52 protein-coding genes, 4 tRNA genes and 3 pseudogenes (2 of these 59 cut by a window edge) are annotated in these 55205 nt (G+C 72.5%); 29 read left to right on the top strand and 30 right to left on the bottom strand.

The features are described 5' to 3' along the window. Positions 1-600 carry the 5' portion of an NAD-dependent epimerase/dehydratase family protein gene (locus tag OM98_RS12740; RefSeq protein ID WP_010535015.1) on the bottom strand. 297 nt of this gene lie to the left of the window's left edge, so the window shows 600 of its 897 coding nt (coding positions 1-600); it begins with the start codon at positions 598-600; its stop codon lies off the left edge, out of view. Between the two features lie 237 nt (positions 601-837). On the opposite strand from OM98_RS12740, the gene OM98_RS12735 reads away from it, so the two are divergent. From OM98_RS12735 to OM98_RS14885, 8 genes are all read left to right on the top strand, one after another. Beyond that, a tRNA-Lys gene (locus OM98_RS12735) sits at positions 838-911 on the top strand. Positions 912-993: 82 nt separating this feature from the next. Further along, positions 994-1461, top strand: a complete 468-nt coding sequence (locus OM98_RS12730; protein WP_010535014.1) for an SRPBCC family protein — start codon at positions 994-996, stop codon at positions 1459-1461. A 110-nt stretch (positions 1462-1571) separates the two neighbouring features. Further along, on the top strand, positions 1572-2456 hold the full coding sequence (locus OM98_RS12725) for a DUF368 domain-containing protein (protein ID WP_010535013.1): 885 nt from the start codon (positions 1572-1574) through the stop codon (positions 2454-2456). After that, a complete protein-coding gene (locus OM98_RS12720) occupies positions 2453-3982 on the top strand; it encodes a DHA2 family efflux MFS transporter permease subunit (RefSeq protein WP_010535012.1) in 1530 nt (509 codons plus the stop codon). Before OM98_RS12725 ends, OM98_RS12720 begins: the two co-directional genes overlap by 4 nt. Positions 3983-4095: 113 nt before the next feature. Continuing rightward, positions 4096-5352 carry a Na/Pi symporter gene (locus OM98_RS12715; protein ID WP_010535011.1) on the top strand — a complete coding sequence of 419 codons (1257 nt, stop codon included), beginning with the start codon at positions 4096-4098 and terminating at the stop codon, positions 5350-5352. Between the two features lie 11 nt (positions 5353-5363). Next, positions 5364-5696, top strand: coding sequence for a hypothetical protein (locus OM98_RS12710; protein ID WP_010535010.1), 333 nt, complete (start codon positions 5364-5366; stop codon positions 5694-5696). Between the two features lie 46 nt (positions 5697-5742). Continuing rightward, on the top strand, positions 5743-6798 hold the full coding sequence (locus tag OM98_RS12705; protein WP_010535009.1) for a restriction endonuclease: 1056 nt from the start codon (positions 5743-5745) through the stop codon (positions 6796-6798). 117 nt (positions 6799-6915) lie between these two features. After that, positions 6916-8499 carry an HNH endonuclease signature motif containing protein gene (locus OM98_RS14885; RefSeq protein WP_010535008.1) on the top strand — a complete coding sequence of 528 codons (1584 nt, stop codon included), beginning with the start codon at positions 6916-6918 and terminating at the stop codon, positions 8497-8499. A gap of 91 nt (positions 8500-8590) precedes the next feature. Here the strand turns inward: OM98_RS14885 and OM98_RS12695 are convergent, their stop codons facing one another. Next, a complete protein-coding gene (locus tag OM98_RS12695; RefSeq protein WP_010535007.1) occupies positions 8591-9703 on the bottom strand; it encodes a YibE/F family protein in 1113 nt (370 codons plus the stop codon). 54 nt (positions 9704-9757) lie between these two features. After that, positions 9758-10543 (bottom strand): NAD-dependent epimerase/dehydratase family protein, encoded by a 786-nt coding sequence (locus tag OM98_RS12690; protein ID WP_010535006.1) that lies wholly within the window; start codon positions 10541-10543, stop codon positions 9758-9760. A 166-nt stretch (positions 10544-10709) separates the two neighbouring features. Here OM98_RS12690 and OM98_RS12685 point away from each other — a divergent pair, with 166 nt between their 5' ends. After that, positions 10710-11810 (top strand): NADH:flavin oxidoreductase/NADH oxidase, encoded by a 1101-nt coding sequence (locus OM98_RS12685; protein ID WP_010535005.1) that lies wholly within the window; start codon positions 10710-10712, stop codon positions 11808-11810. Here the strand turns inward: OM98_RS12685 and OM98_RS12680 are convergent. Both OM98_RS12680 and OM98_RS12675 read right to left on the bottom strand, forming a co-directional pair. Continuing rightward, positions 11792-12445 carry a Pr6Pr family membrane protein gene (locus OM98_RS12680; RefSeq protein ID WP_010535004.1) on the bottom strand — a complete coding sequence of 218 codons (654 nt, stop codon included), beginning with the start codon at positions 12443-12445 and terminating at the stop codon, positions 11792-11794. The genes OM98_RS12685 and OM98_RS12680 overlap by 19 nt on opposite strands. Continuing rightward, positions 12442-13206 (bottom strand): GTP pyrophosphokinase, encoded by a 765-nt coding sequence (locus OM98_RS12675; RefSeq protein WP_010535003.1) that lies wholly within the window; start codon positions 13204-13206, stop codon positions 12442-12444. The genes OM98_RS12680 and OM98_RS12675 overlap by 4 nt, the downstream gene beginning before the upstream one ends. A 151-nt stretch (positions 13207-13357) precedes the next feature. Here OM98_RS12675 and OM98_RS12670 point away from each other — a divergent pair, with 151 nt between their 5' ends. After that, a complete protein-coding gene (locus OM98_RS12670; RefSeq protein ID WP_010535002.1) occupies positions 13358-13942 on the top strand; it encodes a DapH/DapD/GlmU-related protein in 585 nt (194 codons plus the stop codon). 10 nt (positions 13943-13952) lie between these two features. On the opposite strand, the gene OM98_RS12665 is transcribed toward OM98_RS12670, so the two are convergent. Both OM98_RS12665 and OM98_RS12660 read right to left on the bottom strand, forming a co-directional pair. Next, the gene (locus OM98_RS12665) at positions 13953-14744 is read right to left on the bottom strand and encodes a methylenetetrahydrofolate reductase (RefSeq protein WP_010535001.1); all 792 of its coding nucleotides are present in this window, start codon (positions 14742-14744) and stop codon (positions 13953-13955) included. A gap of 2 nt (positions 14745-14746) precedes the next feature. After that, positions 14747-15943, bottom strand: coding sequence for a glycine cleavage T C-terminal barrel domain-containing protein (locus OM98_RS12660; protein WP_029362856.1), 1197 nt, complete (start codon positions 15941-15943; stop codon positions 14747-14749). Between the two features lie 100 nt (positions 15944-16043). Here OM98_RS12660 and OM98_RS12655 point away from each other — a divergent pair, with 100 nt between their 5' ends. Next, entirely contained in the window at positions 16044-16811 is a 768-nt protein-coding gene (locus OM98_RS12655; protein ID WP_010534999.1) for an IclR family transcriptional regulator, read from the top strand. 57 nt (positions 16812-16868) lie between these two features. Here OM98_RS12655 and OM98_RS12650 read toward each other — a convergent pair. From OM98_RS12650 to OM98_RS12640, 3 genes are all read right to left on the bottom strand, one after another. Beyond that, positions 16869-16946 (bottom strand) — tRNA-His (locus tag OM98_RS12650). 123 nt (positions 16947-17069) lie between these two features. Next, positions 17070-17633, bottom strand: a complete 564-nt coding sequence (locus OM98_RS12645; RefSeq protein ID WP_139017713.1) for a hypothetical protein — start codon at positions 17631-17633, stop codon at positions 17070-17072. Continuing rightward, positions 17624-17962, bottom strand: a complete 339-nt coding sequence (locus OM98_RS12640) for a hypothetical protein (RefSeq protein WP_010534997.1) — start codon at positions 17960-17962, stop codon at positions 17624-17626. Before OM98_RS12640 ends, OM98_RS12645 begins: the two co-directional genes overlap by 10 nt. Between OM98_RS12640 and OM98_RS12635 the strand changes: the two genes are divergently transcribed. The 4 genes from OM98_RS12635 to OM98_RS12620 all read left to right on the top strand — a co-directional run bounded on the left by OM98_RS12635 (position 17961) and on the right by OM98_RS12620 (position 20720). Then, positions 17961-18179: a thiamine-binding protein gene (locus OM98_RS12635; RefSeq protein ID WP_010534996.1), complete on the top strand. Its 219-nt coding sequence runs from the start codon at positions 17961-17963 to the stop codon at positions 18177-18179. The genes OM98_RS12640 and OM98_RS12635 overlap by 2 nt on opposite strands. 13 nt (positions 18180-18192) lie before the next feature. After that, entirely contained in the window at positions 18193-18504 is a 312-nt protein-coding gene (locus OM98_RS12630; protein WP_029362855.1) for a thiamine-binding protein, read from the top strand. Positions 18505-19145: 641 nt separating this feature from the next. Further along, a complete protein-coding gene (locus tag OM98_RS12625) occupies positions 19146-19448 on the top strand; it encodes a putative quinol monooxygenase (RefSeq protein ID WP_010534994.1) in 303 nt (100 codons plus the stop codon). Between the two features lie 141 nt (positions 19449-19589). Next, positions 19590-20720, top strand: a complete 1131-nt coding sequence (locus tag OM98_RS12620) for an NAD(P)/FAD-dependent oxidoreductase (protein WP_175285988.1) — start codon at positions 19590-19592, stop codon at positions 20718-20720. A gap of 56 nt (positions 20721-20776) precedes the next feature. Here OM98_RS12620 and OM98_RS15335 read toward each other — a convergent pair. Continuing rightward, positions 20777-20995 (bottom strand): annotated as a pseudogene (locus OM98_RS15335) (ethanolamine utilization protein); the annotation flags it as partial. Here OM98_RS15335 and OM98_RS16285 point away from each other — a divergent pair. Continuing rightward, positions 20987-21223 (top strand): annotated as a pseudogene (locus tag OM98_RS16285) (thiamine-binding protein); the annotation flags it as partial. The pseudogenes OM98_RS15335 and OM98_RS16285 overlap by 9 nt on opposite strands. A 239-nt stretch (positions 21224-21462) precedes the next feature. Continuing rightward, a complete protein-coding gene (locus tag OM98_RS12610; RefSeq protein WP_175285987.1) occupies positions 21463-21762 on the top strand; it encodes an SEL1-like repeat protein in 300 nt (99 codons plus the stop codon). Between the two features lie 34 nt (positions 21763-21796). On the opposite strand, the gene OM98_RS16280 is transcribed toward OM98_RS12610, so the two are convergent. The 5 genes from OM98_RS16280 to OM98_RS12590 all read right to left on the bottom strand — a co-directional run bounded on the left by OM98_RS16280 (position 21797) and on the right by OM98_RS12590 (position 26308). Continuing rightward, positions 21797-22621 (bottom strand): sulfatase-like hydrolase/transferase, encoded by an 825-nt coding sequence (locus OM98_RS16280; RefSeq protein ID WP_245528779.1) that lies wholly within the window; start codon positions 22619-22621, stop codon positions 21797-21799. Further along, on the bottom strand, positions 22621-22974 hold the full coding sequence (locus OM98_RS16275; protein ID WP_245528778.1) for a hypothetical protein: 354 nt from the start codon (positions 22972-22974) through the stop codon (positions 22621-22623). The genes OM98_RS16280 and OM98_RS16275 overlap by 1 nt, the downstream gene beginning before the upstream one ends. Positions 22975-23157: 183 nt before the next feature. Continuing rightward, positions 23158-25062, bottom strand: coding sequence for an oligoribonuclease (gene orn / locus OM98_RS16435; protein ID WP_029362853.1), 1905 nt, complete (start codon positions 25060-25062; stop codon positions 23158-23160). 51 nt (positions 25063-25113) lie between these two features. Then, complete coding sequence (locus tag OM98_RS12595) at positions 25114-25707, bottom strand: CueP family metal-binding protein (RefSeq protein WP_010534989.1); 594 nt, start codon at positions 25705-25707, stop codon at positions 25114-25116. Positions 25708-25756: 49 nt separating this feature from the next. Continuing rightward, positions 25757-26308, bottom strand: coding sequence for an iron chelate uptake ABC transporter family permease subunit (locus OM98_RS12590; protein ID WP_217491421.1), 552 nt, complete (start codon positions 26306-26308; stop codon positions 25757-25759). Here OM98_RS12590 and OM98_RS12585 point away from each other — a divergent pair. The 4 genes and pseudogenes from OM98_RS12585 to OM98_RS12575 all read left to right on the top strand — a co-directional run bounded on the left by OM98_RS12585 (position 26283) and on the right by OM98_RS12575 (position 28724). After that, positions 26283-27257 (top strand): ABC transporter substrate-binding protein, encoded by a 975-nt coding sequence (locus tag OM98_RS12585; RefSeq protein ID WP_010534987.1) that lies wholly within the window; start codon positions 26283-26285, stop codon positions 27255-27257. The genes OM98_RS12590 and OM98_RS12585 overlap by 26 nt on opposite strands. 13 nt (positions 27258-27270) lie before the next feature. Next, positions 27271-27585: pseudogene (locus OM98_RS16255) on the top strand (ATP-binding cassette domain-containing protein); the annotation flags it as partial. A gap of 61 nt (positions 27586-27646) precedes the next feature. Next, complete coding sequence (locus tag OM98_RS16250; protein WP_050812669.1) at positions 27647-28093, top strand: ABC transporter ATP-binding protein; 447 nt, start codon at positions 27647-27649, stop codon at positions 28091-28093. Between the two features lie 109 nt (positions 28094-28202). Continuing rightward, the gene (locus tag OM98_RS12575; RefSeq protein WP_010534985.1) at positions 28203-28724 is read left to right on the top strand and encodes an acyl-CoA thioesterase; all 522 of its coding nucleotides are present in this window, start codon (positions 28203-28205) and stop codon (positions 28722-28724) included. A 6-nt stretch (positions 28725-28730) separates the two neighbouring features. On the opposite strand, the gene OM98_RS12570 is transcribed toward OM98_RS12575, so the two are convergent. From OM98_RS12570 to OM98_RS12560, 3 genes are all read right to left on the bottom strand, one after another. Beyond that, positions 28731-28803, bottom strand: a tRNA-Arg gene (locus OM98_RS12570). 56 nt (positions 28804-28859) lie between these two features. Beyond that, positions 28860-29771, bottom strand: a complete 912-nt coding sequence (locus tag OM98_RS12565) for a DNA-formamidopyrimidine glycosylase family protein (RefSeq protein ID WP_010534984.1) — start codon at positions 29769-29771, stop codon at positions 28860-28862. Positions 29772-29804: 33 nt separating this feature from the next. After that, positions 29805-34460, bottom strand: coding sequence for an ATP-dependent helicase (locus OM98_RS12560; RefSeq protein WP_010534983.1), 4656 nt, complete (start codon positions 34458-34460; stop codon positions 29805-29807). Positions 34461-34719: 259 nt separating this feature from the next. Here OM98_RS12560 and OM98_RS12555 point away from each other — a divergent pair, with 259 nt between their 5' ends. The 3 genes from OM98_RS12555 to OM98_RS15320 all read left to right on the top strand — a co-directional run bounded on the left by OM98_RS12555 (position 34720) and on the right by OM98_RS15320 (position 37215). Next, entirely contained in the window at positions 34720-35349 is a 630-nt protein-coding gene (locus tag OM98_RS12555; RefSeq protein ID WP_010534982.1) for a superoxide dismutase, read from the top strand. Positions 35350-35467: 118 nt separating this feature from the next. Continuing rightward, a complete protein-coding gene (locus OM98_RS15940; protein WP_010534981.1) occupies positions 35468-35815 on the top strand; it encodes a hypothetical protein in 348 nt (115 codons plus the stop codon). A 38-nt stretch (positions 35816-35853) separates the two neighbouring features. Then, complete coding sequence (locus tag OM98_RS15320; protein WP_175285984.1) at positions 35854-37215, top strand: single-stranded DNA-binding protein; 1362 nt, start codon at positions 35854-35856, stop codon at positions 37213-37215. 5 nt (positions 37216-37220) lie between these two features. On the opposite strand, the gene OM98_RS12540 is transcribed toward OM98_RS15320, so the two are convergent. Continuing rightward, the gene (locus OM98_RS12540) at positions 37221-37775 is read right to left on the bottom strand and encodes a PPA1309 family protein (RefSeq protein ID WP_010534979.1); all 555 of its coding nucleotides are present in this window, start codon (positions 37773-37775) and stop codon (positions 37221-37223) included. 152 nt (positions 37776-37927) lie between these two features. Between OM98_RS12540 and OM98_RS12535 the strand changes: the two genes are divergently transcribed. The 3 genes from OM98_RS12535 to OM98_RS12525 all read left to right on the top strand — a co-directional run bounded on the left by OM98_RS12535 (position 37928) and on the right by OM98_RS12525 (position 41949). Beyond that, positions 37928-41023: a UPF0182 family membrane protein gene (locus tag OM98_RS12535; RefSeq protein ID WP_010534978.1), complete on the top strand. Its 3096-nt coding sequence runs from the start codon at positions 37928-37930 to the stop codon at positions 41021-41023. 122 nt (positions 41024-41145) lie between these two features. Beyond that, a tRNA-Met gene (locus OM98_RS12530) sits at positions 41146-41219 on the top strand. Positions 41220-41307: 88 nt separating this feature from the next. Further along, a complete protein-coding gene (locus OM98_RS12525) occupies positions 41308-41949 on the top strand; it encodes an SGNH/GDSL hydrolase family protein (RefSeq protein ID WP_010534977.1) in 642 nt (213 codons plus the stop codon). Between the two features lie 9 nt (positions 41950-41958). Here the strand turns inward: OM98_RS12525 and OM98_RS12520 are convergent, their stop codons facing one another. From OM98_RS12520 to OM98_RS12495, 6 genes are all read right to left on the bottom strand, one after another. Then, the gene (locus tag OM98_RS12520) at positions 41959-42741 is read right to left on the bottom strand and encodes a crotonobetainyl-CoA--carnitine CoA-transferase (RefSeq protein ID WP_010534976.1); all 783 of its coding nucleotides are present in this window, start codon (positions 42739-42741) and stop codon (positions 41959-41961) included. 14 nt (positions 42742-42755) lie between these two features. Then, complete coding sequence (locus tag OM98_RS12515) at positions 42756-43976, bottom strand: pyrophosphate--fructose-6-phosphate 1-phosphotransferase (RefSeq protein WP_010534975.1); 1221 nt, start codon at positions 43974-43976, stop codon at positions 42756-42758. Between the two features lie 119 nt (positions 43977-44095). Next, positions 44096-44887: a histidinol-phosphatase gene (gene hisN, locus OM98_RS12510; protein ID WP_010534974.1), complete on the bottom strand. Its 792-nt coding sequence runs from the start codon at positions 44885-44887 to the stop codon at positions 44096-44098. A 101-nt stretch (positions 44888-44988) separates the two neighbouring features. After that, entirely contained in the window at positions 44989-46032 is a 1044-nt protein-coding gene (gene rsgA, locus OM98_RS12505; RefSeq protein WP_010534973.1) for a ribosome small subunit-dependent GTPase A, read from the bottom strand. Positions 46033-46066: 34 nt separating this feature from the next. After that, a complete protein-coding gene (gene aroA / locus OM98_RS12500) occupies positions 46067-47431 on the bottom strand; it encodes a 3-phosphoshikimate 1-carboxyvinyltransferase (RefSeq protein WP_010534972.1) in 1365 nt (454 codons plus the stop codon). A gap of 4 nt (positions 47432-47435) precedes the next feature. Continuing rightward, positions 47436-48002, bottom strand: a complete 567-nt coding sequence (locus OM98_RS12495) for a DoxX family membrane protein (RefSeq protein WP_010534971.1) — start codon at positions 48000-48002, stop codon at positions 47436-47438. A 295-nt stretch (positions 48003-48297) separates the two neighbouring features. Between OM98_RS12495 and OM98_RS12490 the strand changes: the two genes are divergently transcribed. Next, complete coding sequence (locus OM98_RS12490; RefSeq protein WP_010534970.1) at positions 48298-48954, top strand: sigma-70 family RNA polymerase sigma factor; 657 nt, start codon at positions 48298-48300, stop codon at positions 48952-48954. After that, positions 48951-49301 (top strand): zf-HC2 domain-containing protein, encoded by a 351-nt coding sequence (locus OM98_RS12485; protein WP_010534969.1) that lies wholly within the window; start codon positions 48951-48953, stop codon positions 49299-49301. Before OM98_RS12490 ends, OM98_RS12485 begins: the two co-directional genes overlap by 4 nt. 110 nt (positions 49302-49411) lie before the next feature. Here the strand turns inward: OM98_RS12485 and OM98_RS16515 are convergent, their stop codons facing one another. From OM98_RS16515 to OM98_RS12470, 4 genes are all read right to left on the bottom strand, one after another. Continuing rightward, the gene (locus tag OM98_RS16515) at positions 49412-49486 is read right to left on the bottom strand and encodes a 50S ribosomal protein bL37 (RefSeq protein WP_370297284.1); all 75 of its coding nucleotides are present in this window, start codon (positions 49484-49486) and stop codon (positions 49412-49414) included. 117 nt (positions 49487-49603) lie between these two features. Beyond that, on the bottom strand, positions 49604-50251 hold the full coding sequence (locus tag OM98_RS12480) for a GDSL-type esterase/lipase family protein (RefSeq protein ID WP_245528777.1): 648 nt from the start codon (positions 50249-50251) through the stop codon (positions 49604-49606). A gap of 113 nt (positions 50252-50364) precedes the next feature. Next, positions 50365-54177, bottom strand: a complete 3813-nt coding sequence (locus OM98_RS12475) for a multifunctional oxoglutarate decarboxylase/oxoglutarate dehydrogenase thiamine pyrophosphate-binding subunit/dihydrolipoyllysine-residue succinyltransferase subunit (RefSeq protein ID WP_029362848.1) — start codon at positions 54175-54177, stop codon at positions 50365-50367. Positions 54178-54289: 112 nt separating this feature from the next. Next, a protein-coding gene (locus OM98_RS12470; RefSeq protein WP_010534966.1) for a HAMP domain-containing sensor histidine kinase crosses the window boundary here: on the bottom strand, positions 54290-55205 show its 3' portion. Its footprint extends 350 nt past the window's final position; 916 of the gene's 1266 nt are visible here — the last part of the coding sequence; the start codon falls outside the window, past its right edge — the gene reads right to left on this strand; its stop codon occupies positions 54290-54292.

The following is a 55205-nucleotide window of genomic DNA, read 5'->3' as shown; positions in this document are numbered from 1 at the left end:
GATGTAGCCGTCCGGGGAGCCCAGCAGGATCTGGTCGCCCTCGCGGACGGCCTTGAGGGCATGGGTGGTCTGCGGGTCGCGGCCGAAGAGCTGACCGAGACGCAGCACCACGGCGCTGCGGCCGGAGCCGGCGAAGTCCACGGCGGCGCGCATCTCCCGCACCCGGGCGCGGAAAGCCTGGTTGCGCACCGACAGCGGCATGTCCTCGCTGATCCACTCGGAGCCGTTGTCCGGGTACATGAAGACCGTGGACTCCTGGATCAGCTTGTGCACGCCCGCCTGCGCGGCGGCCTGCGCGATCGCGACCGAGGCCTCGCCGTGCAGCTTGTCGTCCTCGCGCCAGGCCAGGGGGCGCAGCCCGGCCATGCCGACCGGCACGTGGGCCAGGGTGTTGATGACGACCTCGTGGCCGCGGAAGACGCGCGCCAGGTCCGAGGCGTCGAAGACATTCGCGACGACCCCGCGGCCGCCCCGGCCCTCCACGATCGGGATGCCCGAGTCGCGGCGCGTGACGCCGCTGACGTCGTGGCCGGCGGCGACGAGCGCCTCCACGGCCTCCTGTCCGAGCACCCCGGTCGCGCCGGTGACGGCGATCCTCACGCTGGCCTCCTCCGCGAAGTCGACGGGGGCCGCCCGCGCGGGCGGCCCTGCGAAGGATGAGTCTAGGGGATCGGTGCTGGGCAGGAGGTGGGACCTCGCGAGCGACCGGTGTGCGGGACGGACCGGGATGACCACCGATGACGCACAGATGACCCGACGGTCACCTGTTCCCTCCCTCACAGAGCGGCCTCCCAGCTTGGCGGAGGCCCCGGTCGGCGGTAGTGTTTCCGGCTGTTGGCGCCATTAGCTCAGTTGGTTAGAGCAGCTGACTCTTAATCAGCGGGTCCGGGGTTCGAGTCCCTGATGGCGCACCCGAGAACGAAGCCCCACCGGGAATCCCGGTGGGGCTTCGTCGTGTCCGGAATATTCGGGCCCCCGCGCCACCCTGGGCGCATGAGGCCCCTCACCGGACAGGTCGAGCTCTGGCTGGATGCGACGCCGGAGCAGGTCTGGGACCTGCTCAGCGACGTGACCCGAATCGGCGAGTTCAGTCCCGAGACCTTCGAGGCCCGCTGGACGGGCGGATCGACCGGGCCAGAGGTGGGTGCCCGCTTCGATGGGCACGTGAAGCGCAACGGCGTCGGACCGACCTACTGGGGCGTCTGCACGGTGACCGCCTGCGAACCCGGCCGACTGTTCGAGTTCAGCGTCGGCCAGAAGGACCTCGTCATGAACAACTGGGGGTACAGCCTCGCCGAGCGGGACGGGGGCACCCTGGTCACCGAGTACTACCGCCTCGAGCCGCTGCTGTTCATGCGTCTGTACTGGAGGGTCCTCGGCGGACCCCGCGGGCGCACCGACGAGCGGGGCATGCGCATCACCCTGGAGCGCATGAAGGCGGTCCTCGAGGCCCGACGGTGACGAGGGCGTAGCCCCGCGGACCGGGCTGCCGACCGTGCCGCCTGTGCAACCGCCCACCGCGACGCGCGGCGACGGGTCCGGACACGTGCGCCCCTGGCATCATCGGGGCCATGGACTGGGTGAAGAACTTCCTGCGCGGCGGCGCCATCGGGACCTCCGAGGCGCTGCCGGGCATCAGCGGCGGCACCGTCGCCCTCATCGTCGGCCTCTACGCGGACCTCATCGGCGGGGCCGGCCACGTGCTCGGCGCCGTCCGGCACCTGGTCACCGACGTGCCCCGCGGCCGCGGCACCGCCGCCGCCCGGGCCAGGCTGGCGGAGGCCAACTGGCGGGTGCTGATCCCGGCGCTGCTGGGCATGCCGGTCTGCCTGATCGCGACCGTGCTGGTGGTCGAGCCGCTGATCCACTCCCACACCCAGTTGGTCTACGCCCTGTTCTTCGGTCTGGTGCTGGGCAGTCTGCCCATCCCGTACCGCAGCTCCGGCTCTCCCTGGCGGCCCGTGCACTACCTGCTGGGCCTCGCCGTCGCCGCGATCGCCTTCGTCGTCGTCGGCCTGCCGCAGGTGCAGCTCACGCCCTACCCGTGGGTGATCTTCCTGGGCGCCGCCGTCGCCGTCTGCGCGCTCGTGCTGCCGGGCCTGTCCGGCTCCTTCATCCTGCTCACCCTCGGGCTGTACGAGCCGGTGCTGAGCGCCGTGCGCAACGTCGAGCTCGGCTACATCGCCCTGTTCGCCCTCGGCGCCGTCGTCGGCCTGGGCACCTTCGTGCAGGTCCTGCAGTACCTGCTCTCCCACCACCAGCACCTGACCCTGGTGGTGCTCACCGGGCTTATGGCCGGCTCCCTGCGGGCCCTGTGGCCCTGGGGCGCGACCGCCACCGAGAACGGTGACGGCACCGCGATCTGGGCGCTGCTGCTGGCGATGGTCGTCGGCTTCGGCATCGTCTCCGCCATCATCTGGCGCGGGGAGCACACGGACGTGCACGCCACCCGATGAGGGACCCCCGCCTGGACCGGCCCTGGCCGGCGCTGTGGTCGATCGTGCTGGGGTTCTTCATGATCCTGGTGGACACCACGATCGTCACCGTCGCGATCCCCCGGATGCAGGCGGACCTCGACGCGGACCTCACCGCCCTGCTGTGGGTGACCAGCGCCTACCTGCTGGCCTACGCGGTGCCGCTGCTGATCACCGGGCGCCTCGGCGACCGGCTCGGCATGAAGACGATGTACATGGCGGGGCTGGTGGTCTTCACCGTCTCCAGCCTCTGGTGCGGGCTGTCCGGGAGCGTCGAGATGCTGATCCTCGCCCGGGTGGTGCAGGGCCTCGGCGCCGGGATGATGACCCCGCAGACGATGTCGATGATCACCCGCCTGTTCGCCCCGCAGCAGCGCGGCCAGGCGATGGCCCTGTGGGGCGCCACCGCGGGGGTCGCGAGCCTGGTCGGTCCGCTGCTGGGCGGGCTGTTGGTCGACGGCCCCGGCTGGCCCTGGATCTTCTTCGTGAACGTCCCCGTCGGCCTGCTGGCCCTGGGCCTCGCCTGGCGGAACGTGCCGCGCTTCGAGCGTCGCGCCCACTCCTTCGACTGGCTCGGGGTGGCGCTCTCCGCGATCGGCCTGTTCCTGCTGGTCTTCGGCATCCAGGAGGGCGACACCTACGCCTGGGGCACCATCACCGACTCCCTCGTGGTCGCCGGGGTCGACACCCACCTGCCCGTCACCGTGCCCGGGCTGATTCTCGCGGGAGCCGTGGTGATGGTGGCCTTCGTGATCTGGCAGGCGGTGAACCCGCGCGAGCCGCTGGTGCCGCTGGCGCTGTTCCGCGACCGCAACTTCTCCGTCGCCGCCGTCGCGATCGCGATGATGGGCGCCACCGTCGTCTCCCTGGCCGTGCCCATCACCCTGTACTTCCAGCAGGTGCTCGGCATGAGCCCCACCCAGGCCGCGCTGATGACGGTGCCCATGGCGCTGGTCTCCGGCGGCCTCTCCCCGCTGGTGGGGCGCTGGATGACCCGCGTGAACCCGCGCGTCCTGGTCATCGGCGGCTTCGCCTCCCTCGCGCTCGGGCTGTTCTCGCTCTCGCGGATCATGACGCCCGAGGCACCGATCTGGCTGCTCCTGCTGCCCTTCGTGCTGGTCGGTCTCGGCAACGCGCTGATCTGGGGTCCGCTCTCGCTGACCGCCACCCGCAACCTCGCCCCCTCCCGGGCGGGCGCCGGCTCCGGGGTCTACAACGAGACCCGGCAGGTCGGCTCCGTGCTCGGCTCCGCCGCGATCGCCGGGCTGATGAGCGAGCGCATCGTCGCCCGGATGACCGCCGAGCTGGGGGAGTCCGCGAGCAGCTCCGGGGCGGGGGCCTCCGCGCAGTCCAGCACCGCGGACCTGCCCGCAGCCCTGCAGGCCCCCTTCGCCGCCGCCATGTCCGATGCCCTGCTGCTGCCCGCGGGCCTCGCCCTGATCGGCCTGGTGGCGGCGTTGTGCATCGGCCGCCCCGTCGACTCCGGCGCCTGGGAGCGCGACGCCTGAATCCCTCTGCGAGCGGTATCACAGAGCTCGTTCACCCGTCGTTCACCCGGCGTCACCGTGGATGCCACATCTCCCCGGTGGAATGTCCGTATGGCGATGACAGGAGACCTCCGGTGACCGCGCAGCTGAACCGTCCCGAGGAGCCCATGGCTCCCGCCGCGACCGTCCCCGGGCGGACCGCGCCGCAGACCGCGGCCACCCCGACCGAGCAGAAGGTGCTCAGCGGCCCCTTCGACCGCTGGGTGCCCGAGGGCCCCGCCCGCTCGATCGTCAACTGGCTGGGCGTCGCCCTCTCGGTGTACGTGCTGATCTCCGCCGTCGGCGTGATCGGCGACGGCTTCCAGGCGGCAACCGCCGGGCGCGCGGAGGAGCTGTTCTCCTTCGCCTCCAACCCGATCGTGGCGCTCATGGTCGGCGTGCTCGCCACCGCCGCCACCCAGTCCTCCTCCACCACCACCTCCATCACGGTGGGCCTCGCCGCCGGCGGCCTGCCGCTGGAGATCGCGATCCCCATCATCATGGGCGCGAACATCGGCACCACGCTCACCAACACCCTCGTCAGCGTCGGCATGGTGCGGAACAAGGAGGACTTCCGCCGGGCCTTCGCCGCCGCCACGGTGCACGACTTCTTCAACCTCATCGCCGTCGCGATCCTGCTGCCGCTGGAGCTCGCGACCGGCTACCTCGCCACTCTCTCCGGATTCCTGGCCGACGCCCTGACCGGCGTGGGCGGCGTGGACACCGACAGCGTCGACGTGGTCGGCGCCGCCACCGCGCCGCTCGCCGACGCGACCTCCTGGGCCACCGGCGCGATCCCCGCGCCCTTCGGCGGCCTGCTGATGATCGCCCTCGGCATCACCCTGATCCTGGTGTCCATCACCTTCCTCGGCCGCATCCTCAAGGTGCTCATGGTCGGCAAGGCCAAGCAGGTGCTGCACCGCTCCATCGGCCGCGGCCCGATCTCCGGCATCGCCTCCGGCACCGTCATCACCGCGATCGTGCAGTCCTCCTCGACCGCCACCTCGCTGATGATCCCCCTGGCCGGCTCCGGCACCTTCACCCTGCGCCAGGTGTACCCCTACACGATCGGCGCGAACATCGGCACCACCGCCACCGCGCTGCTCGCCGCCCTCGGCCTCAGCGGCGGCAACGCCGAGGTCGGCCTGCAGGTCGCCCTCGTGCACCTGCTGTTCAACCTCTCCGCCACCGTCATCATCTTCGGCCTGCCCTTCCTGCGGCCGGTGCCGGTGATCGCCGCGCAGTGGCTCGCCAACCGCTCCGCCGAGCACAAGATCTTCGCGGCCCTGTGGGTGCTGGGCGTCTTCGCCGTCCTGCCGGGCCTGCTCATCCTGGGCACCACGATCCTGTGAGGGAGCCGATGATGACCTCCACCGAGCACACCCCGAGCCCTGATACCGACGAGAGCGCCCTGCCGCCCCTTTCCGAGGCCGATCTCCCGCGCAGCGAGGAGGAGATCGATGCGGCCCTGGTGCGGCTGATCGCCGAGACCGAGGCCACCGTCACCCGGCTGCAGACCGAGCTCGCCGAGCGCCGCGCCCAGCAGGCCCAGCACGAGGAGATCGAGCGCCTCGAGCACCACCTGGCCGAGGCCACCGTGAACTGGACCAAGGTGCGGGAGTTCTTCGAGGAGGCGCTGCGGGAGCTCACGGGGTCGCGGGCGCGTGAGGAGAACGCGGACCCCGAGGCCGAGTAAGCGGACTCCCGCCCCTGGTCGGCTGCGGGACTCATAGGATCCCGCCATGACCGAATCAGGGCCTGAACCTGCCATCTGGGGCATCCACAACGACACCCTGACCTCGGAGCTCGTCGACGGGAGCTTCATCAGCCTCGGCTGGGACGAACTCGGCGACCTGGACCGGATCCCGGAAGGCCGGGACGGGCTGAAGGCGGTTCTCGCGGAGGCACGGCCAGAGGACTCGACCAACTCCATCGCCGGGCAGGCAGGGGTCCTGTTCCGCTTCCGCAGTGTCATGCGGGTGGGCGACGTGGTCGTGGCCCCCTACAAACCCGACAGCACCGTGAACATCGGCGTGATCACCGGTGACTACTACTACGACGGCGCGGCCGATCAGCACCGGCATCGCCGCCCGGTGCGGTGGGAGAAGATCGGCCTGTCCCGGACGGTGTTCACCCAGCCGGCGCTGTACGAGCTCGGTGCCTTCATCACCGTCTTCCGGATCCGTCGTCATGCCGCGGAATTCCTCGCGGCCCTGCGGACCCCGGAGCAGGACGTCGAGAAGGTGACCGTCGTCGTCGAGGATGCCGTCCCGGCGTCGCCGGACGCTGACGTCGACGAGACCGTCGACGAGCCCCGGGCCTCGCGGATCGAACGACACACCCGGGACTTCATCCTCGAGGTCCTGCACACGGGGATCTCCCACCAGGCCTTCGAGGAGTTCACGGCCGCGCTGCTGCAGTCGGTCGGGTATCAGGCGCGTGTCACCCGGTACTCACAGGACGGCGACGTCGACGTCCTCGCCCATCGCGATCAGCTGGGTATCGAGCCCCCGCTCATCAAAGTGCAGTGCAAGCACACGACCGCGACCATCGGTGCCCCCGCCGTTCATCAGCTGGTCCGCACGCAAGGGACCGACGAGCTCTCGATCTTCGTCACCCTCGGCACCTACAGCCGCGATGCGATCGCGATCGAGCGCCAGCGCTCCGGGATCCGACTGCTCGCGGGTGAGGACGTCGTCTCCCTCGTCGTCGACAACTACTCCCGCCTGCCCGAGCGCTGGCGGTCCTTGATCCCGCTGACCCCGGTCCTGGCGGTCTCCGACTCCGCGAGCGGCTGACCTCGGGTCGATCTCGGTCCTCGCCGGATCGCACCCTCGTTCGTCACACCCCCTTCCTAGACTCGGACATATCGACACGACACCTGGTCGGTCCGGTCATCGGGAGGAGGTGAGGACATGGGCGACGGAGAACTGTTCCTGCCGCTGGACCTGGCGGCGCCCGGCGACCTCCCAGCGCCGATCCCTGGTCCAGTCGTCGCGGCTCTCTCTTCGCGGTTCGTCCCGCCGGCTGCGCCCGTTGATGAATCCCCGCTCCGTCAGGTCCTGGACGACCTGCGCGAGCGCACCGCCCAGGCATCCCGCGAGCACGCCGCCCTGCTGCGGAAGGTGCTCGCGGTGCTCCGACACTGCGAGGACGCCTCCACCGATCCCCCGGTGGCCACCGAGGAGGCCGAGTCCCCGGCACACGAGGACGCCCAGTACGTGCTCGCCCAGGCCCTCCACGCCACCATCGGATACGCCGCCCACCTGCTGGCCGAGGCCCGGACCGCCACCGAGCGCTTCCCCCGCACCTTCGCCCTGCTCGAGACCGGCCGCCTGCCGGTGCGCTGGCACCAACGACTGCTGCGCGTCAGCGTCGGGATGGGGGAGGCCTCCCTCGCCGCCCTCGACGCCCTGGTCTCGCGCTGGGATGTGCCCGGGATGGGGGAGACCCGCTTCCGGCGACGCCTGAGCCTCGAGGTCCGTCGGCTGCGCGACCGTGAGCGCACCGAGGATCCCGAGCCGCCCCTGCCGGAGCGCAGTGTCCACACCGAGACCCCGGACCAGGAGGACGGCACCGCCTGTCTCGTCGTCCGCGGCCCGGCCCCGGAGATCCTGGCCCTCGGCCACCGCCTCGACGCGGTCGCACGGGCCGTGCGCACCGCCCAAGGCCACGCCCTCGCGCAGTCGGAGGATGCCGCGATCCCCTTCGACGACGGCAGCGTCGGCGAGACCGGCGCGCCGCTGTCCCTCGCCCGGCTGCGCTACGAGGTCCTCACCCGGTCGATGCTGGTCACCGACGGCGTCGAGGTCCCCGAGGAGCGCTTCCGGATGACGGTCACCGTGCCGGTGACGACGCTTCTCGGCGTCGGGGATGAGCCCGGCCTGCTGGACGGGCGTGTGCCCCTGCCGGCAGCGATGGCCCGGCAGCTCGCCGCCGGGGAGGACGCCTGGTACCGCGTGCTCACCGACCCGGTGCACGGCACCTTCCTGCCCGTGCCTGCCGACCGCTACCGTCCCACCCCGGCCATGCTCGAGCACCTGCGCCTGCGAGACGCCGTGTGTGCGGTCCCTGAGTGCGGGCGGCCAGTCCGGCACGGCACCGAAGCCGATCACATCGAGGAGTTCGACCACCGCGATCCCGACCGGGGTGGACGCACCGAGGTCGAGAACCTGCACCTGCTCTGCCGGCGTCACCATCAGCGCAAGACCGAGGGGGCGCTCGACCCGCGACGAGTTCCCGCGCCCGCCGCCTCGGGGAGACCGCCCGATGACCGGGCCTCGCACCCGCCCGGCCGGACCACCTGGACCCGGGGCCTGGGCGACGATCTCGACCCCGTCACCCACGTGGACGAGACGGACCTGATGACGCCGCATGCCATACAGCAGCTCCATCGGGCGTGGGACCTGCACCTCGACATGCTCGAGCGCCGACGCGTCGCCGCGGAGGAGAAGGCATCGGGCTCGGTCCGCCCCGACTGGGGGCCGCCGCCGTTCTGAACAGGCAGCGCCGAGGTACTGAATGGAGCCCGGGCACCACCACCGCCCTGCACGTTCCGCCCGAGTTTCCTCGTCGAACTCCGGCTCCTCCTCAGACCCGCGCTCGGCGTCCCCGGAGTGGGGGAGCGGCGTCCCCGTCCTCGATGGCGTCGGAGGGTGTGCCGCTGGCCAGCCAGGCGGCGATCGCGGTGGTCAGCGGGATCGCCAGCACCAGCCCGATGGAGGCCACCAGGGTGCGGAACACCTCCGCGGCGATCTCCCCGGCGGTGAGGGTGATGGTCAGGCTCCGCTCGATCGTGGAGGCGAACAGCAGCGTCGGCAGCGCGGAGCCGATGTAGGCGCAGGCCAGGGTGTAGACGGTCGGGGCGATGTGGTCGCGGCCGATGCGCATCGCCGAGCGGAACACCTGCCTCTGCGACGCCTGCGGCATCGCCGCCCGCAGCTCCCACGCGGCCGAGGCCTGCGTGATCGTCACGTCGTTCAGCGCCCCCAGCACCGTCACCAGCACGCCGCCCACGGTGCCGAGCACGGCGGTGGTGGTGCGCACCGGGATCCCGTGCGCGAAGTACCCGCGGGGGAAGATCATCGCCGCCCCCGCTACGAGCGCCACCTGCACCGGCGGCTGCCCGGTCACGATCGCCGGCAGCAGGAACCACACCACGATCGCCACGCCCGCCGCGAGACCGAGCACCGCCCGCAGCCCGGCCCCGCGGGCCACCACCGCCACCAGCAGCAGCTGGATCACGAACAGCACCACCAGCGGCACAGACCGCGCGTGATCGAAGGAGTAGCAGACGGCCGACCCACCTTCGGCGGGCTCCGCGCCCTCCTGGGCCACCGAGAGCACCCGCAGGTCATCGCCCACATGCACCGAGCCCACCAGCTCGGGCGTGATCTCCACCAGGATCTGCTCCCCGGCGGTCGCCTCCGAGGTGCCGATCGCGGAGACCTGCACGGAGACCGCGGGGTCCGGGGCCGCAGGCACCTCGGTGACGGTCGCGACCTGCACCTCCACCCCCGGGGCGAGCAAGGCGGTGCGCTCCGGGGCGTCCTCGGCGGACGGCCAGAGCCGGATCATGCCGATCACCGTCGCCAGCAGCTGCGCCAGCGTCAGAGCGACCAGCAGTCGCACGGCGCGCGGCGAGGCCGGCGCCGGGGCGCCCGACCCGTGATGATGGTGCAGGTGGGGCGGGACGGACTCCATCCTCCCAGGACAAGGGCGTGGCCCGCGGCAACTGCCCTCAGATCGGGCCGGTGCTCAGGAACCCAGCGGCCAGTTGTCCCGCACCTGGACGCCGCCCTCGACCACGTGCTCCTCGGCGCCTGGCAGCCGGGTCCAGGAATCACGCGGCCGATAGCCCAGCTCCAGCGTCGTGTTGGTCAGCGACCAGCGCCGGTTCGGGTTGTCGGAGATCGCGTAGAACAGGCCGAAGGTGGTCTCCGCCTCGATGGCGCAGCGCACCACCTGCACGCAGTCCCCGGGGCTCAGCCACATCGCCCGCAGCACGTCCTCCTCGGTGGACAGCGGGTCCTCGCTCATCCAGCCGATGCGCAGCGCCAGGAAGTCCAGGCCGTACTCGTCGTGGTAGTAGCGGCCGATGGTCTCGCCGAAGGCCTTGGACACCCCGTACAGCGAGTCCCCGCGCGGCAGGTCGGCCGGGTAGACGGGCCACTGCTCGTAACGGTCGTACATGCCCATCGCGTGGTTCGAGGAGGCGTAGACGACGCGCCGCACCCCGGCGTCGCGCGCCGCCTCCAGCACGTTGCGGGTGCCGATGATGTTGGCCGTCAGCACGTCGTCCCAGCCGGACTCGGGGGAGGCCGCACCGGCCAGGTGCACGATGGTGTCCACCCCGTCCATCAGGGCGCGCACCTCGTCGTAGTCGGAGAGGTCGGCCGTGTGCAGGGAGTTCTCCTGCTCGGGCGTGCGCGGGGTGCGGCCGTGCTGGATCAGCTCGTACTCCTCGCCCAGGCCGCGGACCAGCTGCAGGCCCACGCCGCCCGTGGCGCCGGTGATCAGGACTCGTCGTCGATCGGTGCTCATGGCCCGATCATCCGCGACACCGCGCGCGCCCGGCAAGCCGCCGCCCGCCGCGGACCCGACGTGAGCCAGTCGACCCCGCGGCTCCGGAATAGCGGGCGGGGGTGCGCGGGTTGCCGGAAGACCGGCCTCACGAGCCCGTGACCGGACCCGACGTGGAGGAGTTCCCGTGTCCCATCTGCTGTTCGAGCCCATCACCCTGCGCGATCTGACCGTGCGCAACCGGGTCTGGGTGCCGCCGATGTGCCAGTACTCCGTGCACGAGCGCGACGGCAAGGTGACCCCCTGGCACCTCATGCACTACGGCTCCTTCGCCCGCGGCGGCGCGGGTGCCGTGATCGTCGAGGCCACCGGCGTGGTGCCCGAGGGGCGCATCTCCGCGCAGGACCTCGGCCTGTGGAACGACGAGCAGCGCGACGCCCTCGTCGAGGTGGTCGAGCTGATCCACTCGCTCGGCGCGGCCGCCGGCATCCAGCTCGCCCACGCCGGCCGCAAGGCCTCCACCCATCCCGAGTGGGGCACCGACACCCCCGGTGTCTCCCTCACCGCCGAGGAGGGCGGCTGGGAGACCGTCGCTCCCTCCGCGATCCCCTTCGGCGAGCTCGCCACCCCGCGGGCGCTCGACGCCGAGGGCATCGCCGCCGTCATCGAGGCCTTCGCTGCGGCCGCCCGCCGCGCCGTCGAGGCCGGCATGGACATGATCGAGATCCACGCCGCCCACGGCTACCTGCTGCACGAGTTCCTCTCCCCGCTCAGCAACCACCGCGAGGACGGCTACGGCGGCGATCTGGCCGGCCGCGCCCGCCTGCTGTTCGAGGTGGTCGACGCGGTCCGCGCCGTGATCCCCGCGGGTATGCCGCTGCTGGTGCGCCTGTCCGGCACCGAATGGATCGAGGACGGCTTCGACGTGGAGCAGGCCGCCGAGGTCACCTCCTGGCTCGCCGCGCACGGCGTGGACATGGTCGACGTGTCCTCCGCCGGGAACACCCCGGGCGCCGACATCCCCGTCGGCCCCGGCTACCAGACGCCGCTCGCCGCCCGGATCCGCGAGGTCAGCGGCCTGCCCGCCTCCACCGTCGGCATGATCGACGACCCGCTGCAGGCCGAGCACGTGCTCGCCACCGACCAGGCCGACGTGGTGCGCGTGGGCCGGGCCTTCCTGCGCGACCCGCACTGGGCGCTGCACGCGGCCCTCGAGCTCGGCGCACCCGCCGAGGAGATCCCGCCGCAGTACGTGCGGGCCTTCCGCCGTCAGCTCGCGGGGCGCTGAGCCGCCGCCCGCGACGACGCCCCGCCCCGCGAGGCGGACGCCCCGCCCCGGGAGGAGACGCGGCGGCCGCCCACCAGGTGCAGCACCAGGGCGACCACGGCGAAGGCGGCCACCACGCCGCCCATCGTCACCGCGAACTCCTCGCGGGGCGCGAGCGTCGGATCCAGGAAGGCGTAGGGGTACCAGCCGGTCTCGGTACCCCGCCACCAGGTCAGCGCCACGTAGAGCGCCGGCCACAGCAGCCACGCGGCCGCCTGCCGCAGCCGACCGCGACGGGCGACGGGGGAGATGATCCAGTCCAGCAGCGCCACCACCGGCACCACCCGGTGCAGCACGATGCCCTGCCAGCCGATGTCCCAACGCAGCAGCTCCTCCGGCGGCGCGATGACCAGCGCGTAGATCAGCCCCGTCATCACGAGCGCCAGGGTGACGCCGCCGCGGAGGGCATCCCACCAGGGCGGGCGGCGCGTCGAGACGGAACCGGCGAGCGCCAGCAGCACGAAGCCCAGGTTCGAGAGGTTCGTGAAGTAGGAGAGGTTCTGCGCCAGCAGGCCCTCCTGCCAGGCGGCCAGCGCGTTGCTCACCAGGGCGGCGAGGGCCGTGAGCGCGGCCAGCCCCCGCAGCGCACGCATCATGCCGGCGGGTCCTGCACGGCGTCGGGTGCATGGAAGAACAGGCCGCTGCCGGTGCCCGGCGCGGGGGAGGGCCGGATCTCGGTGCGCAGGTTCTCCATCCGCGCGTCCAGCTCGCGGGCCACCCGGGCGGCGTCGTCCAGCTCGGCGCGCAGGTGCTCCGGCAAGTTCTTCTCGTACTTGTAGGAGAGCTTGTGCTCCACCGACGCCCAGAAGTCCATCGCGATAGAGCGGATCTGCAGCTCCACCGGCACCAGCTCGGTGTGCGTGGACAGGAACACGGGCACCTTCACGATGAGGTGCAGGGAGCGGTAGCCGTTCGGCTTCGGGTGCGCGATGTAGTCCTTGACCTGCAGCACCTCGATGTCCTGCTGCGCGGCGAGCATGTCCGCCACCCAGTAGGCGTCCGAGGGGAAGCTGCAGGTGATGCGGATCCCCGCGATGTCGTGGATGCGCTCCCGGATCGCCGCGACCGTCATCTCCCCGCCGGTGCGCAGCGCCTTCTCCACCAGCGACTCCACCGACTTCAGCCGGGTGCGCACGTGCTCGATGGGGCTGTAGTCGTGGACCTGCTCGAACTCCTTGCGCAGGATCGTCACCTTCGTCAGCACCTCCTCGATGCCGAACTCGTAGTGCATCCGCAGCGCCTGGAACTCCTCGTGCACCTGCCGCAGCTGGAGGGCGACCTGCTCGGGGTCCTCGATGCCGGCCAGCAGGTGCCGCTGCCGGACGGTGATCGCGTCCGGGGTGCTCGGCTCCGACATGGGATCCCTCTCGACGGCGGGCGGTGACGGGTGCATCCTGCCAGCAGCGGCTGGGGGCCGGGTGGACGGACCGGGGCCTGTGGATCGGGCCCTGTTGGATCGGGGCCTGCGGATCGGGACGTGTGGACGGCGCGCGGGGGATGATGGACCCATGACGACGACGCCCGATGCCCCGACCCTCGCCGCCCTGCTGGCCGTGCTCGACGCCGGGGAGCGGGTGCCCGGCGGCTCTCGCTTCCACGGCGTCATGCACGCCACCAGCCAGGAGGCGCTGCGCGTCACCGGCGAGCTGAATGCCGGCTACCACGAGCCCGTCGAGGTGCGGGCGCTGCTCTCCCGCCTCACCGGCGCGCCCGTCGCGGACTCGGTGACGGTGTTTCCGCCGCTCACCTCCGACTTCGGGAAGAACCTGCACCTGGGGGAGCGGGTGTTCATCAACGCCGGCTGCCGCTTCCAGGACCAGGGTGGCATCACCATCGGCGACGACTGCCTGATCGGGCACAACACGGTGATGGCGAGCCTGAACCACGACCTCGACCCCGATCACCGCGGCGACCTGCTGCCCGCCCCGATCGTGCTGGGCCGGAACGTCTGGGTGGGCGCCGGGGCGACGATCCTCGCCGGGGTCACCATCGGCGACGACGCCGTGGTCGCCGCCGGGGCCGTGGTCACCAAGGACGTCCCCGCCCGCACCGTCGTCGTCGGCTCCCCGGCGCGCGTGGTCAAGGAGCTCTGAGCCACGAAGGTCAGGAAAGGTCGAGCGAGGCGCCCGCCGCGAGGTCGTTGAAGGAGTAGAGATGCACCCCGGCCACGCCGAGCGCCGGGTCCTCGCGGACGGGCCGCAGCTCCTCCCACAGCGCCGCCGGGTCCCAGCGGCCGCCGACCAGGTGGCGGGCACCGGAGCCCTGATGTCGCAGCATCCGCAGCGAGGGGCCGACGCCGACCTTCCCGGCGATGCGCAGCAGACGCGGCAGCGCCACCGGCCCGGGCAGGCCGATGAGGACGGGGGTGTCCACGCCCAGCTCCCGCAGCCGCCGCAACCAGGCCGCGATCGGATCGGCCGCGAAGCACATCTGGGTGACCAGCACGTCGGCCAGCTCGGCCTTCGCGTGCACGTTCAGCCAGGCGGCATCCGGTCCCAGGTGCGGATGCCCCTCGGGGTAGGCCCCCGCCCCGACCCGCCAGGGAACCTGCAGGTCCCGCAGCGTCCGCAGCAGGTCCAGGGCACGGGTGAAGGAGCCGGCCGGGCGCGGCGCGTCCCCGGCGATCACGAAGACCTCCTCGATGCCTGCTGGGCCCAGGCGCTCCACGATCCGTGCCGCCTCCTCGGGCCCGGAGAGCTGCCGGGCGGCCAGGTGCGGCACTACCCGGTAGCCCTCCCCGGCGAGGGTCTCGGCGAGATCGAGCGTCGCTGCCACCCCCTGCGCGGGGGAGGAGGTGATGGTCAGCGGCACCGCTGGGTCGAGATGCTCCCTCACCTGCGCGGCGATGCCGGGCAGGGGCATCACCTCGACCCGCAGCGGGCTCGGGGCCGTCACGCTCAGGCCGTCCCCGCCAGGGTGCGCACGTCCACCTTGGGCTGCTCCTTGGTGGGGTCGATGAAGGGCTTGGGCACCACGACCGCGTCGACGGGGCCGTGGCCGGTGTCGACCTGCAGCTCGGTGCCGGGGGCGGAGAGCTCGGTCGGCACCAGGGCCAGGCCGATGTTCCGCTCCAGCCGCGGGGAATGGCAGGCCGAGGTGACCTGCCCGACCCGCACCCCGTGGGACTCCACGGGGAAGGCCTCGATCATCGAGCCGTCGTTGTAGGTCCCCAGCCGCTCGCCGCCCATCTCGAGCCCCACCAGCATCCGCGCGGGGCCCTCCTCGCGGACCCGGGCCAGGGCCTCGCGGCCGATGAAGTCGTCGCCGGGGCGCAGATCCACCATCCAGTCGTAGCCCATGCCGACCTCGAAGGGGTTGGTGTCGATCGTGATGTCGGCGCCGTAGGCGAGCATGCCGCCCTCGATACGCCGCAGGTGGCAGGGGCCGATGACCCGCAGGCCGTGCGGGATGCCGGCCTCCCAGACCTTCTCCCACAGGGCCACGCCATTGCGGGAGGCGTCGTGCACGTAGATCTCGTAGCCCACCTCCCCGGTGTAGCCGGTGCGGGAGACCGTCACCGGAATACCGTCGATCTCGAACTCGTGCAGCCAGTAGTAGCGCATGTCCGCGACGCCCTCGCCGACCAGGTCCCGCATCAGCGCGTAGGCCTTCGGGCCCTGCACCTGCACGGGCGCGACGTCGATCTCCTGGACGCTCACGTCCATCCCGGCGAAGGTCGCCACGCCCCGCGCCCACAGCAGGATGTCGCTGTCGGCGATCGAGAGCCAGAAGCGGTCCTCCTCGACCCGCAGCAGGATCGGGTCGTTGAGGATCCCGCCGTGCTGGTCGGTGAGGAAGACGTACTTGCACTGGCCCACCGCGCAGCGGTTCAGGTCGCGGGTGACCAGCATGTTCGTGAAGTCGAAGGCGTCGGGCCCGGAGATCTCGATCTGCCGTTCGACGCCGACGTCCCAGAGGGTCACGCCCTCCAGCAGGGCCCAGTACTCCGCGAGCGGGTCCCCGTAGTGCCGGGCGTGGTACGTGTGGTTGTAGACGCTGTACATCGCGACGCCGTGCTGCCGGGATGCGGCGAAGAACGGGGTCTTCCGGATCCGCGGATACAGCAGGACGTGGGGGCTGGGGTTGATCGGCATCATCGCCTCCCGAGGTCGTTCCGTTCCTCATTGTCCCGCGCGATGCGCGTTGGACGCAATACCATGCGGAGGACGCAATGCTGCAGGCGAGGAGGACCGGATGACTGTGGTGACCGCGGTGCAGTCGGTGGACCGGGCGGCCCGGGTGCTCGAGCACCTCGCCGTCCACGGCGAGGCGAGCATCGGGGAGCTCGGACGGGCGCTCGGGGTGCACGCCTCCACGGCGTCCCGGCTCGTCGCCGCGCTCGCCGAGCACCACCTGGTGGAGCGCACCGACGCCGGGCCCGTGCGGCTCGGTGTGGGCGTGCTGCGCCTGGCCGCCGCCACCCGGGGCCGGCTCGACCTCGCCGAACAGTCCCGGGAGGTCTGCGAGGAGCTCGCCGCGGAGCTGGGGGAGACGATCAACGTGGCCGTCTACCGCGACGGGGCCGCCGTGAACGTCCACCAGTCCCGCGGGCCCAGCACCATCGCCATGCACTCCTGGGTGGGGGAGGCCGCCGCCCTGCACGCCACCGCCACCGGCAAGATGCTGCTCGCCCACCAGGACGAGGCTGAGCAGGAGCGGGTGCTGGGGCTGGTCCGGGAGGCCTTCACCCCGCGGACCGTCACCGCCGTCGCCGCGCTGGAGGCGGAGCTGCGGCGGGCGCGGGGGGCCGGCTGGGTCGCGGCGGTCGAGGAGTACGAGCCCGGACTGGTGGCCGTCGCGGTCCCGATCCGTGAGGAGGACGGGGCGGTGGCAGCCGCGATGTCGGCGGCGGGCCCGGCCTACCGGCTGCCCGCGGAGGGGCTGGACGCGGTCGCGCGGCGGCTGGAGCGCGGCGCCTCGGAGATCTCGGCCCGGATGGGGTGGCGGACGGATCAGCCCTGAGTGGTGGCCGGGCGATGGTCCCGGATGCACGAAACGCCCTGTCACCAGGGCGTTTCTTGGGGGTGATCGACGGGATTTGAACCCGCGACCGCCTGGACCACAACCAGGAGCTCTACCAACTGAGCTACGACCACCATGTGTGGAGCGCGCTCCACAACGAGACGACAGCATACCCGGCGTCGTGCCTGCTCCGCACGTTCAGCGGGCCCTCTGCGCTGTGAGTCACGTCGCGGTGGGGCGCAGCCGCGGGCAGGGTCTTCAGGCCGCCGGCAGCCCGGGCGACGGCGGTGGCTCCACCCCGATCGAGCGACCGTCGGCGGCGGAGAGATAGGTGCGCACCCGGCCCCCGTCGCGGTAGCGCAGAGTCTGCAGGATCGCGAGGGGCTGGTCCCCGAAGTCCTCCTCCTGCTCCGGGACGCGCCAGGGGTCCGGCCCGGTGATGATCGCCAGCCAGTCGTCGTAGGCGCGGGTGTCGGAGAAGGTGATCGTGGGGTGCACGACGACCGTGCGGCCGCTGCTGCGCTCGACCCAGACGTACGAGCGCCGAATCGCCACCCAGATGGTCTCGACGGTGACGACACACAGGAAGCCCACCAGCGCCGCCGCGAGGAATCCCCACAGCCGCGCCGAGCCCCAGCCGCTCGCCGTAGCCGCCTGGTACCAGCCCCACAGCGCCGGCAGGGTGAGGGTGCCGGCCAGCGCGAGCACGCCCAGGACGACCACGATCACGAGGTGGCCGATCCGCTTGCCTCGAGACGCCGTCGTGGTGAAGCGCTCCGGGTGCACGCGCAGGTTGCCGTCCTCGACCTCCGTCACTGCCACGGCGTCGCCACCTGGAGCGGATGGGGTCTGGGGTGTTCGCGCAGCACGGTGCGGCCGTCGATCGCGCCGATCCAGGTGGCCAGGCGGGGGCCGCCGGCGCGATCCACCCAGATGTCGGCGTCGCCGAGGGCCAGACGCACGGTGTCGATCAGCCCCGCGATCGCGACGACGAGGACGAACAGCAGGACCAGCAGGGCTCCCGCGGGCGGGTCCGGATGGAAGAGGGCCACGAGCCCCACCCCGACGGTCAGTGCCCCGAGGGCGAGCAGGGCGAGGGCCGCGATGCGCAGCCCCAGCGACCGCCGCCGCGCGTGGCACGGTAGCCGCATGATCGTCGCCTTCTCGCTGCAGCCGACCGGTGCCCCCTCCGACCCCGCGCTCGAGCGCTCCCTCGCCGAGAGCTCCGACGCCGCCAGTGTGCACGATGCGGTGGCCGCCGCGGTCGCTGTGGTCCGCGCTTCAGGACTGCCGCACCGCACCTCCTCCATGTTCACAAGTATCGTCGATCTAGGACATGGGTCCTTCATCCGGCCCGCAGGAGTCTGAGGAGGGAACCGTCATGTTGCTTGCATTCTCCGTTGCCCCGTCCGGAACTGGCCGCGAAGATGGATCAGTCCACGATGCTGTCGCTGCCGCAGTGAAGGTCGTCCGCGACTCCGGTTTGCCCAATAGGACGTCGAGCATGTTCACCGAGGTCGAAGGTACCTGGGACGAGGTCTTCGGCGTGGTGAAGCGTGCTACCGAGGCCGTTGAGCCATTCGGCTCGCGGGTCTCTCTCGTCATCAAGGCTGACATTCGTCCGGGCTACGAGGGCGAGCTGGACGCCAAGGTCGAACGGCTCGAACAGGCGATCTCGGAGTCGGATGAGTAGTGACTGCTCCCGCAGCCGTCCGAGTCGGTGATCCTCAACTGGACGTGCTATCGGTGCGATGGGCCTCCTCGTCCCTCATGACGAGGAGGCCCCCGCCTTTTCCTCGGATACCACCCCGTGCACGGCTCGCACGGAGACGGCAGTGGTTGCTCCGGTCTCGCGGATGGACGTGCGGTTCTCTCGACGGGCGAGGATGACTGTGCGCCTGTTGTCGTCGATCACCCGCGGCCGGCCACCGTCCTTGCCGCGCTTCCGCGCTGCCTCCAGCCCGTTCTCCGTCCTGCGGACGATGTCGCGACGGCGATCCTCGGCTCACGCGAGCGCGGGGTCGAGGATCAGCGACCGCTCGGTGTGCTCGCCGGCCGCAATGCGCTCTATTACCTTCACGGCGATGCCGCGCTCGAACCGACCGGTCAGGACGATGAGCCCTCCAGGAGATTGCGACCGAGCAACCCCGCGAAGCACTGGAACGGGCCGGCGCTCAGACCGAGGTCCTCTCGATCCACGACGGCGAGATCAAGGCCCGTAGGAACGACCTGGGGGAACCTGATCACCAGCCGCTCACCCGACGACCTGCCTGCGTCCTGCGATACGATCGTGGCGAAATTTGCGAGCAATTCGACCCAGGGAGAGGTGACGTCATGAGCGTGACGAAGGGACTACTTGTCAGGCTGGAGGCCCTGCCCGGCAAGGAAGACGAGGTCCAGAAATTTCTCGGCATCGGGCGAGGGCTCGTCGAGGAGGAACCGGCCACCATCGCGTGGTTCGCGATCCGTCTCGGCCCGTCCTCATTCGGGATCTTCGACGTGTTCCCCGATGACGCCGGCCGCGACGCGCACCTGTCCGGCGCAGTCGCTGCCGCTCTCGGCGAGCAGACCGGCAAACTGTTCAGCGAACCGACGATCGAGAAGCTCGACGTCCTGGGCTCCAAACTCCCCGCCTGACACCACAGAACGGGAGTACTGGCCCAGAAAGGAGGGGTCGCAGCGCGCGGTGACTTCGGGCTTGCACAGCCCGCTGACGTCGTGGTAGCGGCCCCTTCTCTTTCGGCTTATCGCTCATCACCATCAGATCGGAGAACCGCGATGACAGGAACTGACGACGGCGTTGCCACGACGCGTTCACCCGAGGTAGCAGTGATCGGGGGCGGGATCGTCGGTCTGTCGACGGCGTACGCGCTGCGGGAGCAGGGCGTGCCGGTGCGCTTGTACGAGGCTGGTCTGCCCGGGACGGGTCAGTCCGCAGGCGAGTCGCGGATCTTCCGGCATGCCCACGACGACCCGCGACTCGTCGCTTTCGCGCGCGAAAGCCGCGGCATATGGGATGAGTGGGCCGAACGCTTCGACGTCGAGCTGGTCTCACCAGACGGTGTCCTGGCGATCGGGGACAGCGCCCTGGCGCGGCTGCGGGTCCTCGACCAGGTCGGCGGCGTGGAAGCGCACGAGATCGACGCGGCCGAGGTCGCCCAGCGGATGCCGCTGCTCGCTGGGTACTCGGGGCCAGCGGTGCTCGACGAGTCGGGCGGCGCGATCCGTACCCGAGCCGCGATCACGGCACTCACTGGTGCCCTCGCAGATGCGGTCACCACCGGTGAGGTCATCTCCATCGATCCCCGCGCCGACGGGACGGTCGAGGTGCGCAGCGTCACCGACCGGGCTGTCTACTCCAAGGTGGTCGTGTGCGCCGGCCGCGAAACCGCCCGCCTGGCACGCAGCGTCGGCCTGTCGCTGCCGGTTCGCCTCGCCGCACACGTCAGGCTGACCTTCGACGTGAAAGCCGCCGCCCCGGCACGAGTCGCGTGCCTGCAGGACAGCAGCGGCGTCTTCGGCGAAGTCGGCGTCTACGCGACGCCGCTACCGGGCAACAGCAGCTATTCCGTCGGACTCAGCGACACCGTCGGCGTCCGCGACGACGGAACGTTCATCGACCCGGCGGCGATCCGATCGCTGGACGAACGCGCACGCGAATACGTGACACGGGCGCTGCCCGGTCTCCACCCAGAGCCGCGCGACTTCCTGCACTGCTGGGTGACCGACCTCCCGTGGAGTGAGGACGGCGTGGCCGTGTGGGAGGCGGACTCTGTCCTTCTTGTGGCCGGTCACAATTTGTTCAAGCAGGCACCTGCGCTGGGTCGCGCTCTTGCCCGGGCTGCGACCGGCGGCGGTCTCCGCGCCGAGCTCACGCCCGAAGCGCGCCTCGGCGAGGCCCAGAGCTAGGGCGTGTCCCCCAATCGCGGGCGGGGGGTGACCCGCGATTCTGGCCGACACCCTCGTCACATTGGGGTCACGTCGGTGGCTGCCTGCAGTGCGGCGGCACGGTAGCCCGCGGAAGCACCGATGCCCTTGTCCGCGACGTCGGCGGGCGTACCAGCTGCAACCACGGTCCCGCCGGCGTCGCCCGCGCCGGGTTCACGATCGATCACGTGATCGGCCACCGCGACAACGCGCATGTCCAGCTCCGCGGCGACGACCGTGTTGCCCGCATCGAGCAGCGGTTCGTCCTGGCCAGGGTTCCTCGCAGCGGCGGTCGAACAACGACCACCCACACGGAGATCGAGGGCGAATGGGACGAGGTGTTCGAGACCGTCCGGAAGGCGACCGAGGCCGTCGCGCCCTACGGCTCCCGCATCTCCCTGGTCCCCAAGGCTGATATCCGTCCCGGTCACACGGGAGAACTGGAGGGCAAGCTGGACCGCCTGGAGCGGGCGCTCGAGGACCGCAGAGCGCCGAGTACGAGCGGGATCGCGCCGCACTGGCACGCAAGGACACCACGCCGAGCGAGGAGGTCGAGCTGTCGCTGCAGCTCACGGGCGCCTTCGAACGCGGGGACGCGGAGATCGGCCTGCTGCCCGACGACGCCGCGACCGTAGCGGCGAGCCTCGCCGCACGGGCCGCGCAGGCGGGGGACGCGCGGGGCATGTGGATCGTCGGCAAGACCCTCTGCGGTCGGATGTCGCCGATGAGCGACGTCTTCGCCCTGAACGAGAACGACGGGATCGCCTGGCTGCTGCGGGCGAGCGAAGCGGGGGACCGCCGCGCGGTGACCGACACCCTGGGCGTGGCCTTCCACGCCCGCATCCCGGAGGGCGCCGCCTGGCAGGAGCGCGTGGTCGCGATGGGGGAGCGGGAGGTCGCCGAGGGCCGTGCCGAAGCGTTCGTGCACCGCGTCCTCGCGCAGATGTACGCCCGCGGCCAGGGCGTGGAGCGCGACCGGGCGCGGGCCGAGGAATACGCGGAACTCGCCGCGCAGCTCGGCTGAGCTGCCGCCGACCCAGCGGCCCGGCGGGGAGGGCTCAGCCGGGGATCCGGCCGTAGCCCAGGGCGTCCCAGAAGTCGCCGCGCACGTAGCGCTGCTCGGCGTCCGGCACCAGGTCCCAGGCGCGGCGCCTGCCCCGGGAGAGGGCACCCGCCACCAGGGTGCGGCGCTCCTGACTGGCCGGCACCTCGCGCTCCAGCGCCGCCAGGTCGTAGCGCGTGGCGAGGTCCGCGCGCATTGACTCGCGCAGCCCCGCGTGCCCCGGGTCCTCGGCGAGGTCCGTGAGCTCGTGTGGGTCGGCCTCCACGTCGAACAGCAGGTCCGGGTCGCCCGGGCAGACCACCAGCTTGTGGCGGCTCCGCACCAGAGTCAGCTGTGGATGATGCGTGCCCTCGGCCAGGTACTCGATGCGCACGTCCCGCTCGGTGTCGTCGCCCTCGCCGGCAGCCTCGCGGCGCGCGGTGGCCAGCAGGGAGCGCCCGAGCCGGCCCGAGGCGACCGCCTCCGGGTCCTCCTCGACGGGCGTCCCGGCCAGCTCGCACAGGGTGGGCATCAGGTCCAGCAGGGTCACCGGCCGCGTGTAACGGCCCGGCCGCACCCACCGCTCGGGTCCGCGCACGATCAGCGGCACCCGCGCCGAGCGCTCGAAGGGCGACATCGTGTACCAGAGGCCGCGCTCGCCCAGCATGTCGCCATGGTCGCTGGTCACGACCACGACCGTGTCCTCCGCGAGGCCCAGCTCCTCCAGACGCGACAGGATCCGGCCCACGTGGTCGTCGATGTAGCTGATCGCCGCATAGTAGGCGCGGCGGGCCGTGGCCACCTCTGCCGCGGTGGGCGGGGTGCGGTCGAAGCCGCACATCACCCGCAGCCGCTCGCTGTGCGGGTCGGTGGCCGGCTCCGGGTGTGCGCGGGCGGCGGGATCGCGACGTCGGCGAAGCGGTCCCAGTGCTCCCGCGGCGGCTCACAGGGGTCGTGGGGATGGATGAAGCTGCTGACCATGAGGAAGGGCTGCGGCTCCTCGGCGGCCCGGTTCGCGCGAGCACGGTCGGCCAGATGGCGCAGGGAACGGAAGACGACCTCGTCGTCGAAGTCCTGCTGCACGCTGGCCAGGGACACCCCGGCCTCCGCCACCGGCTCCGCATTGTGGTACCACTGCAGGCGCTGCTCCGAGGGCAGCACCCCGTCATCATCGAGGCCCGGGACGGCGAGCACAGCGGCCTCGTGCACAGAGCCCGCTCGAAGACGGCGCCCTCCTCGGCCAGGGAGTCGATCCACGGGGTGCGGGCCGCCGCGTCGCCCTAGGCCCCGAGGCTCGCGGCCGCCATCTGATCGGCCTGGATGACGACGATGTTCGGACCGGTCACGGGGAGTCCTCCTGGTCGGGTCGGCCGGGGGTCACAGCTCCCGGTCGAGCATCCCCTCGCGCAGGGCGGCGGCCATCGCCGGGGCCACCGGCAGCCGCGGCACGATCGTCGCCTGGAAGGCGTGGTAGATGTCGGGCTTGCCCGGCCAGGTGACGCCCTGCGGCTCGTTGTCCGCATCGAGCTCGTGGTGCCAGGAGCCCTCGGCATCGTCCAGCAGGTAGGTGGAGATGTACTCCCACCAGTCCTCGTAGCGCCGCGCCCAGGTGACGTCGCCCGTCACCCGGTACAGCACGGCCGCGGAGTTCACGGCCTCCGCCGCCACCCAGTGCATCCGCTCCTGGGTGACGGGGGTGCCGTCCCAGTCCACGGTGTAGACGAAGCCGGGGGCGCCGTCGCTGCCGAAGCTCGCGGCGGCCTTCTCCATCAGCGCGGTCGCGGCCTCCAGCATCCACTCCGGCGCCTCCCCGTCCACCGCGATCAGCGCGGCGCGGGCCTGCAGCACCAGGCGCGCCCACTCGATCCAGTGGCCCACGGTCGCGCCGTAGGGTCGGAAGGGGTGGGCCGGCTCCTCGCGGTTGTAGTCCAGCAGAGGGGTCCAGGAGGTGTCGTAGTGCTCGGGCAGCGACCAGTCCTGGGCGCGGGCGAACTCGTCGATCGCGCGGGTGGCGATGCCGACGGCGCGGTCCAGCCAGAAACGGTCCCCGGTGACGTCGGCCGCGGCCAGCAGCGCCTCCACGGTGTGCATGTTCGCGTTGATCCCGCGGTAGTCCTCGCAGTCCGCGAAGGTGCGGTCGAAGGTGTCCACACTCAGCCGCGCCTCGGCGTCGAAGAAGCGCTCGTCGAGCACCGCGAGGGCCTCCTCCAGCAGCTCCGCCGCGCCCGGCCGTCCGGCCGCGGTGGCGGAGGCGGCCGCGAGCACCACGAAGGCGTGGGCGTAGGCCTGCTTGGAGTCGTCCACGGGCTTCCCCTCGGCCACGGAGGCGAACCAGCCGCCGTGCTCGGCGTCGCGGAACACCCCGCGCAGGGAGGCGATGCCGTGATCGGCGAAGCGCCCCAGGTCGGGGCGGCCCATCAAATGGCCGAGGGCGAAGCAGTGCGTCATCCGGCAGGTGATCCACAGCTCCGCGGGGCGGGAGAGGTCCGGCTCGCCCTGCCCGTCGAGCCAGGCGAAGCCGCCGTCCTCCCGCACCGACTCGGTGCCGAACAGCAGCAGCTCGTCGCCCTCGCCCTCCAGCCAGCGGTGGTGGGAGGGCAGGTCCAGCCAGGGGGTGCGCGGCGCCACGGGGGCGGAGGGCTCGGCCGCCTCGGAGCCGTCGGCGGGCAGCTCGAAGGCCTTGGAGGCCTCCTGCGCCTGGGCGGTGGTGGGGCCCGGAGGCGGCACCATCAGCACCTCGCGGTAGTACTTCAGCTCCTGGATCGACTCGCGGATGTCCGCGAGCGCCCGGTGGCCGCCGTGCTTGGCGGGCACGTTGTAGTAGACACGGGGGAACCAGCGCTTGGCGAGCTCCTTGATGCTGGAGACGTCGATGGTGCGGTAGGACAGCCACCCGGCGAACTCCGGCACGTCGCGGTCCAGGAAGGCGCGGTCGGTGCCGACGCTGTTGCCGGCCAGCGGGGCCTTGCCCGGCTCGGGGCAGAACTCGCGGACGTAGGCGAGGCAGGCCTCCTCGGCCTCCCGCATGCTCATCCCGCCGTCCAGCTCCTCGAGCAGGCCCGAGGTGGTGTGCATCTGCCGCACGAAGGGCTCCATGCCGTCCAGGGCACCCTCCGGGGGACGGATCACGACGTCGACGCCCTCCCCGAGGACGGCCAAGTCGGCATCGGTGACCAGGACGGCGATCTCGATCAGCGCGTCGCGCTGCTTGTCGAGACCGGTCATCTCGCAGTCGACCCAAATGATGCGGTCAGCGGTGGCACGGGAGGATCGGGAACTCACGGGGTCAGCCTAACGGGAGCGGGCACACCGGATCGGGACGGAGCCCTGCGCTCACGTCAGGTGCAGCGAGGTGAGGCAGGTGAGGTCGTCCGCGGAGGTGCCGATCTCGGCCTCGCCGCTCAGCCCGTCCTGCGCGAGGGTCAGCAGGCAGCGGCCATCCCGCGGCAGCCACAGCCCCAGGAAGCCGTTCTCATGGGTGGTGCGGGCCTCGTCGAGCACCACCTTCTCGCTGTCCAGGTCCACGACGCGCACCTGCATCTCCTGCCCGCCCAGCTCGCCCAGGCAGGTGGTCAGCGAGTGGTGGAAGCATTCGTGGGTGGACTCCACGTAGGGCGCGACGGAGAGCGGGAAGGGCTCGCCGGACAGGGACACGGCGGTCTCGGAGCCGTCGGTGTCGGTGAGCACCACCTCCGCGGGGCGCACCGAGGCCAGGAAGTCGGAGGGGCGCTCCGCCAGGGGCAGGGCGTCCAGGGTGTCCACCAGGCTGCGGCCCTCCATGGCCGCCACCTGATCCAGGGTGAGCAGTCCGTCCACGGAGCCGGTGGCGCCGTCGGTGCCCGCGTCCTCGCCCGAGCAGGCGGTCAACAGGGCGGTGGCGCCGGCGGCGAGGCCGAGCAGGGCGGTGCGGCGGGTGGGGGAGGACATGTCTCCAGTCTGCCCAGGACCGCCCGGCCGGTGCACGCCGGACGTCCCGTCAGCTGCGCCGCAGCACCATCCAGGCCAGGTACACGCCGCCGACGGCCGAGGTGATGAGGCCCACAGGGATCTGGAAGGGGCTCAGCAGACGCTGACCGAGCAGCTCGGAGACCACCCTCACCAGGGCGCCCATCGCGGCGGCCGGGAGGATCCCGGTGCCCGGCGCCCGGGCCAGGCGGCGGGCGATCTGCGGGGCCGCGAGGGCCACGAAGCCGATCGGCCCCGCCGTGGCGACCCAGACCGCGGCCAGCACCACCCCGGCCGCCATCGCCCGGATCCGGGTTAGGCGCAGGTCCACCCCCACCCCGGCGGCGACCTCCTCCCCGAGGTCCAGGGCGCGCAGCTCGCCCTGCCGGCCGAGCGCGAGCACGAGCAGCACGAGCAGCACCAGCACCGGCCCCCAGCCGATCGCGTGCGGGCTGCCGAGCTGCCAGACGATGATCGCCTCGGCGCTGTCGTCGTGGGCGAGCAGACCGCGAACCACCTCCCACGGTCCGAGCGGGTTCGAGACGATCGCGAGGCTCGTGACCATCAGGGTCGCCAGCAGCACGACGACGAGGACGGCGGCTCCGACGACGGCCCGGGCCCGCGCGCTGCTCGCCTCCGGCCAGCTCGGGGCGCTGCTGATCACCGGATGCTCGTCCTCGAAGGACGGTGCGACCTCCAGCGGCTCCGGGAGCTCCGACGGCTCCGGCGCCTCCGACGGCGGCTCCGGTTACGTCACCCCGCGCACCGTGCCGGAGGGCAAGGGCAGCGGCGAGGACGACGACGTCTTCCCCCTCACCGTCCTCCACTTCGCCGGGGAGACCGAGATCCCCGCCTACCTGTACGAGGCCTTCCCCGATCAGCAGGAGGCGCTGGACGCCTGCACGAACGTCGGCGGCCGCTCCGAGCCCGACATCGAGGAGATCGCCAACCTCGAGCCCGACCTGATCCTGCTGAATCAGGCCGGGACGGACGACGAGTCCGTCCACGACAGCCTCTCCGCGATCGCCCCCACCCTCGTCACCCAGGGCACCGGCCTGTCCTGGAAGCAGGACCTGCTGCTGCTCGCCGACGCGATCGCGAAGCGGCAGGAGGCCGAGACCTGGTCGGACGACTTCCATACCCGCGCCGCCGAGGCCGGCGCCGGCATCAGCGGGGACCCCACCGTCTCCCTGCTGCGCCGCAACCGCGACCGGATCCGCGTGTTCGGCGTGGCCTCCTTCGGCGGCTCCGTGCTGGAGGACGCCGCCGTCGCCCGCCCCGAGGGCCAGGCCTTCACCGACGAGACCTCCGTGGACCTCTCCCAGGAGGACCTCGCCGACGCCGATGCCGACTGGATCCTGTTCGGCGTGCAGGGCGGCGACGCCACCGAGATCACCGACCTGGCGCTGTGCCCCCCGCTGGGCTCCGTCGAGGCCGACCAGGCCGTGCAGGTCGACGACGACACCTTCTACCTGAACACCGGGCCCACCGCCGCCTCGCTCGTGCTCGTTCTCCTCGAGTCGACCCTCTGAGGCTCCCGGAGTGATGGCGGCCCCCGGGGTCTGCGCGCCGAGAGCCTGCACGTCCGCTACCCCCGGGGCCGAGGCTGATGCGGTCGACGGGGTGAACGTCGCCCTGCACCGCGGCACCCTCACCGTGGTCGTCGGCCCCCACGGCTGCGGCAAGCCCACCCTGCTGCGGGAGATGGGCCGGATCCTGCGGCCCCGCGACGGGCAGGTCACCCTCGACGGGCGGGCGCTCGCCGAGCACGGCACCCGCGAGTTCGCCCGCGCCGTCTCCTTCCTGCCGCAGTCCGCCAGCGCGCCGGGGCAGATGACCGTCGCCGACCTGATCTCCCGCGGACGCTTCCCCCCCCCACCAGGGCCTTCTGCGGCAGTGGAGCAGCGCCGACGAGCGGGCCGTGCTCTCCGCGATGGAGCGCACGAAGGTCGCCGGGCTGGCCGCGCGGGAGGTCGCGACCCACTCAAGCGGGCAGCGGCAGCGGGTGTGGATCGCGATGGTGCTGGCTCAGGTGACCGACGTGGTGCTGCTGGAAGACCCCACCACGTTCCTGGACGTCGTCCACCAGATGGAGGTGCTCGACCTCTGCCTGGAGCTGCGCCAACGCGACGGGGTGAGCATCGTGGCAGTGCTGCACGACCTCGGCCAGGCCGCCCGCGACGCCGAGCACATGGTCGCGATGCGCGACGGCCGGATCCACTCCCAGGGCGAGCCCGCGGAGGTGATCACCCCGACCTTGCTGCGGGAGGTCTTCGGCATCGAGGACCGCGTGATCGAGGACCCCGAGACCGGCTCCCCTCTGGTGGTGCCGTCGGCGGGACCGGCCCTGCGGCGCCGACGGGGTTGAGGCCGGGCAGGAGGTGCGCGCACGGATCCGCCATCCTGGCTACCATGCGGTCACCGGACCTCGCCGAGGAGGTCGGTGCCGCGATCCGGAGGAGCAACCCAACGTGAACATGTACCTGCGCCTGCTGTGGTTCCTGATCCGGGTGCGCCGAAAGAACCGCCTGTCGATCTGGGACACCTCGCACGCGAGCTTCCGGGTGAACCCCGCCGACCTCGACGTCCAGCGGCACATGAACAACGGCCGCTACCTGTCCCTGATGGACCTCGGCCGGATGGACCTCATGCTCCGCTCCGGCTTCTGGGACCACGTGAAGGCGCAGGGCTGGTACCCCGTGGTCGCCGGCCAGACCATCACCTACCGTCGCTCGCTGACCCTCGGGCAGCGCTTCGACATCGCCACCCGCGTGATGGGCTACGACGAGAAGTGGATCTACATGGAGCAGGTCTTCCGCCGCGGCGACCAGGTGGTGGCCGACGCCGTCGTGCGGGCTCGCTTCCTGCGTTGGAAGGGCGGCAGCGTGGACGTGCCCGAGGTGCTCGCGGCCGCGCCGCCCGAGCCGGAGGGCCTGCGGGTGCCGGAGTGGGTGGAGAACTGGAACCGCGAGTCCAGCGCACACAGCCGGGGGTTGTGACGGGGGTGCCCCCAGCAGGATTCGAACCTGCAACCTACGGATTAGAAGGCCGTTGCTCTATCCATTGAGCTATGGAGGCGGGCGGCAGGCCCGATGGCCGCGGGGGCGGCGCGGGGTCCTGACGCGCGAGGGAGTCTACCGACCGCGGGGTCTGCGGCGCGGGGAGGTGGACGGCGTGGGCTGGCCCCCGGCCTGGCAGCGAGGGCAGGTGAAGACCACGCGCGGGGTGGTGGCCGGCATGCGGGGCTCGGCGACCTCGCCGCGCAGGATCCGGCTGCGGCAGCGGCGGCAGGGCTGTCCCGCGCGCCCGTAGACCCACAGGTCGCCGTCGCGGCCCATCATCCCGCCGGTCGTCATCCGCACGGGGCGGTCGCTGTTCACCTGCAGCAGGCGCTGGGCGCGGTCCACCAGTGCTCCGAGGTCGGTGACGGCGGAGACGGGGGCCAGGGGGTGCAGGCGCTCCAGGAAGCACAGCTCGCTGCGGTAGATGTTGCCGATCCCGGCGAGGTTCCGCTGATCCAGCAGGGCCAGGCCCAGCGCGCGTTCCGGTTCCGCGGCCAGATGGTCGATCGCCCGGGCGCGATGGGTGTCGTCCCAGGTGGGGTCCAGCAGGTCCGGGCCGAGGTGCCCGACGACCTCCGCTTCCTCGGCGGTGCGCAGCAGCCGCACCAGCTTCACGTCGTAGGCGATGGCGCGGGCGCGGCGGCCGTCCGGGTGCTCGGCCTCCAGCAGGATGCGGATCGTGTCCGCCGGCCGCGGCCCGGCGCTGGTGTCGGAGGAGCGCAGCGCCTCCCCGTCCACGTGCCAGATGCCGTCCATCTTCAGGTGGCTGTGCAGGGTGAGCGCTTCGGCGCGGGGCTGATCGGCGGGCGGCTGCAGGCGGATCAGCAGGTGCTTGCCGCGCGGCGTCACCTCCCGGACCCGCCACCCGGTGAGGTCCGCCGTCGCCGCCTGCGGCACCCGCAGGTCGCTCCGGGTGAGCGTGGCCCCGGCGAGGGCCTCGTGCAGTATCCGGCACTGCCGGAACACGGTGTCGCCCTCGGGCATCAGCGATCACCGTCCATCAAAGGCTCGTTGCCATCAGCGGCCTCCGGCGCGGAGCCGGATCGAGCGGGGGGAGCGGTAGCAGCCGGCCGCGACCAGGGCCTCCGCGATCGGGGCGACCGCCTCCGCCGTGATCGCGTGGCCATTGATCCGTTCGATCTGCAGCTGCGGCAGCACGGAGCGCTCGGCGATCGCGCCGACGATCTGCGCGGCCGTCAGCTCGTGCAGCGCGGCCCCGGCCCACCACAGCAGGTGCTTGCCGCCCTTGTCGACGAAGGCGACCGGGTGCCCGTCGACCAGCAACACCACGGCGCCGGCCCGGCGCGCCGGGCGCACCGTCGCGGACTCCGGCGGCGCCGGGTCCAGCGGCGGCCAGGGCAGGGCGGCGCCGTAGGCGGAGGCCGGGTCGGTCGCGGCCAGCACCACCGTCTCGCCCTCGGGGGAGGGGCCGGCCTCGCTGTCGCCGCTCGCGGCGGCGCGGTCGCGCAGCACGTCCACCGCCTCCACCGAGGCGAACTGGGACGCGCCCAGACCGTCCACGAAGTAGCCTCGGCGGCAGGTGCCGCCCTCCTCCAGGGCCGAGAGCACCCGGTACACCCCGGCGAAGGAGCCGGGCACGTCCTCCACGTCCATCGCCCCGCGGGTCAGCACCCCGTGGCGGTCCAGCAGCAGGGTCGCCAGCGCGGCCGAGCGGGCCGTCGGCTCCACGGGCTCCACGCGCAGGGCCGACCAGCGGCCGCCGGTGCCGCCCCCGGTCAGCAGCTGCTCGGGGCTGTCGGCACCCTGGCGCATCATCGCCGCGGACAGCCGGGCCGCACCCCGGCGGCTCGTGGAGCGGCTGCGGCCGGGGGAGCGGGTTCTGCGGGCGGGAGCCGGGCCGAGCGCGAAGGTGCGCAGGGCGGCGACCGAGTCGTTCGTGATCAGGCCGTCCAGGGCCAGGTCCCAGAGGGTCTCGTGCAGGTCCTGCGGGCGGGCCGCCTCGGTCTCGGCGAGGGCGGTGAGGATCTCCCCGTGGCGCAGCGCCCCGGGCGTGGACCGCAGCAGTTCCAGCACCCGGGCCGCGAGCGATCCCTCGGTCAGGGCCGCGGCCGCCTGCTCGATGCGATCCCCGTCCAGGCCCAGCGGCAGGGCCTCGGCCAGGTGCAGACGGATCCAGGCGTCGGAGGAGCCGAGCCGCCCGTGCCCCGTCCACACCAGCTCGCCCTCGGCGAAGGCGGCGTCGAGCATCGCGGGCGTGAGGTCGGGCAGTCGTGCCGGCAGCACCTGCGACTCCCAGGCCGACCAGGGCAGGGACACCCCGGCCAGCTGATCCACGACGGCGAGCAGGCCGTCGCGGCCGCGCCACTCGGCCCGGCCCGCGCCGCCGTCCGGGCGACGGGCCACGAGATGCTGCCAGCGGCCCAGGAAGGAGGCGTAGGCGGGGCCGGGCACCGGGGCGACGTCGGCGCGGGAGGCGGCCAGGCTCGCCCGGCGGATGCGCCGCAGCACCTCGGTGTCCACCCACTCCTCCCCTTCGCGGCCGGGCGTGAACTCGCCCTGCTGGAGGCGACGCTCCCCGGCCAGCTCCTCCAGGGCCGAGCGGGCCACCGAGGGCGCCAGCCCGAAGGCCTCGATGGCCTCCGCGGGGCTGAAGGGGCCGCGATGCCGGGCCCAGCGGGCCAGCAGCTCCGGCACCGCGCGCGGCACCTCCGCCAGATGCGCCTCGGGGACGCCCGGCGGCAGGGCGGCGCCCAGGGCATCGCGCAGCATCCCGGCGTCCTCCACCGCCGCGAGGTGCTCGGCGCCGCCGAGCCGCAGCGCGATCACGCGCCGCGCCGTGAGCAGCTCCGCACAGGCGGAGACGGCGTCCACCCCCTCGGCGGTGCGGGCGGCGATCTGCGCGGGGGTCAGCGGGCCCAGCCGGCGCAGGGCATCGGCGATCTGCTCGGCCCCGGCGAAGGCGCGGTCCGGCTGCAGGCCCTGCAGGGACCGTTCCACCTCGGCGATCACCTCGGCGTCCAGCAGCTCCCGCAGGGACACGGTGCCCAGCAGCTCCGCGAGCAGCGACTGGTCCAGCGCGAGGGCCGCGGTGCGGCGCTCCGCCAGCGGGGCGTCGGCGTCGTAGATGAACTGCGCGAGGTAGCCGAACAGCAGGGAGCGGGCGAAGGGGGAGGGCTGCGGGGTCTCCACCTCGCGCACGCTCACCCGGCGCCGGCCGACCCCGCGCATCAGCTCCACCAGGGAGGGCAGGTCGTAGACGTCCTGCAGGCATTCCCGGGCGGCCTCGAGCATGATCGGGAACTGCGGGTACGGGCGCGCCACCTCCAGCAGACTGCCGGCGCGCTGACGCTGCTGCCACAGCGGCGCCCGCGTGTTCGGGTCCCGCCGGGGCAGCAGCAGGGCCCGGGCGGCGCACTCGCGGAAGCGGCTGGCGAACAGGGCGGAGGAGCCGACCAGGCGCCGCACCTCCTCGTCGATCTCCTCCGGGGTGAAGACGAACAGGTCGGCCCCGGGCGGCTCCTCGCCGTGGGGGATGCGCAGCACGATGCCGTCGTCGGCGGCCATCACCTGCCCGTCCAGGCCGTAGCGCTCCTCGACGCGGGCGCCGACGGCGAGCGCCCAGGGACCGGTGATGCGCTGGCCCAGGGCGCAGTGCAGCACCACCCGCCAGTCGCCCAGCTCGTCGCGGAACCGCTCCACCACCAGCTGCTCGGGGCCGGGCACGAGGCCCGTCGCCTCCTGCTGCTCGGACAGGTGCGTGCGCAGCACGGTGCGGGCGTCGGCATCCAGTCCGAGCTGCTCGAGCTGCCGATCGGCCTGCTCGGCGGGGAGGGCGGCGAGCTCCGCCTGAGTGGTGGCGATGGCGCGGCCCAGGCTCGCGGGTCGCCCCACCCCGTCGCCGTGCCAGAAGGGGATGCGGCCGGTCAGGCCGATCGCGGGCGAGACCGTGACCCGGGAGGCGGTGATCTCCTCGATCCGCCAGGAGGAGGTGCCCAGGGTGATGACGTCCCCGCGGCGGGACTCGTAGACCATCTCCTCGTCGAGCTCGCCGACGCGACGGGCCTGGGTGTCGTCGGCCCCGGTGACCAGGTGCACCGGGTACAGGCCGCGGTCGGGAATGGTGCCGCCGCTGGTCACGACGAGGCGCTGGGCGCCGGGGCGGGCGCTCAGCGTGCCCGCCTCCCGGTCGTGGACCAGCCGCGGCCGAAGCTCGGAGAAGGCCGTGGAGGGGTAGCGGCCCGAGAGCAGGTCCATCGTCTGGTCGAAGGCCGAGCGGGGCAGCGCCCGGTAGGGGTGGGCCCGGCGCACCAGGTCGAACCAGTCCTCGACGTCGAGATCGTCCTCGACGGCGGCGGAGACCGTGTGCTGGGCCAGCACGTCCAGGGCGTTGCGCGGCACCTCGAGCGGCTCGATGCGCCCGGCACGGGCCTCGGTGACCGTGACCGCGGCGCGCAGCACGTCCCCGGCGTGCAGGGGATGCAGGATGCCCCGGGAGACCGCGCCGACGTCGTGCCCGGCGCGGCCGATGCGCTGCAGCAGGCTGGACACGGAGAACGGCGCGGCGATCTGCAGCACCAGGTCCACGGCGCCCATGTCGATGCCCAGCTCCAGCGAGGAGGTCGCGACGACGCAGCGCAAGGTGCCCGCCTTCAGCTCCTCCTCGATCTGCTTGCGGTGCTCCTTGGACATGGAGCCGTGGTGGGCGCGGGCGACGTCCTCGACAGCGTCATCCGCCAGCCGCCGACGGTGCAGGGAGTTCAGCTTCGCGGTGAGCCGCTCGGACTGGCTGCGGGAGTTCGTGAACACGATGGTGGAGCGGTGCGCCATCACCTCGTCGAGCACCGCCCGCTCCACGTGCGGCCAGATGGTGCCGGAGACGTCTTCCTCGTCGACAGCGTCGGCCGGCGGCTCGATCGCCGCGAGATCCGGCACCGGCATGGTGACGGAGAGGTCCCACTGCTTGCTGCTCGGCGGGCGCACCACCGTCACCTCGCGCGGGCGGCCCGCGCCGCCGAGGAAGGAGGCGACCTCCTCGACCGGTTCGACGGTGGCGGACAGCCCGATGCGCTGCGGCGCCTCCGGCGTCATCGCGTCCAGCCGGGCCAGGGACAGCGCCAGGTGCACGCCCCGCTTGGTGCCGGCCACCGCGTGGACCTCGTCCAGGATCACCGTGCGCACGCCCGCGAGGGTGCTGCGGGCCGCGGAGCTCAGCATGAGGAACAGCGACTCCGGGGTCGTGATCAGCACGTCCGGCGGATGGGCCTGCAGGCGGCGCCGCTCCGCGGGCGGGGTGTCCCCGCTGCGCACCCCGACGGTGACCTCGCGCCGGGGCAGGCCCAACCGCTCGGCCGCGCGCATCGTCCCCACCAGGGGCGAGGTGAGGTTGCGCTCCACGTCGACGCCGAGCGCCTTGAGCGGGGAGATGTACAGGATTGAGGTGGTCTCCCGACTCCCGGCGCCCCCGGAGGCGGGCTCCCCGTCGCCGAAGGCCAGCTCGTCGATGGCGGTGAGGAAGGCGGCCAGGGTCTTGCCGGAGCCGGTGGGGGCGACCACCAGGGTGTCCTCCCCGCGCTCGAGCGCCTGCCAGGCAGCGGACTGGGCGGGCGTCGGCGCGGCGAAGGCCTCCGTGAACCAGGCCCGGGTGGCGGGGGAGAACCGCGCGGGCAGCTCCGGGGCGGCATCGGGGCCGGTCGGAGCGGGGTGCGGCGTCATGGGACCCATTGTGCGGGCCGGGTCCGACGAACGAGGGCCCCGACCGTTCGGCCCGCCGCGAATCCGCGTCGCGATCGTCCGGAGGCGCGGCGAAAAGCAGGGAAGACCGCGGATGTCGGTCTTCCCTGCCGCGGATGACGGCAGGTTTCGCCCTGGGCGGACCGCCCCCGCCGTTCCTCGGGAGGACGTGGCAGGATGGAGTCACGGCGGGACCCGCACCGGCGGCTCCCGCGGACATCACACGGAAGGGATGATCCACATGGCGGAGTACACGCTTCCCGATCTCGACTACGACTACGGAGCGCTGGCCCCCTCGATCTCGGGCCAGATCATGGAGCTGCACCACTCCAAGCACCACGCGACCTACGTCAAGGGCGCGAACACGGCGCTGGAGAAGCTCGCCGCGGCCCGCGAGGCCGGCGACTTCGGCACCGTCAACCAGCTCTCCAAGGACCTGGCCTTCAACCTCGGTGGTCACACCAACCACTCGATCTTCTGGCAGAACCTCTCGCCCGAGGGCGGCGACAAGCCGACCGGCGAGCTGGCCGCCGCGATCGACGAGTACTTCGGCTCCTTCGACGCCTTCCGCGCGCACTTCACCGCCGCGGCGCTCGGCATCCAGGGCTCCGGCTGGGCCGTGCTGGCCTACGAGCCGGCCGGGGGCAACCTCGTCATCGAGCAGTTCTACGACCAGCAGAACGGCATCCCCGTCGCCACCATCCCGCTGTTCCAGCTGGACATGTGGGAGCACGCCTTCTACCTGGACTACCAGAACGTCAAGGCGGACTACGTCAAGGCGATCTGGGACATCGTGAACTGGGCCGACGTCCAGAAGCGCTTCGAGAACGCCCGCAGCAACGCGAGCGGCATCGTGGTGCCCACCGTCTGATCCCGCGCGGCCCCTGCGCGGGCCACGCCACCTCGCGGCGGCCGCTCCCCTCGACGGGACGGCCGCCGCGTCCGTGCCGCGACGCCCACGGGTGCCGCGCGCCCTCGAAGGAGCCGTGATGGTCGACCGCCCCAGGCGCTCGTGGTGGCAGCAGAACTCCACCCCGCAGCAGGTCCTGGTGGTGCTGGCCGCCGCCTTCGGTGCTCTCGGACTGCTCTCCGCCGGGCACTTCCTGCAGGCGCTGGAGGGACCGCTGGCCAAGGCCGAGCAGGCCTCCGGCGCCCTCGGGACCGCCGTCGCCCTGAACGCCCTGGCCTGGTTCGCCACCTGGCGTCGCGGGCGCATGAGCAGCATCAGGACGCTCGTCCTCGCGGTGCTGCTGCTCGAGCTCAGCGTCGTCGGCGTGTACGCGATCCTGCAGCTCGTGCACGCCCAGCATCGCGGGGTCCCCTCCCTCGAGGCGTGACCGACCTGCCCGCACCCAGGACCCCAGGAGACCGTGCCTTGTCCGAACTCCGCCGCCGGCTCTCCCGCTGGACGCCCCGCCAGCTTCGCGTCCGGTCCGCGATCCGTCTGCCGCGGCTTCCCCGACGTCCGCGGATCGAGGGCAGCGTCTGGGGGGTGACCGTGGTGCGCGACGAGGCGGACATCATCGGCCACACCGTGCGTCACCTGCTGCGACAGGGCGTGGACGGGGTGATCGTGCTGGATCACCGGTCCACGGACGGCACCTCCGCCGTCCTCGCCGAGCTCACCGCCGAGGAGGGCACGGTGGTTGAGCGGCTGCGGGCGATCGACGGTCCGCAGGTGATCGGTGCCTTCTGCCATGACCTGCACCCGGTGGCCGCGGACGGGGTCGACCTGGACGATCCCGCGGCGCCGCTGGTGGCCGACGAACGACCCGACACGCTGAAGGTCGCGATCAGGCCTCCCGGCTGGGTTCGGGTGAACATGGGCAACCACACCGCGCTCGACCTGGGACGGTCCGTGCCGGGTGGTCTCCGCATCCTCCATGCGCAGTACCGACGGCCCCAGCAGCTCCGGACGGAGGCGGCCACCGGTGCCGCCTCCGTCCGGCGGACCCGGGGGCTGCGCCCCGGCAGCGCTCACCACTGGATGCAGATCGTCGACGGCGGGGAGCGCGAGGCCCGTGAGGCCTGGGAGCGTCAGCTGCGGACCGCCTGCGGCCTCACGCCACGACGCGGGACCTCCACAGCGGTTCCTCCCCATCGCGGCCGCGTCCCCAATCCCCGCCGGCCACTCGCTCGCACAGATGGTGGATCCCAGGCTGGGGGCATCGGCACGGCGCCGATGCCGGGGCCCGCCCCCGGGACACCGGAAGGACACACCATGCGGGACATCCGAACCACCCTGATGGGCAACGTCACCGCGGATCCGAGCGAGCGCACGCAGGCCGACGGCTCCCTCACTGCGATCCTGCGCCTGGCCGTCACCGGCCGCTACTTCGACAACGAGAAGGGGTCCTTCGAGGACCGCAAGACGGAGTTCGTGACCGTCTTCGCGCGCCGCTCCCTGGCCCGGAACGTGCTCGCCTCCGTGGGTCGCGGCCAGCCGCTGATCGTCCACGGGCGCCTCGGCAGCTCCGAGTGGGTGGGGGAAGACGGCTCCCCGCGGCACTCGCTGACCCTGCAGGCGGAGGCCATCGGGCACGACCTCACCTTCGGGGCCGCGCGATTCGCCCGCGCCGGACGGGACGAGGACATCCCCGACCACGACCCGCTGACCGGGGAGATGCTCGGCGACCGGGCGGTGATCCCGCCCGACCGGTCAGGGCATGACGAGGACCGGGCCGGGGAGGGGGTCGCCGGGTCGGCACAGGGCGACGACGCCATGGCGACGGCCTGAGCCGTTCAGGCCAGCTCGGCCACCGTCTCGGCGAGGGCGGAGACCAGGTCCGGCACCAGGGCGGCGCCGAGCACGTGGCCCTCGCCGCCGGGGCGGCGCACGGCCGTCCAGGTGGTGCCGTCGGCCATCGCCGCGGCGACCACGCGCAGCGCGCCCCCAGCAGGGAGGTCCTCGGCGCCGGCGCCGTCACGCAGGTCCAAGGCCTCGGGAGCCAGGTCGCAGGCCAGGGCGCCGCCCGCGGCGAGACCGGCGGGCCAGGTCATCCCGGCCAGGGCGCGCAGCGGATCGGCCGGGCCGTCGGCTCCGGGGGCGCCGGTGGACTCGTCCAGCTCGATCGGGGTCAGCGAGAGCGGGTCCGTGGCGGCCTCGCCCTCGATGCCCAGCAGGGAGGCGAGGCCGGGGGAGTCCGCCAGCAGCTCCGCCTGGCGGGCCAGGGCGAACCAGCGGGGGCGAGGCAGCGCCTCGGTCTCGACGTGGCGGGACACCTCCAGCACCGCGGCCGCGAGGGCGGCGGTGGGGGCGTCGAGCGGGTCGGTGGGGTCGGGGGAGGGAGTCGTCATCGAATCGAGAGCAGTCCTGGGCGTTCGGCCTGACAGAATGGGAGCGTCGTCACCGTCGGTGAGGGCACCACACTGTACCCGGAGCACGGGCGACGCATCGCGTGGACGCGAGGTGGGGTCGTGCCCCGGATCCGAACGACCCGAGGATTTCTGTGAGTTTCTCCGCCCCCTTCGGTGACGCCTCCCGACCACGCCCCTCCCGCCCGGGAGGGGACGGCGCCTCCCGGCCGCGGCTCGGTCCGCTGTGGATCACCGTCATCGTCCTGGCCGTGCTGGTGGTCGCCCTGCTGATCGCCTCCGAGGTCTGGACCACCTACCTCTGGTTCGACCAGCTCGAGTACGCCGACGTGCTGTTGACCCGCTGGGGCACCGAGGTGGTGCTGTTCCTGCTCGGCTTCGTGGTGTTCGCGATCCCGCTGTACCTGAGCCTGCGGCTGTCCTACACGCGCCGCCCGGTGTACCCGCCGGTCACGCGCGAGCAGGAGGCCCTCGAGCAGTTCCGCACCGCCGTGGACCCGCTGCGTCGCGGCCTCACCATCGCAGCCCCGCTGGTGATCGGCGCCTTCGGCGGCCTGGCCGCCTCCCGTCGCTGGCAGGACGTGCAGCTGTTCCTGCACCCGCAGGCCTTCGGGGAGACCGATCCGGTCTTCGACATGGACGTCTCCTTCTACGTCTTCACCCTGCCGCTGATCGACGTGGCGATCGCCTTCGGCCAGTTCGTCTGCCTGGTCGCCCTCGTCGGCGCCCTGATCGGCCACTTCGTCTACGGCGGCGTCGCCTGGGGCCAGGAGAGCGGCCTCGAGGTGACCCGCGCGGCCCGCCGCCACCTCGGCATCCTCGCCGCCGTCTACGTGGTGCTGCTTGGCCTGGGCCACTGGTTCCGCCGCTACGACCTGCTGGTCGCCCAGCACAACCGCTTCGACGGCGCCTCCTACACCGACGTCAACGCGATCCTCCCGGCGCAGACCATCCTCGCCATCGCCGCGATCGTGGTGGCCGCCCTGTTCGTGCTGTGGGTGTTCCGCTCCGATTGGCGCATCCCCGCCGTCGGCGCCGGCCTGATGATCCTGGCGACCCTGGTGGTCGGCAACATCTACCCCTGGGCCGTGCAGCGCTTCCAGGTCAGCCCCAGCGAGCGATCCGTCGAGCAGCCCTACATCCAGCGCAACATCGACGCCACCCGCGCCGCCTTCGGCATCGACGACGTGGAGGAGGTCTCCTACGCCGCCAACACCGACGCCGAGTCCGGCGCGCTGCGGGAGGACGCCTCCACCACCGCGCAAATCCGCCTGATGGACCCCAACGTCGTCGCCCCCACTTTCGAGCAGCGCGAGGCGAACCGCCGCTACTGGGGCTTCGACGACGTGCTCAGCGTGGATCGCTACGAGGTGGACGGCGAGCTGCAGGACACCGTGATCGGCGTCCGCGAGCTGCGGCCCGACAGCTTCGACCTGGCCAGCCAGCCCTGGGTGAACCAGCACATCATCTACACCCACGGCTACGGCACCGCCGCCGCCTACGGCAACCGTCGCAATGCCGATGGCGAGCCCAGCTTCCTGCAGTCCGGCGTGCCCGGCGACGGGGCGCTCGGCGAGTACGAGGAGCGGGTCTACTTCGGCCGCTACTCCCCGGACTACTCGATCGTCGGCGCGCCCGAGGGCGCGACCCCCGAGGAGTTCGACTACCAGGCCGGCACCGATGGCGAGGAGGGCGGCGAGCAGGTCAACAACACCTTCCAGGGCGACGGCGGCCCCAGTGTCGGCAACTTCTTCAACAAGCTGCTGTACGCCATCAAGTTCCGCGACCCGAACATCCTGATCTCGGACTACGTCAACGAGGAGTCGCAGATCCTCTACGACCGCGACCCGCAGGAGCGGGTGCGGCAGGTCGCGCCGTTCCTCTCCCTGGACTCGCAGATGTACCCGGCTGTGGTCGACGACCAGCTGGTGTGGGTGATCGACGGGTACACCACCTCCGACCGCTATCCGTACTCGCGGACGATGGACCTGGACGAGGTCGTCACCGACTCCCAGACCGACCCGGGGGAGTCCGCCGGGCAGCGGGTGGCCAGCGCGAACTACATGCGCAACGGCGTCAAGGCCACCGTCAACGCCTTCGACGGCTCCGTGAACCTGTATTCCTGGGACACCGAGGACCCGGTGCTGAAGTCCTGGGAGGAGGCCTTCCCCGGCGCCCTGCAGCCCGCCTCGGAGATCAGCAGCGAGCTGATGAGTCACCTGCGCTACCCGGCGGACTACTTCAAGGCGCAGCGGCAGATGCTGGCCACGTACCACGTCACCGACGCGGACGCCTTCTTCGGCCAGCAGGACTTCTGGCAGGTCCCGCCGGACCCGACCCAGCCGGCGCCCGAGAACGCCGACGGCACCACGGGCGAGCAGGATGCCCAGCCGCCGATGTACCTGACCATGCAGATGCCCGACATGGATTCGCCGCGCTTCACCCTGTCCTCGAGCTACATCCCCGCGGAGGGGCAGAACGTGCTCACCGGCTTCCTGGCCGTGGACTCGGAGACCGGCAGCGAGTCCGGCAACCCGGCGGAGAGCTACGGGGACATGCAGCTGCTGGTGCTGCCCGCCTCGAACCCGGTGAACGGCCCGGGCCAGGTGCAGGCCACCTTCAACTCGGAGCCCAACGTCTCCCAGGCGCTGAACCTGCTGCAGTCCGGCAACTCGCAGGTGATCAACGGCAACCTGCTCACCCTGCCGGTGGGCGGCGGTCTGCTGTACGTGCAGCCGATCTACCTGCAGTCCTCCGCGGACGGCGGCGGCACGCAGTACCCGCTGCTGCAGATGGTGCTGGTGTCCTTCGGCGATCAGATCGGCTTCGCGCCCACCCTGGACGAGGCCCTGGACCTGGTCTTCGGCGGCGATTCCGGCGCCAGCGCCGGCGACGCCTCCGTGAGCGACGAGGGCGGCACCAGCGGCAGCGTCGACGCCGAGACGGGCGAGGCCACCACCGAGGAGGAGGACGCCGCCACGGAGGAGGAGGCCCCCGAGGACGAGGCCGCGACCGAGGAGGCCGGCTCCGCCCAGGAGCGTCTGGACCAGGCCCTGGCCGACATGGACCAGGCCGTCGCCGACTCCGAGCAGGCCATGGCCGACGGGGACTGGCAGGCGTACGGCGAGGCGCAGGACCGTCTCACCGACGCCGTGAACCGGGCGATGGAGGCCAACGCGGAGCTCGGCGGGAACGCCGGCCCCGGGGCCTCCGACGGCGGCGAGGGCTGAGCGTCCCGCCCGGCGCGCGACGGGATACGCGCAGGTGAGGAGGGGGTGAACGTGGCATGGCCCACGTTCACCCCCTCTCGCCTGGACCTCGCCGGGACGGCGTCCTAGAGTGGAGTCATCGCCGCGGGGTGGAGCAGTTCGGTAGCTCGCCGGGCTCATAACCCGGAGGTCGTAGGTTCAAATCCTGCCCCCGCTACGAATCGGAGACCCGGCCAGCATTGCTGGCCGGGTCTTCTGCATGTCCGGGGGCGGTTCCTCGCCCCGGCGAACCGTAGACTTCCCCCATGACCCAGGCCCCTGCCCCGCGCACCCTCGTGTTCCTCGGCGACTCGATCACGGACTGTGGTCGGCGGGAGGACCCCGATGAGCTGGGCTACGGCTACGTGCGGCTGATCGCCGAGTACTTCGCCGCCCACGAGCCCGGGGCCCGCGTGATCAACCGCGGCATCGGCGGGGACAAGGTCGCCGACGTGGCCGCCCGCTTCGAGCAGGACGTGCTCGCGCTGGACCCGCAGGTGGTGACGATCTTCGTGGGCGTCAATGACGTCTGGCACGGTTTCACCCGCGGCGAGACGGTCACCGACGAGGACTTCGAGCGCGGCTACCGCTACGTGCTGGACCAGCTCAGCGCCACGCGGCCGGGTCTGCCCGTGCTGCTGGTGATCCCCTTCGTGGTGGACGTGGACCAGGAGAAGGCCGGCTACCACGGGGAGCTGGACCGCAAGGTCGCCATCATCCGCGACCTGGCCAAGGAGTTCGGCGCCGCCGTCGTGGACCTCGAGACGATGCTCGAGGAGGCCTGGCGGGTGGGCCACACCCCCGCCTCGATCGCCGAGGACGGCGTGCACCCCACTATCGCCGGGCACCGGCTCATCGCGGACACCTGGCTGGACGCCTTCGCCACGATCGACCGCACCAAGGGCTGAGCCGGCCTGTCAGCGCAGCGGCGGGCCGATGTCCACCGTGAGCACCGCGCGGCGGAATCCCTGCGCATCCACGCGCAGCAGGCGGTCCGGGGAGCCGGGGTCGCGCAGCAGCAGCTGACCGCCCGGCGTGGCGCCGACCAGCGCGTAGACGTGGTTCGGGCGGAAGGCCCCGCCGCTGTGCCGCACGCGCGCCGACAGCGGATGCGTCGAGGCGGTCATCGGGCGGCCCTGCGCCTGCCAGGCACGCACCCGGGCGGCATCGGGGGAGCGCAGCGTCATCCGCCCGGCCTCCCCGAGCAACAGTTGCAGGCCGTAGCGGGCCAGGCCCCGCTGCAGCATCCCGTAGCCCCCGGCCACGTGCCCGGCGATCGCCTTCTCCAGCACACCGATGTCGGCCGGGTTCGCCCCGTGGCGCCGCGCGTACAGGAAGCGGCCGCGGGCATCGACCGGCAGGGTGCGATCCACCCGCAGGGGCGCGTCCAGGCCGGGCAGGTGGACCTCCACGATGCCCTTGTCCTCGCCGGGCTGGCCCTCGCCGGGCCGGACCAAGGAGGCCAGATGCTCCGGGGAGGTCTCGTGGATCGCGAGCATCGCCGCCACCACCCAGCAGTCGCCGAGGGCGCCCTGGCGGGGCCGCGAGCCCCCATGCAGCGGCCCGTTGTCCTCCCTCCAGGCGCTCGCCCCGGGACCCAGCGCCAGGCGCAGCAGAGAGTCCCCGGACAGCGCGGCGCGCGCCCGCCCCGAGGGGGCGAGCGCGCGCAGGGACCTCCGCCAGGTGCGCGGACGCGGCACGGCGGAGGCGGGGATCAGTGGGCCTCGGCCGCCACGATCGGCTGGCCGGTGCGCTCCATGACGCCTGCGAACCAGGGCTGGGTGATGTCGAAGGCCTTGTGCCCGGCGATGCGGGAGAACTCGATGGCCTTCAGGCGGTCGCCGTCCTCCTCGTCGTGGCCGATCACGCCGGAGCCGCCCTCGAGGGCGACCTGGACCGCGAGGTCGGTCATCGACTTGATCAGGCGCAGGTCGTCGGCGTTGGCCTTCGCGGAGCGCGCGAAGTAGCCGGACTTCTGCACCATGACCTTCTCGGCGCCCAGTTTCTCGGAGAACTGCTTGGCGAACCACTGGCCGGGGTTGATGGTGTCGATCTTGACGTGGCCGAAGGGGTCCTTCTCCGGCTCCTCGCCGCGGGCCTGCATCTCGGCGACGATCTCGGGGATGCCGGCGCCCTCGGAGAGGAAGATGTTCACGCAGCCGGTCTTCTCCATCACGCCGCGCAGGCGCTCGGCCTCCGCCTCGATGTCGAGCTTCAGCTCGGGCAGGAACACGGCGTGCACGTCCCAGCGGTCGGCGCGGTGGCCGATGCCGGGCAGCCACTGCTGCTTGCTGTGCCAGTCCTGGTAGTAGGCGGCGGCCTCCGCGGTCAGGTAGCCGCAGGCGCGGCCCATGATCTCGTGGATGATCAGCATCTTCGGGTTCGAGCCGTGCTCGGCGAGCACGTTCTGGGCGAAGATGCTGGTCTGCTCCGCGGCGGAGCGGGCGCCGAGGGACTGACGGATCGGCACGATGTCGTTGTCGATGGTCTTGGGCAGACCGACCACCTGCAGGTCGTAGTCGTGCTCGTGCAGGTAGTGGGCGAGGTCCGCCGCGGTGGTGTTGGTGTCGTCGCCGCCGATGGTGTGCAGCACGTCCACGCCGTCGGCCTTGAGCTTCTCGGCGGCCACCTCGAGGGCGTTGTCACCCTCGGCGATCAGGCCGCGCTTGACCAGGTCCGCGGTGTTGGTGAGCTTCACGCGGGAGTTGCCGATGGGGGAGCCGCCGTAGTTGTGCAGCACCGCGGCGTTCTGGCGCACCTCGTCGTCGATGATGATCTTGGCGCCGGAGAGCAGGCCCCAGTAGCCGTGCTGGTAGGCGATGATCTCGACGTCGGGGACCAGCTCGGTGTAGCGCTCGATCAGACCGCCGACGGCCGAGGACAGGCAGGGGGCGTACCCACCGGCGGTGAGCAGGGCGACGCGCTTGACGGTCATGGGGTCAGATCCTCCACGGGTTCCGGGGGTGCGCGCGAGGGCGCGCGCGGATGGCGGTGCCATCGTAGCCGCCGCGCCCGTGGGGAGGCGGGGACCGGGTGCCCGGTGGACGGCCGCGCTCAGCCGCGCAGCTCGAGGGCCTCCAGGACCTCCTCGTGCAGGCGACCGTTGGTGGCCAGGACGTTCCCGCCGAAGGGCCCGTCCTGCCCGTCCAGGGAGGTGAAGCGTCCGCCGGCCTCGGTGACGATGGGAGCCAGGGCCACCATGTCGTGCAGGTTCAGCTCCGGCTCGCAGGCCACGTCCACGGCGCCCTCGGCGACCAGCATGTACGACCAGAAGTCGCCGTAGGCGCGGGTGCGCCAGAAGCGCTGCATCAGGTTCAGCATCTGCGGCAGCCGGTCGCGCTCCGCCCAGCCGTGCAGCGAGGAGTAGGACAGGGAAGCCTGGTCGATGCTCTCCACCTGGGAGACCTGCAGGCGGCTCGCCGAGGACAGCCGCGAGCCGCTCCAGGCGCCGGCCTCCAGCCCGCCCCACCAGCGCCGCGACAGCGCGGGGGCGGAGACCAGGCCGACGACGGGCCGGCCGTCCTCGATCAGGCCGATCAGCGTGCCCCACACCGGCACCCCGCGCACGAAGTTGCTGGTGCCGTCGATCGGGTCGATCACCCACTGCCGCGGGGCGGAACCGGTGGAACCGAACTCCTCGCCGATCACCTGGTCGCGGGACCGGGAGCGGCGCAGCTGAGCGCGCACCAGCTCCTCGGCGGCGCGGTCGGCGTCGGTGACCTCGGTGAGGTCCGGCTTGGTGGAGACCTCGAGGTCCTGCGCCTTGAAGCGGGACATGGTCAGCTGGTCCACGGCGTCCGCGAGGACGTGGGCGAGGCGCAGATCATCGGCATGACGGCTGGACATGCCCCCCACAGTAGGCGGTGCGGGCCGCTGACCTCGGCAGCGACGCCCGCCGGGGGGACGTAGGCGCCGGGTCGTGAAGGGGCTCCGGCGTCCCTGGTTGCTCAGACGTCCCAGGGGTCGTTGCGGCGCAGCGTCGCCGCCAGGCGGCGGTAGGAGGCCAGCCGGGCCGGACCGGCGGTGCCCGCCGCCCCCTCGGCCACCAGGGCGTCCAGGGCGCAGTCGGGGCTGTCCTCGGCGTGGGTGCAGCCGCGGGGACACTGCGCGGCCAGCTCGGCGAGGTCGCCGAAGGCCTCCAGCAGCTCCTCGGGATCCACGTGGCCCAGGCCGAAGGACCGCACCCCGGGGGTGTCGATCAGCCAGCCGCCCTCCGGCAGCGGCAGCGCGAGCGCCGAGGAGGAGGTGTGGCGTCCGCGGCCGGTGACGTCGTTGACCACGCCGGTGGCGCGGCCCGCCCCGGGCACCAGGGCGTTCAGCAGGGTGGACTTGCCGACCCCGGAGTGCCCGATGAGCACGCTGATGCGGCCCTCGAGGTGCGCGCGCAGCTCCTCCAGGCCCGCCACGGCGCCGCCCTCCTCGCGGGAGGTGACCACGTGCTCGACGCCGAGGGGCGCGTAAGTGCGCAGGAAGTCCGCGGGGTCGCGCAGGTCCGCCTTGGTCAGCACCAGCAGCGCGGGGATCCCCGCGACGTAGGCGGCGACCAGGCAGCGGTCGATCATGCCGCCGCGCGGCTCCGGGTCGGCCAGGGCCGTCACGATCACCATCAGGTCCGCGTTGGCGACCAGCGGGCGTTCGGTGGAGTCGTCGTCGTCGGCGCTGCGGCGCAGGAAGGAGGTGCGCTCGTGGATCCGCACGATCCGGGCCAGGCTGCCCTCGCGGCCGGAGACGTCCCCGACCAGGCCCACCACGTCGCCGGGGACGACGGGGGAGCGGCCCAGCTCGCGGGCGCGCATCGCGGTGACTGCCCGCTCCTGTTCGGTGCCGGCCGCGACCACGGTGCGCCAGCGGCCGCGGTCCACCGCGACCACACGGGCGGGTACGGCGTCCTCGTGGGAGGGGCGGTCCTTGGTGCGGGGCCGGGAGCCGCGACGGTTCGGCCGTACCCGCACGTCGGACTCGTCGAAGTCGCGGGCGGAGCGACGGCTCACCGGCGCACCCGACCGGGACGGCAGGACAGGCAGGTCACGCGGGGGCCTCCGCGGGGCTGCGCGGGGCCGGGACGTCCTCGATCTCCTCGGGGGGATCGGTGTGCAGCATCGCCAGCCACATGCCCACGAAGTCCGGGAGGGTCTTCTGGGTGGTGGCGACGTCGACCACCTGCACGCCGGGAACCCGCAGCCCGACGATCGCGGCGGCGGTGGCCATGCGATGGTCCTCGTAGGTCTCGAAGACCCCGCCGGTGAGCGGGCCGGGGGTGATCTCCAGCGAGTCCGCGTGGTCGACGGTGAGCGCGCCGAGCTTGGTGAGCTCGGTGGCCAGGGCGTGCAGCCGGTCGGTCTCGTGACCGCGCAGGTGGCCGATGCCGCGCAGGTGGCTGGGGGAGTCCGCGAGCGCCGCCAGCGCCGCGATCGTGGGGGTGAGCTCGCCGACCTCGGAGAGGTCCGCGTCGATGCCGTGGATCTCCCCGGTGCCGCGCACGCAGACCTCGTCCTCCTCGCGCCACACCTCGGCGCCCATCCGTGCCAGCAGCTCGCGGTAGGCGTCGCCCGGCTGGGTGGTGGTCTCCGGCCAGTCGGCCACGGCGATGGTGCCGGAGGTGACCATCGCGGCCGCCAGGAAGGGGCCCGCGTTGGAGAGGTCCGGCTCGACGGTCACCTGGTCCATCGTCAGCTCCGCGGCGGGGACCCGCCAGCGGTGACGGCCCTGCTCGTCGAGGTCGTGGGAGACCTCGATGCCGACCTCGGCCAGGGTCTCCACGGTCATCGCGATGTGGGGGAGGGAGGGCAGGGTCGCCCCGACCTGTACCACCTCGAGGCCGCGCTCCGTGCGGGAGCCGACCAGCAGCGCGTTGGAGATGAACTGGCTGGAGGCGGAGGCGTCGATCTCGACCCGGCCTCCGGGCAGGGAGCCGGTGCCGTGCACGGTGAAGGGCAGGTGCCCGGGCTCACCGTGCTCGGTGACCTCGACGCCCTGGTCGCGCAGCACCTGGATCACGGGCGCCATGGGGCGGCGCAGCGCGCCCTCGTCCCCGGTGAAGCGGACGTCCCCGCGGTGCAGGGCCGCCAGCAGCGGTACGAAGCGCATCACGGTGCCGGCCAGCCCGCAGTGCACCTCGACGGGCTCGGCCGGATGCTCCCCGGCCGGCGGCAGCGGCACCACCTGCAGGGCGCCGTCCTCGACGCTCAGCACCGCGCCCAGCCGCTCGAGGGCGTCCCGCATCAGCCGGGTGTCCCGGGAGACCAGGGCGCCGCGCAGCTCGGTGGGCTCGTCCGCGATGGCGGCCAGCAGCATCCAGCGGGCCGTGAGCGACTTGGAGCCCGGCACCCGCACCAGGGCGTCGACGGGCCGCTCAGCGGTGGGGGCGGACCAGAGGACCTCGGAGCTCACCGGCTCAGGCCTGCTGGGCGGCGATCTTCTTCTGCACGTCCTTCGACGTGCCCTTCGCCTTCTTCTCCACAGCGGAGGCCTTCTTCTCGAGCTGGCGCTGCTTCTTCTCGGCGGCCTTCTGGCTGCGCTCGACGAACTTGTTCACGCGGTAGCCGACGGAGGGCTTGCCGTCGTGGTCCACCGCGGCCAGCAGCATGCCGCCCAGCAGGCCGGCGTCCACCAGCATCGACTGCAGCTCCTGGATGCGCTCCTCGCCGGAGAGCTCCCAGATCTTCTTGCGGCCGGCCCAGCCGACGGAGCTGGTGACCAGCAGGGTCGCGGCGGCGACACGGGGGGCGCGGTTGGTGGCGTACAGGACGCCGGCGCCGATGGTGACCGCGGCGGTGCCGCGCACGATGGTGCGCACGTTCACGAAGCCCGGGGCGGAGGACTCGGCCAGCACGGAGTCCGCCTTCTCGAAGGCGGTGGGGGCGACGTCGATCTGGCGCGCGGGCTGACGGAACGACCGGACGCCCTCGAGGATGAAGGGGGCGGCGAGCAGGGGGCGGGCGATGCGGCGGACCAGAGACATGGCGTCCTCACGTTGTCGGTGCGGGATGTCGGTGGGGTGGCCCCGCGAGGAGACCTCCCTCACCCGGGGCCACCCTACCGCGCGGGGAACACGCGGGAGGGCGCGGACGTTGCACCCCACGGACCACGATCCGCGCAGCCCGCGGACCCACCGACCCACAGACCCACAGACCCACAGACCCACAGACCCACAGACCCACGAACCCACGAACCCACGAACCCGGACAGGAGCGTCGATGACCGCCACGGCCGCACCACCGGCGCCCGCGCCCGGCGCTGGCGTAGGTTGGGGGGCGATGAGCCCGACCGATCCCGCCCCGCCCACCGCGGTCCCCGCCCCCGAGGCCCCGGACGCGCCCGACTTCGACTTCGAGGCCGAGGCGCTGTCCCACCTGGACTCGCTGTACGGGGGCGCCCTGCGCATGACCCGCAACCCCCAGGACGCCGAGGACCTGGTGCAGGAGACCTTCATGAAGGCCTTCCGCGCCTCCGAGCGCTTCACGCCCGGCACCAACATGCGCGCCTGGCTGTACCGGATCATGACCAACAGCTACATCTCCACCTACCGCCAGAAGCAGCGGCGGCCCCAGGAGTCCTGGAGCGAGGACGTGGAGGACTGGCAGCTGGCGGAGGCCGAGTCCCACAGCAGCCGGGGGCTGCGCTCCGCGGAGACCGAGGCGCTGGACGCGCTGCCGGACTCCGCGGTGAAGGACGCCCTGGCCCAGCTGCGGGAGGACTACCGGATGGCGGTGTACCTCGCGGACGTCGAGGGCTTCGCCTACAAGGAGATCGCCGAGATCATGGAGACGCCGATCGGGACCGTGATGTCCCGCCTGCACCGCGGGCGGCGCCAGCTGCGGGAGCTGCTGGCCGACCACGCCCTCGCCAGCGGCTACCTCCGCGGCGAGGACGAGCACGTCGGGGCCGCCGCGGCCCCCGAGGAGGACCGATGAGCAACCAGGACCCGGAGACCCGGGGCGAGACGGACGGCGCGCGGCGCGACCTGCGCTACGGCCTGCAGGAGGCGCTGGACGGGGAGCTGCCCGCCGAGATGGTGGAGCGGATGAGCCGCCACGCCGAGGACTGCCCGGAGTGCGCCGACGAGGTCGAGCGGCTGCGCCGGCTCAAGGAGCTGGTGCGGCGCAGCTGCACCGAGAACGCCCCGCCCTCGCTGCGCGAACGGATCGCCGTTCAGTGCCGCACCGTGAGCGTCACCCGCACCACGGTCGACGGGGAGGGGGGCTCCGTGACCGTGACCCGCTCCTCGAGCACCACCTGGTCGGCGCGCGGCGAGGCCTGAGCCCGCCCCACAGGAAGGCGCCGCGGCGCCGCCTGTGTCCCCGCCGACGACGAAGCCCCCATCCGGATCCCGGATGGGGGCTTCTCGCACGCCAGAGGGCGCCGAACGGCTCAGGCGTTGGGGCGCTTGCCGTGATTGGCGCCGCTCTTGCGGCGGGACTTGCGCTTGCGTCCACGCTTGCTCATCACGCTCTCCTTCCTCCGACCGGGCAACCCGATGATTCTGCCACACCCGCGCCGGACCGGCCGCGGGCGAGCGGCCCGGTGTGGTGCGGTCGTGGCGGGACGGCCGTGCGCGGGGGCTCAGCCGCGGCCGGTGGCCCAGTCCGCGAAGCCGCCGTGCAGCACCAGCCAGGCCATCAGCCCGTAACCGGTCTGCCCCGGGTACTGGCCGACGGCGCGGGAGAGGTCGCCCTCCCACTGCTCGTGGCCCTCCAGACCCGAGACCATGTCCACGTAGGGGGTGCGGCGGCGCGAGCAGACGTCCGCGAAGGCCGAGGACAGCTCGCGCACGGATCCGGCGGTCTCGGGATCGCTGCCGGGCGGGGGACCCACCACGAAGGCGGGGATGCGCATGCGCTCCAGGCCGTCCAGCACCTTGGCGAGGTTCAGCCGGGCCCGGGCGAGGGAGAGCCCGGCGCCCGCGTCGGCGCGACCCAGGGCCACCACCACGCGGTTCTCCATCGGCTCCTCGCCGGAGGTGGGGGCCATGCGGGCCCGCACGTCTGCGTCCCAGCGCTCGGCCAGGTCGCCCGAGGTGTCACCCGGCAGGGCTGCGGGGAACAGCTCCAGGCGGCAGTCGGTGCCCTGCGAGCTGGCCACGGCGCGGCCGATCCAGCCCAGGGCGCGGGCGTCGCCCACCCCGGCGAGCAGCTCGTCGCCGAGCGCGATGATCCGGATCCGCGACTCGCCGGATGCGGACGGGGCGGACGGGGGCACTGCTGCGGGCACCGGGACCTCCTGGGCCGGGAACGGACGATCGCCCCACTCTAACGGGGGCGGCGCGGGGCGGGCGAACCGCCCGGCGCCCCCGAAGGATCGGGGCCCTGATGATCGGTGGGCGATCAGCCGCCGATGGCGCGGCGGATCAGGTCCTCCTGCTCGGCCTTGTGGGCCGTGGCGGAGCCGGTGGCGGGGGAGGCCGAGGCCGCCCGGGCCACCACCCGCAGGGTGCGGCCGATCGCCCCGGGAAGGTTCATCGCCATGAAGCTCCAGGCGCCCTGGTTCTCCGGCTCCTCCTGCACCCAGGTGAGCTCGGCGTCCGGGTACGCGGACAGCACCTCGGAGAGCTCCTCGCCGGGCAGCGGGTAGAGCTGCTCGAGGCGGACGATCGCCAGGTGCTCGGCGCCCTCCTTCTCGCGGCGCGCCACCAGGTCCCAGTACACCTTCCCGGAGGTCAGCAGCACCTTGGTGACCTTGTCGGGGTCGACCGTGGTGTCGGGCAGCACCGGGCGGAAGCCGCCGCTGGTGAAGTCCTCGACCGGGCTGACCGCATGCTTGTTGCGCAGCATCGACTTCGGGGTGAAGACGATCAGCGGCTTGCGCGGCGCGGTGAGCGCCTGCTTGCGAAGCAGATGGAAGTAGCTCGCCGGGGTGGACGGCGCCGCGACCCGCATGTTCTCCTCCGCGCACAGCTGCAGGAAACGCTCGATCCGGGCGGAGGAGTGGTCCGGCCCCTGGCCCTCGTAGCCGTGCGGCAGCAGCATGACCACGCTCGAGTTCTGGCCCCACTTCTGCTCGGAGGCGGAGATGAACTCGTCGATGATCGTCTGGGCGCCGCTGACGAAGTCGCCGAACTGCGCCTCCCACAGCACCAGCGAGTTCGGGCTCTCCACGGAGTAGCCGTACTCGAAGCCCAGCGCCGCGAACTCCGAGAGCGAGGAGTCGTAGACGTTGAAGCGTGCCTGCCCGTCGGTGAGGTACATCAGCGGGGTCCAGGTCTCCCCGGTCTCGTGGTCGATGAGCACGCTGTGACGCTGCACGAAGGTGCCGCGGCGGGAGTCCTGGCCGGCCAGGCGCACCCGGCGGCCCTCCATCAGCAGCGAGCCGAAGGCCAGCAGCTCGCCGAAGGCCCAGTCGATCCCGCCCTCGGTGGACATCTGGGTGCGCTTCGCGGTGAGCTGCGTCAGCTTCGGGTGGACGGTGAAGCCCTCGGGAACCTCGGAGTAGGCGGCGCCGATGCGCTCCAGCACGCCCGCGTCCACGGCGGTGTCCTCCCCGCCGGAGACCTCGGTGGAGCGCTGCGAGGCCGGCAGGTCCAGGCCCTGCACCGCCGAGTCGGGGTCGACCCGGGGGCGCTCGGTGTCGTCGCGGGTGGCGGCGAAGGCCTCGTCCAGGTGGTCCTGGAAGTTGGCGACCAGGCCCTCGGTCTCCTCCTCGGTGAGCTCGCCGCGCTCGATCAGGGCCTCCATGTACTGCTTGCGGGTGGAGGGCTTGCCCTGGATCAGCTGGTACATCTGCGGCTGGGTCATCGAGGGGTCGTCGCCCTCGTTGTGACCGCGGCGGCGGTAGCAGACCATGTCGATGACCACGTCGCGGTGGAAGGTCTCGCGGTAGCGGAAGGCGATCTCGGCGACCCGCACGCAGGCCTCCGGGTCGTCCCCGTTGACGTGGAAGATCGGCAGCTGCGTGGACTTGGCGACGTCCGTGGAGTAGAAGGACGAGCGCGAGGAGTCCGGCAGCGTGGTGAAGCCGATCTGGTTGTTGATGATCACGTGGATCGTGCCGCCGGTGCGGTAGCCGCGCAGCTCCGAGAGGTTCAGGGTCTCGGTGACCACGCCCTGGCCCGCGAAGGCCGCGTCGCCGTGCAGCAGGATCGGCAGCACCGGGAAGTCCGCGGGCTGCTCCAGGCGGTCCTGCTTGGCGCGCACGATGCCCTCGAGCACCGGGTTCACGGCCTCCAGGTGGGAGGGGTTCGCCGCCAGGTAGACCTTCGTGGTCTCGCCGTCGGTGGCGGTGTACGTGCCCTCGGTGCCCAGGTGGTACTTCACGTCGCCGGAGCCGACGGAGGCGCCGACGTTGCCCTCGAACTCCTGGAAGATCTGGGCGTAGCTCTTGCCCGCCAGGTTGGAGAGCACGTTCAGCCGGCCGCGGTGGGCCATGCCGATGCAGACCTCGTCCAGGTGCTGGTGGGCGGCGGCGTCCAGGACCGCGTCGAGCATCGGGATGACGGACTCGCCGCCCTCCAGGGAGAAGCGCTTCTGGCCGACGAACTTGGTCTGCAGGAAGGTCTCGAAGGCCTCGGCGGCGTTGAGGCGATCCATGATGTGGGTGAGCTCGGCCTTGTCGAAGGGCGTGCGCGGGGTCTCCATCTCCCGCTGCAGCCAGGCGCGCTCCTCGGTGTCGGTGATGTGCATGTACTCGATGCCGATGGAGCGGCAGTAGGAGTCGCGCAGCACCCCGAGGATGTCCCGCAGGGTCATCTCGTCCTGGCCGCCCAGGCCGCGGGTCGGGAAGGAGCGGTCAAGGTCCCACAGGGTCAGGCCGTAGGACTCGACGTCGAGGTCGGGGTGGTGCCGTACCCGGTACTGCAGCGGGTCGGTGTCGGCCATCAGGTGGCCGCGCACGCGGTAGGAGTGGATCAGGTCCATCACCCGGGCCAGCCGCTCCGAGGGGGTGAAGGTCAGCGGGTTGTCCTGCACCCATCGCACCGGCTGGTAGGGGATGCGCAGCGAGGTGAAGACGCGGTCGTAGAAGCCGTCCTTGCCCAGCAGCTTGTCCGCGATCCTCTTCAGGAACTCGCCGGAGGCGGCGCCCTGGATGATGCGGTGGTCGTAGGTCGAGGTCAGGGTGGTGACCTTGGAGACGGCGAGATCCGCGAGGGTGGCCTGGCTGGCGCCCTGGAACTGGGCCGGGTAGTCCATCGCGCCGACGCCGACGATGGTGCCCTGGCCGCTCATCAGGCGGGGGATGGAGTGCACGGTGCCGATGCCGCCGGGGTTGGTCAGCGAGACCGTGGTGCCCGTGAAGTCGTCCATCGTGAGCTTGCCGGCGCGGGCCTTGCGGACGACCTCCTCGTAGGCCTTCCAGAAGCCGCGGAAGTCGAAGCGCTGGGCCGCCTTGATGTTGGGGACCACCAGGCCGCGGGAGCCGTCGGGGCGGGGCATGTCGATGGCGAGGCCGAAATTCACGTCCTCCCGCACCAGCATCACGGGCTTGCCCTTGTCGTCGACGTCGAAGCCGTTGTTCATGTCGCCGACCTCGGCGACGGCCTCGACCATCGCCCAGCCGATCAGATGGGTGAAGGAGACCTTGCCGGCACGGTGGCGCTTGAGGTGGTTGTTGATGACGATGCGGTTGTCGAACAGCAGCTTCACCGGCACGTCGCGCACCGAGGTCGCGGTGGGGACCTTGAGGGACTCGTCCATGTTGCGCACCACGGCGGCGGCGGGGCCGCGCAGCTTCTGCACCTCGGGCTCGCGCAGCTCCACGGCGGGGATCTGCGAGGTGGTGGTGGGGACCTTCGCCGGACGGTCCGAGGTGGTGGAGACGCCGTCCGCGCGGGCGGCGGGGGTGGACGCGGAGGACGGGCGGGACTCGGTCACGGGCGCGGGTTCCTTCTCGGCGGGGGTCGCGGCGGCGGCCGCGCGGGTGGTCTGGGGGGCGGAGCTCTCGGCGGGCTCCGCGGTCTGCTCCGGCTCCGGCGCGGCCTCCTGGGCAGGCTCAGGCTCAGGCTCAGGCGCGGGATCGGCGGGGGCGTCGTCGGAGGGGGCGGTCTCCGGCTCCGGGGAGGTGCTGCCCGCGAAGTACTCGGCCCAGCTGGGGTCGACGCTCGAGGGGTCCTGCTGCCATTGCTCGCGGAGCGCGTCCACGAGCCATTGGTTCGGTCCGAAATCCCCGGTGGGGGACGAATCGGAGCTCTGTGTCGTCTGTGACACCGGGAGATCGCCAGCCTTCACGCGGTCGGGTGATGTGGATGGCTCCACCCTAGCCGAGGGCGGAGCGTCCGGTCCGGGCCCTGCAGGACCTTGGTCCGGGTCGTGGTCGAGGTCACGTTCGGGTCACGGCGCCGGGCCAGACCCGGGCCTCGGTGTCGCGGCTCGGGAGCATCCCGACGGCGGCCGCGGCGACCGGATCCAGGGGGTGCGCCTCCTCCTCGGGGCCGGGCAGCGTCACCCGGATCAGGGAGGAGCGGCCGCTGCGGGCCTGCGCCTCGCGGGGGTCGTCGAGCACCTCGATCTCGCCGCCGTGCAGCCCCACCGCCCAGCGGGCGATCGCGAGGCCCAGCCCGGTGCCGCCGGAGCTGTCGGCGATGCCGCCGCGCTGGAAGCGCTCGAAGACCCGGTCGCGGTCCTCCTTGGCGATGCCGGGGCCCTCGTCGTGCACCGTGATCCGCACCCCGCCCTCGCCGGTGGCTCCGGCGCGCACGTGGATGCGTCCGCCGGCGGGGGAGTGGCGGGCGGCGTTGTCCAGCAGGTTGTGGATCACCTGGTGCAGACGGGCCGCATCGGCCACCGCCTCCAGGTCCGGCGGGTCCACGGCGACGATCCAGCGCACGTCCCGGTCACCGGCGGCGAGGGAGGCCGCATCGACCACCTCGTGCAGGAAAGGCGTCAGCTCGATCCGCTCCAGGTCCAGCTCCACCACGCCCGCGTCCAGCCGGGAGAGGTCCAGCAGGTGATCCACCAGCTGGGAGAGCCGCTCCGTCTCGGCGAGGGCCACCTCCAGCGCGGCCGGGTCCGGCTCGGTCACGCCGTCCACCAGGTTCTCCAACTGCGCCCGCAGCCCGGCCACCGGGGTGCGCAGCTCGTGGGAGACGTTCGCGACCAGGTCGCGGCGCATCCGGTCGGTCTGCTCCAGCTCCGCCGCCATCGTGGTGAAGGCCGCCGCGAGCTGGCCCACCTCGTCGCGGCTGGTGGCGTGGACACGGCGGGTGTAGTCGCCGCGCGCCATCGCCTGCGCGGCC

Source organism: Brachybacterium squillarum M-6-3 (assembly GCF_000225825.1).
Lineage (GTDB): Bacteria > Actinomycetota > Actinomycetes > Actinomycetales > Dermabacteraceae > Brachybacterium > Brachybacterium squillarum.
Note: the sequence above shows the minus strand (reverse complement) of the source record. Positions and strands in the feature narration are given on the sequence as shown.

Bases quoted from the DNA above. Each gene is read 5' to 3' on its own strand.
- OM98_RS15940 (WP_010534981.1), top strand. From the start codon at position 35,468: ATGGTCGACCGCCCCAGGCGCTCGTGGTGGCAGCAGAACTCCACCCCG.
- OM98_RS12485 (WP_010534969.1), top strand. From the start codon at position 48,951: ATGAGCAACCAGGACCCGGAGACCCGGGGCGAGACGGACGGCGCGCGG.
- OM98_RS12515 (WP_010534975.1), bottom strand. From the start codon at position 43,976: ATGACCGTCAAGCGCGTCGCCCTGCTCACCGCCGGTGGGTACGCCCCC.
- OM98_RS12635 (WP_010534996.1), top strand. From the start codon at position 17,961: ATGATCGTCGCCTTCTCGCTGCAGCCGACCGGTGCCCCCTCCGACCCC.
- OM98_RS12695 (WP_010535007.1), bottom strand. From the start codon at position 9,703: ATGGAGTCCGTCCCGCCCCACCTGCACCATCATCACGGGTCGGGCGCC.
- OM98_RS16280 (WP_245528779.1), bottom strand. From the start codon at position 22,621: ATGTGCGGCTTCGACCGCACCCCGCCCACCGCGGCAGAGGTGGCCACG.
- OM98_RS12710 (WP_010535010.1), top strand. From the start codon at position 5,364: ATGACCTCCACCGAGCACACCCCGAGCCCTGATACCGACGAGAGCGCC.
- OM98_RS12595 (WP_010534989.1), bottom strand. From the start codon at position 25,707: ATGTCCTCCCCCACCCGCCGCACCGCCCTGCTCGGCCTCGCCGCCGGC.
- OM98_RS12620 (WP_175285988.1), top strand. From the start codon at position 19,590: ATGACAGGAACTGACGACGGCGTTGCCACGACGCGTTCACCCGAGGTA.
- OM98_RS12625 (WP_010534994.1), top strand. From the start codon at position 19,146: ATGAGCGTGACGAAGGGACTACTTGTCAGGCTGGAGGCCCTGCCCGGC.
- OM98_RS12670 (WP_010535002.1), top strand. From the start codon at position 13,358: ATGACGACGACGCCCGATGCCCCGACCCTCGCCGCCCTGCTGGCCGTG.
- OM98_RS12495 (WP_010534971.1), bottom strand. From the start codon at position 48,002: ATGTCTCTGGTCCGCCGCATCGCCCGCCCCCTGCTCGCCGCCCCCTTC.
- OM98_RS12655 (WP_010534999.1), top strand. From the start codon at position 16,044: ATGACTGTGGTGACCGCGGTGCAGTCGGTGGACCGGGCGGCCCGGGTG.
- OM98_RS12640 (WP_010534997.1), bottom strand. From the start codon at position 17,962: ATGCGGCTACCGTGCCACGCGCGGCGGCGGTCGCTGGGGCTGCGCATC.
- OM98_RS12725 (WP_010535013.1), top strand. From the start codon at position 1,572: ATGGACTGGGTGAAGAACTTCCTGCGCGGCGGCGCCATCGGGACCTCC.
- OM98_RS12630 (WP_029362855.1), top strand. From the start codon at position 18,193: ATGTTGCTTGCATTCTCCGTTGCCCCGTCCGGAACTGGCCGCGAAGAT.
- OM98_RS12555 (WP_010534982.1), top strand. From the start codon at position 34,720: ATGGCGGAGTACACGCTTCCCGATCTCGACTACGACTACGGAGCGCTG.
- OM98_RS12660 (WP_029362856.1), bottom strand. From the start codon at position 15,943: ATGCCGATCAACCCCAGCCCCCACGTCCTGCTGTATCCGCGGATCCGG.
- OM98_RS12730 (WP_010535014.1), top strand. From the start codon at position 994: ATGAGGCCCCTCACCGGACAGGTCGAGCTCTGGCTGGATGCGACGCCG.
- OM98_RS12680 (WP_010535004.1), bottom strand. From the start codon at position 12,445: ATGATGCGTGCGCTGCGGGGGCTGGCCGCGCTCACGGCCCTCGCCGCC.
- OM98_RS12720 (WP_010535012.1), top strand. From the start codon at position 2,453: ATGAGGGACCCCCGCCTGGACCGGCCCTGGCCGGCGCTGTGGTCGATC.
- hisN (WP_010534974.1), bottom strand. From the start codon at position 44,887: ATGTCCAGCCGTCATGCCGATGATCTGCGCCTCGCCCACGTCCTCGCG.
- OM98_RS14885 (WP_010535008.1), top strand. From the start codon at position 6,916: ATGGGCGACGGAGAACTGTTCCTGCCGCTGGACCTGGCGGCGCCCGGC.
- OM98_RS12565 (WP_010534984.1), bottom strand. From the start codon at position 29,771: ATGCCCGAGGGCGACACCGTGTTCCGGCAGTGCCGGATACTGCACGAG.
- OM98_RS12610 (WP_175285987.1), top strand. From the start codon at position 21,463: ATGAGCGACGTCTTCGCCCTGAACGAGAACGACGGGATCGCCTGGCTG.
- OM98_RS12490 (WP_010534970.1), top strand. From the start codon at position 48,298: ATGAGCCCGACCGATCCCGCCCCGCCCACCGCGGTCCCCGCCCCCGAG.
- OM98_RS12560 (WP_010534983.1), bottom strand. From the start codon at position 34,460: ATGACGCCGCACCCCGCTCCGACCGGCCCCGATGCCGCCCCGGAGCTG.
- OM98_RS12690 (WP_010535006.1), bottom strand. From the start codon at position 10,543: ATGAGCACCGATCGACGACGAGTCCTGATCACCGGCGCCACGGGCGGC.
- OM98_RS12575 (WP_010534985.1), top strand. From the start codon at position 28,203: ATGTACCTGCGCCTGCTGTGGTTCCTGATCCGGGTGCGCCGAAAGAAC.
- OM98_RS12675 (WP_010535003.1), bottom strand. From the start codon at position 13,206: ATGTCGGAGCCGAGCACCCCGGACGCGATCACCGTCCGGCAGCGGCAC.
- OM98_RS12525 (WP_010534977.1), top strand. From the start codon at position 41,308: ATGACCCAGGCCCCTGCCCCGCGCACCCTCGTGTTCCTCGGCGACTCG.
- OM98_RS12540 (WP_010534979.1), bottom strand. From the start codon at position 37,775: ATGACGACTCCCTCCCCCGACCCCACCGACCCGCTCGACGCCCCCACC.
- OM98_RS12705 (WP_010535009.1), top strand. From the start codon at position 5,743: ATGACCGAATCAGGGCCTGAACCTGCCATCTGGGGCATCCACAACGAC.